Origin of the sequence: Streptomyces sp. NPDC058231, from assembly GCF_042882275.1 — a bacterium.
GTDB lineage: Bacteria > Actinomycetota > Actinomycetes > Streptomycetales > Streptomycetaceae > Streptomyces.
Map to the genome: position 1 here is coordinate 55,727 of NZ_JBHVWN010000012.1, position 56,187 is coordinate 111,913.

General features: G+C 70.6%; 53 protein-coding genes (2 of these 53 only partly in view). 33 read left to right on the forward strand and 20 right to left on the reverse strand.

Going from position 1 to position 56,187, the window contains the following annotated elements; genetic code table 11:
- The 3 genes from ACFVXE_RS11530 to ACFVXE_RS11540 all read right to left on the reverse strand — a co-directional run.
- Positions 1-420, reverse strand: partial view of a MaoC/PaaZ C-terminal domain-containing protein gene (locus ACFVXE_RS11530; RefSeq protein WP_389670835.1) — the 5' portion only. 9 nt of this gene lie to the left of the window's left edge; 420 of the gene's 429 nt are visible here — the first part of the coding sequence; its start codon is at positions 418-420; the stop codon falls past the left edge of the window.
- Entirely contained in the window at positions 413-865 is a 453-nt protein-coding gene (locus ACFVXE_RS11535) for a MaoC family dehydratase N-terminal domain-containing protein (RefSeq protein WP_389670836.1), read from the reverse strand. The genes ACFVXE_RS11530 and ACFVXE_RS11535 overlap by 8 nt, the downstream gene beginning before the upstream one ends.
- Before the next feature lie 106 nt (positions 866-971).
- Positions 972-2,186, reverse strand: coding sequence for a CaiB/BaiF CoA transferase family protein (locus tag ACFVXE_RS11540; protein WP_389670837.1), 1,215 nt, complete (start codon positions 2,184-2,186; stop codon positions 972-974).
- A 467-nt stretch (positions 2,187-2,653) separates the two neighbouring features.
- On the opposite strand from ACFVXE_RS11540, the gene ACFVXE_RS11545 reads away from it, so the two are divergent.
- The 5 genes from ACFVXE_RS11545 to ACFVXE_RS11565 all read left to right on the forward strand — a co-directional run bounded on the left by ACFVXE_RS11545 (position 2,654) and on the right by ACFVXE_RS11565 (position 8,191).
- Positions 2,654-3,067 carry a Zn-ribbon domain-containing OB-fold protein gene (locus ACFVXE_RS11545; protein WP_389670838.1) on the forward strand — a complete coding sequence of 138 codons (414 nt, stop codon included), beginning with the start codon at positions 2,654-2,656 and terminating at the stop codon, positions 3,065-3,067.
- Entirely contained in the window at positions 3,064-4,248 is a 1,185-nt protein-coding gene (locus ACFVXE_RS11550; RefSeq protein ID WP_389670839.1) for a thiolase family protein, read from the forward strand. The genes ACFVXE_RS11545 and ACFVXE_RS11550 overlap by 4 nt, the downstream gene beginning before the upstream one ends.
- A gap of 108 nt (positions 4,249-4,356) precedes the next feature.
- On the forward strand, positions 4,357-5,571 hold the full coding sequence (locus ACFVXE_RS11555) for an amidohydrolase family protein (protein WP_389670840.1): 1,215 nt from the start codon (positions 4,357-4,359) through the stop codon (positions 5,569-5,571).
- A gap of 191 nt (positions 5,572-5,762) precedes the next feature.
- Complete coding sequence (locus tag ACFVXE_RS11560) at positions 5,763-6,821, forward strand: phosphotransferase family protein (protein ID WP_389670841.1); 1,059 nt, start codon at positions 5,763-5,765, stop codon at positions 6,819-6,821.
- Between the two features lie 92 nt (positions 6,822-6,913).
- Complete coding sequence (locus tag ACFVXE_RS11565; RefSeq protein ID WP_389670842.1) at positions 6,914-8,191, forward strand: acyl-CoA dehydrogenase family protein; 1,278 nt, start codon at positions 6,914-6,916, stop codon at positions 8,189-8,191.
- 39 nt (positions 8,192-8,230) lie between these two features.
- Here the strand turns inward: ACFVXE_RS11565 and ACFVXE_RS11570 are convergent, their stop codons facing one another.
- A complete protein-coding gene (locus ACFVXE_RS11570) occupies positions 8,231-9,037 on the reverse strand; it encodes an SDR family NAD(P)-dependent oxidoreductase (protein ID WP_389670843.1) in 807 nt (268 codons plus the stop codon).
- A 37-nt stretch (positions 9,038-9,074) separates the two neighbouring features.
- On the opposite strand from ACFVXE_RS11570, the gene ACFVXE_RS11575 reads away from it, so the two are divergent.
- The 4 genes from ACFVXE_RS11575 to ACFVXE_RS11590 all read left to right on the forward strand — a co-directional run bounded on the left by ACFVXE_RS11575 (position 9,075) and on the right by ACFVXE_RS11590 (position 11,830).
- A complete protein-coding gene (locus ACFVXE_RS11575) occupies positions 9,075-9,728 on the forward strand; it encodes a TetR/AcrR family transcriptional regulator (protein WP_389670844.1) in 654 nt (217 codons plus the stop codon).
- 40 nt (positions 9,729-9,768) lie between these two features.
- On the forward strand, positions 9,769-10,542 hold the full coding sequence (locus tag ACFVXE_RS11580) for an SDR family NAD(P)-dependent oxidoreductase (protein ID WP_389670845.1): 774 nt from the start codon (positions 9,769-9,771) through the stop codon (positions 10,540-10,542).
- Positions 10,543-10,769: 227 nt separating this feature from the next.
- Positions 10,770-10,985: a hypothetical protein gene (locus ACFVXE_RS11585; RefSeq protein WP_389670846.1), complete on the forward strand. Its 216-nt coding sequence runs from the start codon at positions 10,770-10,772 to the stop codon at positions 10,983-10,985.
- 77 nt (positions 10,986-11,062) lie between these two features.
- A complete protein-coding gene (locus ACFVXE_RS11590) occupies positions 11,063-11,830 on the forward strand; it encodes an SDR family NAD(P)-dependent oxidoreductase (protein WP_389670932.1) in 768 nt (255 codons plus the stop codon).
- Between the two features lie 34 nt (positions 11,831-11,864).
- Here the strand turns inward: ACFVXE_RS11590 and ACFVXE_RS11595 are convergent, their stop codons facing one another.
- Positions 11,865-12,476, reverse strand: coding sequence for a cysteine hydrolase (locus ACFVXE_RS11595; protein WP_389670847.1), 612 nt, complete (start codon positions 12,474-12,476; stop codon positions 11,865-11,867).
- A gap of 152 nt (positions 12,477-12,628) precedes the next feature.
- Between ACFVXE_RS11595 and ACFVXE_RS11600 the strand changes: the two genes are divergently transcribed.
- The 3 genes from ACFVXE_RS11600 to ACFVXE_RS11610 all read left to right on the forward strand — a co-directional run bounded on the left by ACFVXE_RS11600 (position 12,629) and on the right by ACFVXE_RS11610 (position 14,941).
- Positions 12,629-13,441 (forward strand): enoyl-CoA hydratase/isomerase family protein, encoded by an 813-nt coding sequence (locus ACFVXE_RS11600; RefSeq protein WP_389670848.1) that lies wholly within the window; start codon positions 12,629-12,631, stop codon positions 13,439-13,441.
- Between the two features lie 5 nt (positions 13,442-13,446).
- On the forward strand, positions 13,447-13,911 hold the full coding sequence (locus tag ACFVXE_RS11605) for a Zn-ribbon domain-containing OB-fold protein (protein WP_389670849.1): 465 nt from the start codon (positions 13,447-13,449) through the stop codon (positions 13,909-13,911).
- A gap of 106 nt (positions 13,912-14,017) precedes the next feature.
- Positions 14,018-14,941: an SDR family NAD(P)-dependent oxidoreductase gene (locus tag ACFVXE_RS11610; protein WP_389670850.1), complete on the forward strand. Its 924-nt coding sequence runs from the start codon at positions 14,018-14,020 to the stop codon at positions 14,939-14,941.
- A gap of 69 nt (positions 14,942-15,010) precedes the next feature.
- On the opposite strand, the gene ACFVXE_RS11615 is transcribed toward ACFVXE_RS11610, so the two are convergent.
- The 5 genes from ACFVXE_RS11615 to ACFVXE_RS11635 are packed head-to-tail and all read right to left on the reverse strand — an operon-like array spanning position 15,011 to position 20,133.
- Complete coding sequence (locus ACFVXE_RS11615; protein ID WP_389670851.1) at positions 15,011-16,165, reverse strand: acetyl-CoA acetyltransferase; 1,155 nt, start codon at positions 16,163-16,165, stop codon at positions 15,011-15,013.
- Positions 16,162-17,190, reverse strand: a complete 1,029-nt coding sequence (locus ACFVXE_RS11620; protein ID WP_389670852.1) for an acyl-CoA dehydrogenase family protein — start codon at positions 17,188-17,190, stop codon at positions 16,162-16,164. Before ACFVXE_RS11620 ends, ACFVXE_RS11615 begins: the two co-directional genes overlap by 4 nt.
- A 16-nt stretch (positions 17,191-17,206) precedes the next feature.
- A complete protein-coding gene (locus tag ACFVXE_RS11625) occupies positions 17,207-18,379 on the reverse strand; it encodes an acyl-CoA dehydrogenase family protein (protein WP_389670853.1) in 1,173 nt (390 codons plus the stop codon).
- 33 nt (positions 18,380-18,412) lie between these two features.
- On the reverse strand, positions 18,413-19,234 hold the full coding sequence (gene hpaH / locus ACFVXE_RS11630; RefSeq protein WP_389670854.1) for a 2-oxo-hept-4-ene-1,7-dioate hydratase: 822 nt from the start codon (positions 19,232-19,234) through the stop codon (positions 18,413-18,415).
- Positions 19,235-19,242: 8 nt separating this feature from the next.
- A complete protein-coding gene (locus tag ACFVXE_RS11635; RefSeq protein ID WP_389670855.1) occupies positions 19,243-20,133 on the reverse strand; it encodes an alpha/beta fold hydrolase in 891 nt (296 codons plus the stop codon).
- 276 nt (positions 20,134-20,409) lie between these two features.
- Between ACFVXE_RS11635 and ACFVXE_RS11640 the strand changes: the two genes are divergently transcribed.
- From ACFVXE_RS11640 to ACFVXE_RS11720, 17 genes are all read left to right on the forward strand, one after another.
- Complete coding sequence (locus ACFVXE_RS11640) at positions 20,410-20,724, forward strand: hypothetical protein (RefSeq protein WP_389670856.1); 315 nt, start codon at positions 20,410-20,412, stop codon at positions 20,722-20,724.
- Positions 20,721-21,878 carry a thiolase family protein gene (locus ACFVXE_RS11645; RefSeq protein ID WP_389670857.1) on the forward strand — a complete coding sequence of 386 codons (1,158 nt, stop codon included), beginning with the start codon at positions 20,721-20,723 and terminating at the stop codon, positions 21,876-21,878. Before ACFVXE_RS11640 ends, ACFVXE_RS11645 begins: the two co-directional genes overlap by 4 nt.
- Positions 21,875-22,348 carry a Zn-ribbon domain-containing OB-fold protein gene (locus ACFVXE_RS11650; protein WP_389670858.1) on the forward strand — a complete coding sequence of 158 codons (474 nt, stop codon included), beginning with the start codon at positions 21,875-21,877 and terminating at the stop codon, positions 22,346-22,348. The genes ACFVXE_RS11645 and ACFVXE_RS11650 overlap by 4 nt, the downstream gene beginning before the upstream one ends.
- On the forward strand, positions 22,345-23,646 hold the full coding sequence (locus ACFVXE_RS11655; protein WP_389670859.1) for a Rieske 2Fe-2S domain-containing protein: 1,302 nt from the start codon (positions 22,345-22,347) through the stop codon (positions 23,644-23,646). The genes ACFVXE_RS11650 and ACFVXE_RS11655 overlap by 4 nt, the downstream gene beginning before the upstream one ends.
- Positions 23,643-24,155, forward strand: a complete 513-nt coding sequence (locus tag ACFVXE_RS11660; RefSeq protein WP_389670860.1) for an aromatic-ring-hydroxylating dioxygenase subunit beta — start codon at positions 23,643-23,645, stop codon at positions 24,153-24,155. The genes ACFVXE_RS11655 and ACFVXE_RS11660 overlap by 4 nt, the downstream gene beginning before the upstream one ends.
- Before the next feature lie 52 nt (positions 24,156-24,207).
- A complete protein-coding gene (locus tag ACFVXE_RS11665) occupies positions 24,208-25,761 on the forward strand; it encodes a class I adenylate-forming enzyme family protein (protein WP_389670861.1) in 1,554 nt (517 codons plus the stop codon).
- Positions 25,758-26,555 (forward strand): enoyl-CoA hydratase/isomerase family protein, encoded by a 798-nt coding sequence (locus ACFVXE_RS11670; protein ID WP_389670862.1) that lies wholly within the window; start codon positions 25,758-25,760, stop codon positions 26,553-26,555. The genes ACFVXE_RS11665 and ACFVXE_RS11670 overlap by 4 nt, the downstream gene beginning before the upstream one ends.
- Before the next feature lie 58 nt (positions 26,556-26,613).
- Complete coding sequence (locus ACFVXE_RS11675) at positions 26,614-28,107, forward strand: aldehyde dehydrogenase (RefSeq protein WP_389670863.1); 1,494 nt, start codon at positions 26,614-26,616, stop codon at positions 28,105-28,107.
- 23 nt (positions 28,108-28,130) lie between these two features.
- On the forward strand, positions 28,131-29,342 hold the full coding sequence (locus ACFVXE_RS11680; protein WP_389670864.1) for a thiolase family protein: 1,212 nt from the start codon (positions 28,131-28,133) through the stop codon (positions 29,340-29,342).
- Positions 29,335-30,285 (forward strand): alpha/beta fold hydrolase, encoded by a 951-nt coding sequence (locus ACFVXE_RS11685; RefSeq protein ID WP_389670865.1) that lies wholly within the window; start codon positions 29,335-29,337, stop codon positions 30,283-30,285. Before ACFVXE_RS11680 ends, ACFVXE_RS11685 begins: the two co-directional genes overlap by 8 nt.
- Positions 30,282-32,240: a 2-oxoacid:acceptor oxidoreductase subunit alpha gene (locus ACFVXE_RS11690; protein WP_389670866.1), complete on the forward strand. Its 1,959-nt coding sequence runs from the start codon at positions 30,282-30,284 to the stop codon at positions 32,238-32,240. Before ACFVXE_RS11685 ends, ACFVXE_RS11690 begins: the two co-directional genes overlap by 4 nt.
- A 23-nt stretch (positions 32,241-32,263) precedes the next feature.
- Positions 32,264-33,325 (forward strand): 2-oxoacid:ferredoxin oxidoreductase subunit beta, encoded by a 1,062-nt coding sequence (locus tag ACFVXE_RS11695; RefSeq protein WP_389670867.1) that lies wholly within the window; start codon positions 32,264-32,266, stop codon positions 33,323-33,325.
- A 14-nt stretch (positions 33,326-33,339) separates the two neighbouring features.
- On the forward strand, positions 33,340-33,930 hold the full coding sequence (locus ACFVXE_RS11700) for a flavin reductase family protein (RefSeq protein WP_389670868.1): 591 nt from the start codon (positions 33,340-33,342) through the stop codon (positions 33,928-33,930).
- 2 nt (positions 33,931-33,932) lie between these two features.
- On the forward strand, positions 33,933-35,111 hold the full coding sequence (locus ACFVXE_RS11705) for an acyl-CoA dehydrogenase family protein (protein WP_389670869.1): 1,179 nt from the start codon (positions 33,933-33,935) through the stop codon (positions 35,109-35,111).
- 14 nt (positions 35,112-35,125) lie between these two features.
- Positions 35,126-36,043 (forward strand): LLM class F420-dependent oxidoreductase, encoded by a 918-nt coding sequence (locus tag ACFVXE_RS11710; protein WP_389670870.1) that lies wholly within the window; start codon positions 35,126-35,128, stop codon positions 36,041-36,043.
- A gap of 82 nt (positions 36,044-36,125) precedes the next feature.
- A complete protein-coding gene (locus tag ACFVXE_RS11715; RefSeq protein ID WP_389670871.1) occupies positions 36,126-37,703 on the forward strand; it encodes an AMP-binding protein in 1,578 nt (525 codons plus the stop codon).
- A gap of 97 nt (positions 37,704-37,800) precedes the next feature.
- A complete protein-coding gene (locus ACFVXE_RS11720) occupies positions 37,801-39,123 on the forward strand; it encodes a TetR/AcrR family transcriptional regulator (RefSeq protein ID WP_389670872.1) in 1,323 nt (440 codons plus the stop codon).
- A 76-nt stretch (positions 39,124-39,199) separates the two neighbouring features.
- Here ACFVXE_RS11720 and ACFVXE_RS11725 read toward each other — a convergent pair whose 3' ends face one another.
- The gene (locus ACFVXE_RS11725; RefSeq protein ID WP_389670873.1) at positions 39,200-41,338 is read right to left on the reverse strand and encodes an acyl-CoA dehydrogenase; all 2,139 of its coding nucleotides are present in this window, start codon (positions 41,336-41,338) and stop codon (positions 39,200-39,202) included.
- Positions 41,339-41,673: 335 nt separating this feature from the next.
- Here ACFVXE_RS11725 and ACFVXE_RS11730 point away from each other — a divergent pair, with 335 nt between their 5' ends.
- Together ACFVXE_RS11730 and ACFVXE_RS11735 are read left to right on the forward strand one after the other, a co-directional pair.
- A complete protein-coding gene (locus ACFVXE_RS11730; RefSeq protein ID WP_389670874.1) occupies positions 41,674-43,065 on the forward strand; it encodes an MFS transporter in 1,392 nt (463 codons plus the stop codon).
- A 57-nt stretch (positions 43,066-43,122) separates the two neighbouring features.
- Positions 43,123-44,262 carry a CaiB/BaiF CoA transferase family protein gene (locus ACFVXE_RS11735; RefSeq protein ID WP_389670875.1) on the forward strand — a complete coding sequence of 380 codons (1,140 nt, stop codon included), beginning with the start codon at positions 43,123-43,125 and terminating at the stop codon, positions 44,260-44,262.
- 61 nt (positions 44,263-44,323) lie between these two features.
- Here ACFVXE_RS11735 and ACFVXE_RS11740 read toward each other — a convergent pair whose 3' ends face one another.
- Positions 44,324-45,097: an aldolase/citrate lyase family protein gene (locus ACFVXE_RS11740; RefSeq protein ID WP_389670876.1), complete on the reverse strand. Its 774-nt coding sequence runs from the start codon at positions 45,095-45,097 to the stop codon at positions 44,324-44,326.
- A gap of 268 nt (positions 45,098-45,365) precedes the next feature.
- Between ACFVXE_RS11740 and ACFVXE_RS11745 the strand changes: the two genes are divergently transcribed.
- On the forward strand, positions 45,366-45,935 hold the full coding sequence (locus tag ACFVXE_RS11745) for a DoxX family protein (protein ID WP_389670877.1): 570 nt from the start codon (positions 45,366-45,368) through the stop codon (positions 45,933-45,935).
- 25 nt (positions 45,936-45,960) lie between these two features.
- On the opposite strand, the gene ACFVXE_RS11750 is transcribed toward ACFVXE_RS11745, so the two are convergent.
- The 8 genes from ACFVXE_RS11750 to ACFVXE_RS11785 all read right to left on the reverse strand — a co-directional run bounded on the left by ACFVXE_RS11750 (position 45,961) and on the right by ACFVXE_RS11785 (position 55,379).
- Positions 45,961-47,343: an amidohydrolase family protein gene (locus ACFVXE_RS11750; protein ID WP_389670878.1), complete on the reverse strand. Its 1,383-nt coding sequence runs from the start codon at positions 47,341-47,343 to the stop codon at positions 45,961-45,963.
- Positions 47,340-48,614, reverse strand: a complete 1,275-nt coding sequence (locus tag ACFVXE_RS11755; RefSeq protein WP_389670879.1) for a CoA transferase — start codon at positions 48,612-48,614, stop codon at positions 47,340-47,342. Before ACFVXE_RS11755 ends, ACFVXE_RS11750 begins: the two co-directional genes overlap by 4 nt.
- Positions 48,598-49,635, reverse strand: a complete 1,038-nt coding sequence (locus ACFVXE_RS11760) for an enoyl-CoA hydratase/isomerase family protein (protein ID WP_389670880.1) — start codon at positions 49,633-49,635, stop codon at positions 48,598-48,600. The genes ACFVXE_RS11755 and ACFVXE_RS11760 overlap by 17 nt, the downstream gene beginning before the upstream one ends.
- 424 nt (positions 49,636-50,059) lie before the next feature.
- Positions 50,060-50,491, reverse strand: coding sequence for a DUF6083 domain-containing protein (locus tag ACFVXE_RS11765; protein WP_389670881.1), 432 nt, complete (start codon positions 50,489-50,491; stop codon positions 50,060-50,062).
- Positions 50,492-51,084: 593 nt separating this feature from the next.
- On the reverse strand, positions 51,085-52,524 hold the full coding sequence (pntB, locus tag ACFVXE_RS11770) for a Re/Si-specific NAD(P)(+) transhydrogenase subunit beta (RefSeq protein WP_389670882.1): 1,440 nt from the start codon (positions 52,522-52,524) through the stop codon (positions 51,085-51,087).
- Position 52,525: 1 nt separating this feature from the next.
- Positions 52,526-54,082, reverse strand: a complete 1,557-nt coding sequence (locus ACFVXE_RS11775; protein WP_389670883.1) for a Re/Si-specific NAD(P)(+) transhydrogenase subunit alpha — start codon at positions 54,080-54,082, stop codon at positions 52,526-52,528.
- Between the two features lie 998 nt (positions 54,083-55,080).
- On the reverse strand, positions 55,081-55,227 hold the full coding sequence (locus tag ACFVXE_RS11780) for a hypothetical protein (protein ID WP_389670884.1): 147 nt from the start codon (positions 55,225-55,227) through the stop codon (positions 55,081-55,083).
- Positions 55,224-55,379, reverse strand: a complete 156-nt coding sequence (locus ACFVXE_RS11785; protein WP_389670885.1) for a hypothetical protein — start codon at positions 55,377-55,379, stop codon at positions 55,224-55,226. The genes ACFVXE_RS11780 and ACFVXE_RS11785 overlap by 4 nt, the downstream gene beginning before the upstream one ends.
- 164 nt (positions 55,380-55,543) lie before the next feature.
- Here ACFVXE_RS11785 and map point away from each other — a divergent pair, with 164 nt between their 5' ends.
- On the forward strand, positions 55,544-56,187 hold the 5' portion of the coding sequence (gene map / locus ACFVXE_RS11790; protein ID WP_389670886.1) for a type I methionyl aminopeptidase. The gene runs 127 nt beyond the window's last position; only the first 644 of its 771 coding nucleotides appear in the window; it begins with the start codon at positions 55,544-55,546; the stop codon falls past the right edge of the window.

Here is a 56,187-nt window from a genome sequence, read left to right on the forward strand (position 1 = left end):
GGATGGCACGACGAAGTCGGCGCTGCCGCTGATGGCGACGCCGCCGGTCTGCCGCGCGCAGGTCAGCGCGACGGTGACCAGCCGCGCACCGTTGTCGGACGGCCGGACCCCGGTGACCTCGCCGGAGCAGCTCAGCACGTCGCCGGGCCACACCTGTTCACGAAAGCGCACCTGGAACCGCCGCACTCCGCGCGCGCCGAGCCAGTCCGTGGCGAAGCCGGCGAGGAGCGCCGCCTGGTGCATGCCCTGGGAGAAGACCGAGGGATACCCGGCCGCGCGGGCCTGCCGGTCGTCGTAGTGCATCGGGTTCAGGTCTCCCGATGCCCCCGAGTACCGGACGAACATCTGCGTGGTCAACGGGCCGAATGTGCGCGGCCCGGCCTTGGCGCCGACGACGATCGTCTCCGTACTCTCACTCATGACCTGCCTCCTTCGGCGCTGTCTCGATATAGGTCGCCCGTGCCTCGGCGAGCAACTCGCCTTCAGGTGAGCGGAATTCGGTGACGACCACCGCGAAGCGCATCTTGCCGCCGCGTCGTCCGGCCTTTGCGTACCGCTCCACGAGCCGTTCCCGGGCCACCAGCACGGCACCAGCCTCGGGCGGGGGGCCGTGGAAGACGTACTCCTGTTCGCCGTGGAGCAGCCGGGCCCGGACGAAGCCGGTGTCGATCCGGCCTCCATCGGGGGCCCAGCGCACGGCCGAGGTCAGGAAGGTCGGCGGAATCACCGCTCCCGCACCCTGGTAGGAGGGGTTGTCGGACTGCATGGCGGCCGCGAACTCGCGGATCTTGCCCTGCTCCACGCGGACTTCGTACGGCGTGGCGCTCGCGCCGACCGCGGTGGGTTCCGCGGATGACGTGGTCATGTGTCTCACCTCTTGATGTTCTGGCGCGCCCGGTGCTGCCGGCCGCGCGGTGTCCGGAGACAGGAATCGGAAAGGTGAGTGCCGGCCCCGGCCGGATCGGCACTCTCTAGAGAACGGCTCCCGCCACCTTCAAATCGATGATTTCCTCCATCGACAGGCCCAGTTCCTGCAGCACCTCGTCCGTGTGCTCCCCGTGCTCGGGGGCCCTGCGCACCGTGCCGGGCCGCTCGTCGAACTGCACGGGCGCGGAAACCAGCTTGAAGTCGTTTCCGCTCGCGTCCGTCACGTCGGCGATGATGTCGTTGGCGAGGACCTGCTGGTCGCTCACCATCTCGCGGGGGCGCTGCACGGGGGCCCAGGCGCCGTTGATGTCCTTGAGGATCTCCCGCCACTCGGCGAGGGTCTTCTTCGCGAAGCCGGCGGAGATCGCTTCGGTGCAGCCGTCCGTGTTCGCCATGCGCTTGGCGTGGCTGTCGAAGCGCGGGTCGTCGATGAGTTCGGGGCTGCCGAGTACGTGCATGAGCTCGGGCCAGAAGCGGTCGCTCTCCAGCATGACGATGGCGATGTAGCGCCCGTCCGCGGTGCGGTAGCTGTTCACCATGGGGTTGGCCGGACGGTCGGGAGTCGACTTGGGCATCTCGTCGATCGCGAAGGCGTGGGCACCCGCGATGGTGGCGCCCATGGCCCAGGCGCCCATGGCCAGCAGCGAGCCGTCGACGGTGAGCGCCTCGCCGGTGCGCTCGCGGTGCAGCAGCGCGGAGGAGACCGCCCCGGCCAGGGTGAGTCCGCCCATGACGTCGCCGAACGCCGGGCCCGGCATGGTCACCGGGTAGCCGAGGGCGGTCGGGCTGACGTTGTGGGCGGCTCCACTGCGGGCCCAGAAGGAGGTCAGGTCGTAGCCGCCCAACTCGCTCTCCGGCCCGCGCTGTCCGGCGGCGGAGCCGCGGACATAGACGATGCGGTCGTTGTGCGCGCGCACGTCCTCGACATCGATGCCGAGCTTCCTGCGCGCCGCGGGACGGAAGTTGGTGAGAAAGACATCGGCCTCGGCGACCAGCTTCATCAGCGTGGCGTGGCCCTGTGGGGACTTGAGATCGAGGCCGACGCTGCGCTTGCCCCGGTTGGGCAGCTCGAACATGTGGTTGACGCCACCGGCGGGGACCAGGCCCGACGTCACGAGACCGCGCTGGGGGTCACCGGACTCCGGGTGCTCGATCTTGATGACGTCGGCGCCCCACTCGGTGAGGATGGCGCCGGCCACCGGTACATAGGTCCAGGCGGCCACTTCCACGACCCGGATACCACTCATGACTTCGGCCATGGCACGACTTCCTTTCGGTGCGCGCGAACCGGCCGTCCTGCGGGGCGGCCCGATCGGTGGCAACCTGTCTACTGTCAGAAAATCTGACGCTGTGTACATTATGGTGCTCGGCCCTGACTGTCGATAGGTGGGCTGATGAGCCTTGGGTCGATGTTCTTCTGACGCTTCCGTCCTCTGTAGGTCGTAGGCCGGCGTATGGACGGCCGCGACTCGTGATGTTCATACACGACTGTCAGAGAGTGGTCCAGAGGGGCGGCGGGCCTTGGGTGCGAAACCCGCGAAGAGCCCGACGTATGGCGACGAAATCACGTGATTCCAGGGTGGGAGGCCCCCGGCTATTTCGTGACGCCACTATCAGATGTTACGGTCCGAGCGGCTGGTGACGCGGAGGTCACGACGAGTTGGCCCACCGGGTTCACCAGGCCGACGACGGCACCTGGTGCCGCAGTTGATCCCGGAGGAAACCCATGTCAGAACAGCCGGGCCGCATACTTCCGGAGATAACGGAGGAATCGAGAGCGTTCTGGACCGGTGGCTTCGAGGGAAAGCTCCTCATCCACCACTGCGAGTCCTGTGGACGCTCGTTCCACCCCCCGGTCGGCGCCTGTTTTCGCTGTCGCAGCCGCGAGGTCGGACCGAAGGCCGTCTCGGGACGCGCCAAGGTCGCGGCGTACACGATCAATCACCATCCCTGGCTGCCGGCGTTCCCGCCGCCCTACGTCATCGCCGCGGTAGAACTGGACGACGAGCCGGATGTCCGGCTCACCACCTGCCTGGTCGACTGCGAGGTCGACCGCGTCGAGGTGGGGATGCCCGTCGAGGTGGTCTTCGACGAGCAGGAGGACGTGGCCCTTCCGTTCTTCAGGCCGGTGAGCGCATGACCTTCGTCGACGACCGCGCTGTCATCACCGGTGTCGGGCAGTCGCAGATCGGCCGCAGGATCGGCCGCAGCGGCATCGACCTCGCGCTGGAGGCCGCCGAGCGGGCCGTGCGCCACGCCGGAATCGACTGGGACGCCATCGACGGGGTGGCGAGCTACCCGGGCCCGGTCGCCGCGGAGGCCGGCTTCGTCGGAGCCACCACGCACGACGTGCGGGACGCCCTCGGACTGCGTACCCGCTGGCACACCAGTTCCGTGGAGACATCGGGCCAGATCGGCACGTTGATGGATGCCGCCGCGGCCATCGCCACCGGCCGTGCTACGCACGTGCTGTGCTTCCGGGCGGTGTGCGAGGCCACGGCTCAGGCCGGGGGCAGGGCCGCGGCCCTCGCGGACAAGGCCCGACGGGCCTCCGGTCACGGCGAGTTCCGGATGCCCTTCGGTGCCGCTTCGCCCGCCAACTGGATCGCCATGTACGCCCAGCGATACATGCACGACTTCGGCCTCACCCGGGAGCAGATCGGCAAGCTCGTGATCAACGCCCGCACCAACGCGGGCCGCAATCCGAACGCGATCTACCGGCAGCCGATGACGATGGACGACTACCTGGGCGCTCGGCTCATCTCCTGGCCGCTCGGTCTGTACGACTGCGACGTGCCCTGCGACGGCGCGACCGCGGTGATCCTCTCCCGTCGTGAGGAGAGCGGCGGTCTCGCGCAGACGCCGATCGCCATCGAGGCGGCCGGATCCGCGCTGTACTCCCGTCACTCCTGGGACCAGCGGCCGGATCTGACCACCATGGGCGCCCATGACGCCGCGTCCGCCATGTGGGAGACCACCGACCTCACCCCGGCCGACGTGGATCTCGCGACGCTCTACGACGGCTTCAGCTATCTGTGCACGCAGTGGATCGAGGCCCTGGGCTTCGCCGAGCACGGCAAGGTCGGGCCGTTCCTCGACGACACCGACCGCTACCGGCTGGAGGGCAGCCTGCCCATCAACCCGCACGGCGGACAGCTGTCGGCCGGACGTCTGCACGGCTACGGCTTCCTGCACGAGGCGTGCGTACAGCTCTGGGGCCAGGCGGGCGACCGGCAGGTTCCCAAGGATGTGGCCGTCGCCGCCGTCGGTATCGGCGGCGGCCCCGAGGCCGGCTGTCTCCTGCTGCGCAGGGACGCCTGACCGCGCCGGAGCCGCACCGCGGCCCCGCACCACGCATCATCGCGCGCGGCCCCGAGCCGCGCCGTCCCGACGGGGCAGACCCCGCCGAGGCTCCAGTTTGGAGGAAACTTGCCGCTTCAGGACCACATGCAACTCATCTCGGTGGACGACCACCTGATCGAGCCCCCGTCCCTGTGGGCGGACCGGCTGCCGAAGAAATTCCTCGACGCCGGCCCCCGCATCGTCGAGAGGGACATGAGTAACGAGACCGGGGACGAGGGCCTGTCCGCGGCCCTCCTCACCGCTGCCCGGCACGGGGAGCAGGGCAGCAAGCGACTGGCCCAGGTCTGGCAGTACGAGGGCCGCATCTACCCGAACATCGGACTCAACGCCGTGGCCGGCAAGCGGCCCCAGGAGTACGGGATGGACCCCACCCGGTACTCCGACATGCTGCCGGGCTGCTACGACGTGCACGCCCGCGTCGCCGACATGGACATCGACGGTGTCCAGGCCGCCCTGTGCTTCCCGTCCTTCCCCCGGTTCTCCGGCACGGTGTTCCTGGAGGGCAAGGACAAGGAGCTGGCACTGCTGTCGGTCCAGGCATGGAACGACTTCCAGCTCGACGAGTGGGCCGCCGCGTACCCGGACCGCATCATCCCTATGATCATTCTGCCGCTGTGGGACCCGGAGGCCGCGGCACGGGAGATCTACCGGTGTGCGGCCAAGGGCGCCAGGGCGATCACCTTCCCGGAGAACACGGTCGGACTTGGTCTGCCCTCCTTCTACACCGACCACTGGGACCCGGTCTTCCGGGCCGCGCAGGAGACCGGGATGCCGCTGTGCATGCACTTCGGCTCCTCGGGCAAGCCGCCGATCACCTCCCCGGAGGCCCCGATGGCGGTCATGATCTCGCTGTTCGGCACCAACTCGATGGACGCGACGGCCGACCTGCTGTTCTCCCCGGTGTTCCACAAGTTCCCCGAGTTGAAGATCGCCCTGTCCGAGGGCGGCATCGGCTGGGTGCCGTACCTGTTGGAGCGCATCGACCTCACCTGGGAGAAGCACCGCTGGTACCAGAACGTCAACAGGGAGGTCCGTCCCTCGGACCTGTGGCGCAAGCACTTCTACGGCTGCTTCATCGACGACCTGGAGGGCGTCGTCCGGCGCGAGAAGGTCGGCGTCGACAACATCATGTGGGAGTGCGACTACCCGCACTCGGACTCCAACTGGCCCAAGAGCCGCCATTATGTCTCCGAATTGATGAACGATGTGCCGGACGAGGAGGTCCACAAGATGGTGGAGTGGAATGCCAGGCGTGTATTCAACTTCCCCCGTGTCGAATGACTGTGAAGGTGAACGGTGATTCCGTCGGCTGACGGAATCAGCTGCCCGATCCGGCCGGTCCGGCGGCGAAAGAATGCATCCGCGTGCACGGTGAAGAATTCCGCATGGAATGAAACCCCCGCCGCGGGTGCATTTTTTATTTCCCTTGCGAGTAATTGCGTTCTGCGGGGCGGGTCATTAGATTTCCGCGTATGGCCGATCAGAAGACAACCACCGAAGAAGCCGTCGGCGAAGCTGGGTTGGACGCCGCTGCCCTGTCCCGCTGGATGGATGAGAAATCTCTGCCGGGGGCGGGAGAACTGGCCAAGATCAGGCCTCTGTCCGGGGGATCGCAGAACGAGCTGTACGAGATAAGCCGCGGCGGCAGCTCCTTCGCGCTGCGGCGGCCGAGCCGGGCGACACCCGGCCAGGCGAAGGTCCTGATGCGCGAGGCGCGGCTGCTGAGGGCCATCGCCGGCACCGACGTCCCCCACGCCCGGCTGCTGGCAGCCACCGACGACGCGGACGTCCTCGACAGGCCCTTCTACCTCATGGAACTCGTCGACGGCTGGAGCCCCATGCAGGGCGGCTGGGCGGCGCCCTTCGACGCAGACCTCCGGGCGCGCGCCGGACTGGCCCGCCAACTCGTCGACGGCGCCGCCAGGATGGCCCGCGTCGACTGGAAGGCCGTCGGTCTCGAAGGCTTCGGCAAGCCGGACGGCTTCCTCGACCGCCAGGTCGACCGCTGGCTCTCCCATCTGTCGGGCTTCGGCTTCCGCGAACTGCCCGGGCTCGACGAGGCCGCCGCCTGGCTGCGCGCCCACCGCCCGACCTCGTTCCGGCCCGGCATCATGCACGGTGACTACCAGTTCGCCAACGTCATGTTCCGGCACGGCGCCCCTGCCGAACTCGCCGCGATCATCGACTGGGAGATGGCCACCATCGGCGACCCGTTGCTCGACCTCGGCTGGGTCCTGGTGGCCTGGCCGCCCGAGGGGGACGACATGACGGAGTCGCGCTACCTCGACTACGCGGGTATGCCTGCCAGGGACGACCTGCTGGAGCACTACGCCTCGGTCAGCGGACTGGACGTCACCGAGGTCGACTACTACGTGGTGCTTGCCCGCTTCAAGCTCGCCATCGTGCTGGAGGCCAGCGTCGCCCGCTACGCCAAGGGCCAGGCCGACGAGCGGGTCTCGCGGTTCGGGCCTATGGTCCTCGAACTCATGCGCAAGGCCGCGGAACTGGCCCGCACGACCACCCTTCGCTGAGGCGAGCCGTAACGACCTCACCCGCGACAGCGAGCGGGCGCCCCACGCCCTGCGCCGCACCGCCACCGCAGCCACACCGAAAAGGAGCCGACATGGCCTGGGACTTCGAGACGGACCGCGCGTTTCAGCAGAAGCTGGACTGGGCCGAGGGGTTCGTCCGGGAGGAGATCGAACCGCTGGACCTCGTCTGGCCGCACGACAACTACAAGCCGCTCGACGATGAGCACCGCAAGGTCGTCGACCCGCTCAAGCAACGGGTGCGCGAGCAGGGGCTGTGGGCCTGCCATCTTGAGCCCGCCCTCGGCGGTCAGGGGTACGGGCAGGTGAAACTGGCGCTGCTCAACGAGATTCTGGGCCGTTCCACCTGGGCCCCCGTCATCTTCGGCACCCAGGCGCCCGACACCGGGAACGCGGAGATCCTCGCCCACTTCGGCACCGAGGAACAGAAACGCACCTACCTCCAGCCGCTGCTCGACGGCGAGATCTTCTCCTGTTACTCGATGACCGAGCCGCAGGGCGGCTCCGACGTGTCCGGCTTCGGGACGACCGCCGTGCGCGACGGTGACGAATGGGTCATCAGCGGCCGGAAGTTCTTCTCCTCCAACGCCCGCTACGCCGCCTTCTGCATCGTCATGGCGTACACGGACAAGGAGGCCGGCCCGCACGGCGGCATGTCCATGTTCCTGGTGCCCACCGACACGCCGGGTCTGACCATCGAGCGCAATCTCGCCTTGATACACGAACCGGCCGAGGAGGGCTCCGAGGGCTACCTCCACTACGACGATGTCCGGGTCCCTGCGACGGCGCTGCTGGGGGAGGAGGGCAAGGCGTTCGAGGTGGCCCAGGTCCGCCTCGGCGGCGGCCGGGTCCACCATGCGATGCGTACGGTGGGGCTGGCCCAGCGGGCTCTGGACATGATGTGCGAGCGGGCGTTGTCGCGCACCACCCGGGGCCGGCTGCTCGCGGAGCGGGAGACGGTGCAGACGTACGTCGCCGAGTCCTACGCGCAACTCGCCCAGTTCCGGCTGTTCGTCCTGCAGACGGCCTGGAAGATCGAGAAGACGCAGGACTACGCGCAGTGCCGCAAGGACATCAGCGCGATCAAGTTCCTCACGCCGAAGGTCCTCCACGACATCGTGCAGCGGGCGATCCAGGTGCACGGCGCGCTCGGCGTCACCCAGGACACCCCGCTCGCCAAGATGTGGGTGACCGCCCCGGTGATGGGCCTGGTGGACGGCCCGACCGAGGTGCACCTGCGGCAGGTGGCCCGACAGGTCCTCAAGGAGTACCGGCCGGCGGAGGGGATGTGGCCCACCGACCACATCCCCTCGAAGATCGAGGCGGCCCACAAGAAGCTCGGCATCGCCTGACGGCGCGCGGGCGGCAAGGCGGTGCCTCGGACCGGTGATTTACGGAATGCCGCCGTCCGAGCGCACCACCGTGCCGGAGGTGTACGAGGCGGCGTCACTGGCCAGGAACAGCGCGGCGCCGACGATCTCGTCGGGCCGGCCGATCCGCTTCAGGTGCAGACGATCGGACATGCGCATGGTGTGGTCCATGTCCCAGGCGGCGCTGACGTCCGTCAGGTACTGGCCGGGCATCAGGGTGTTGACGCGCACCTCGGGGCCCAGCAGTTCGGCGAAACCCTCGGTCATGGCGTTGAGGCCGCGCTTCGCCGCGGCGTACGGGATGATCGAGCCCGTGGGGCGCAGGGACCCGGTGCTGCTGACGTTGATCACGCTGCCGGAACCCTGTTCCTTCATCCGCATGCCGATGAGCTGGGTGAGCCGGAACGGGCCCTTCAGGTTGAGGTTGAGGACGGAGTCGTACATCTTCTCCGTCACGTCTGCGATGTCGTCGTACACGGGGGACATACCCGCGTTGTTGACGAGGACGTCCACGGTGCCGAAGCGCTCGTAGGCGGCGTCGACGAGGCCCGGTATCTCGTCCCAGCGGCCCATGTGGCACGCGTGGGCGAGTGCGTCGCGGCCGGTCTTCTCCTTGATCTCGGCGACGACCTCCTGGCATGCGGCGAGCTTCCGGCTGGCCACGACGACGTCCGCTCCCGCGTGCGCGAACGCCAGGCTCATCCGGCGGCCGAGCCCTCGACTGCCGCCCGTGATCAGGGCCACCTTTCCAGCGAGGCCGAACAGGCTGAAGGGATAGGGGACACCGTCCTCGGTGTCCGGGGCGGGCTGATCGCTGCTGGAATTCATGAAGTTCCCTTGAATCGGAATCGGGTTTCTCGCGGTGATGAACGATAGGACAGAGAAGGCCGCCGTCACAGGGGCCGGCCGTGCCGCCCTGGCGGTGGACCGGGGAATGATGGACCGGCGGGAGGCGGTGGAGGCGGAAATCGAAAGGATTCTGACAGTGACGCTGGAATTGCTCTCGCGGGAGACGGCAGCGGTCCCGTCGGTCTCGGAGATAGTCCGGGCCGCGGGAATTTCGAACCATACGCTGTACCGGTTCTTTCCGAGCAAGAACGACCTGATCATGGCCGTCTTCGAGAAGGGTGTCCAGAGGGCGGCGGAGTGGATAGGGGCCGGTTTGGCCCGAGAGTCATCGCCCCGGCAGCAGGTGCGGGTCTGGGTCCGGGGACTGCTCCACCAGGTCTCCGGCCGGGCGGTCGCCCGCACCAGCCGCACGGTGATCCGCCACCTGGGCACCGTGGGACTTCCGGCCGGGGCGGGCGTCGAGGACGCGCTGCTGCGGCCGGTGATCTCGCTCCTCGACGAGCCGTTGTGCCGGCTGGGCCGCGACCCGGGGCGGGACGGGCCATATGTCGCGGACCTGACGCTGGGTGCCATGCGCCGATACCTGTGGACCGACACGGCTCCGGCATCCGAAGACGTCGAGAGACTCGCCGACTTCGTGCTGCGCGGGCTGGAAGCCGGCGTCCGGTGAACGGGCCGTCGGACACGCATACACGGAGAGGTGAACGCCCGTGAGGGGCAACGAGAAGGACCTGGGCGGCAAGGTCGCGGTGGTGACCGGTGCGGCGTCCGGAATAGGCCATGCGCTCGCCGGTGTGCTGCGCGCGTCCGGCGCCGAGGTGGTGCTCGCCGACCGCGACGAGCAGGCGCTGGCAAGGGCGGCCGGTGAACTGGACGCGCAGGGCGTGGTCGTGGACGTGAGCCGGTACGCCGATGTGCGGCGGCTCGGCGATGAGGTCATGGAGCGGCACGGCCGGGTCGACCTTGTAGTGAACAACGCCGGCATCGCGCGCGTCGCGCTCTTCGAGGAGCTCTCGCCGGCCGACTGGGAGCAGACGCTGGGCGTCAACCTCTGGGGCGCCGTCCACGGGATGCGGGTGTTCCTGCCGCTTCTGGAGCGGTCCGGGGGAGACGGGTTCCTGGTGAACACGGCCTCGATCGCCGGGGTGCGCAACGGCCCGGGACTGAGCGCGTACTCCGTCTCCAAGTTCGGGGTGGTCACGCTCACCGAGACCGTGGCCCAGGAACTGGCCCGGTCCGGCTCGCGGGTGGGCGTCGGGGTGGTACTGCCGGCTCGGGTCCGTACGGGTATGACCGGACTCACCGGGGCGGGGTCCCCTGGGGTACTGGAAGCCGGGGACGTGGCCAGGACCGTGCTGGAGGGGATCCGCGGCCGCGAGCTGTACATCGTGACCCACCCCGAGGCGCTGGACTCCGTGCGCGAGCGGCATCGCCGCATCGAGGCAGCGTTCGAGGCGGCCGCGGACCGCACGGGCGGGACGTGACGGCGCTTTCGAAGACAGAAGGGTCAGAAATATGTTCCGAAGGGGCAGCGAAGTGTGAACAGACGATGCATAAGTGTGCAGTCTGAACGGTCTGGGACGTTGACGTCTCCCGGTGCCCTGTTTAGTGTACGTCGTGTCAGAAAGCGGGAGCGTAAAGCGGCGTCCCGGACCATGGGTGCGGCCTTCCGTCCCATGGTCCGGACCCGTCCTCATGCTGGGAGCCGGAGATGAGCCACGGACACGACATCGACGCGGCCGACTGGACCGACGACGATCTGCTCACGCGCCAGGAGGCGGGTGGCCGGCTGAAGGAGGAGATCGACGACGTGCGTGACCGCCTCGCCGGGCTGGCGAACGCGCCGGGCGGGGACCACGTCGAGGCCTCCGTGCAGCTGCTCACCCGCCGTCTGGCGGCACTGGAGAAGGCGTACGCCGCGCTGTGAACGATGGTGCGGGCCACTTCCACCACTCAACGCACATCGGGGAAGGACGTCCTGTGGGAGACAGGCTGAAGGGTAAGGTGGCGCTGATCTCGGGCTCCACGCGAGGGATCGGTCGCTCCATGGCGGAGCACTTCGCCGCCGAGGGAGCCCGGGTGATGGTCGCCGGGCGCACGGTGGAGAAGGCGGAGAAGGTCGTCTCTCGGATCCGCGAGGCGGGTGGCGAGGCCGACTTCCTGCGACTCGACGTCGGCGACGAGGACAGTGTGCGTGCTGCCGTGGAGGCCACGGTGGAGCGCTTCGGCGCGTTGCACACCCTGGTGAACAACGCGGCGCCCACCGCGCTCGTTGCTGCGACGGTCAAGCCCCTGCACGAGTGCACCACCGAGGAGTGGGAGGCGATCCTGCGCGGAGCGCTGACCGGCTCCGTGTTCTGGATGTCCAAATACGCCTGGCCGCACCTGGCCGCGGCGCGGGGCGCCTCGGTCATCAACGTCTCTTCGGGGCAGTCGCTCGCCGGGTTCCGGGGGTTCGGCGCCTACAGCGCGGCCAAGGGGGCGGTGAACAGCGTCACCCGGACCCTGGCCGCGGAGGGCGGCCCGGCCGGTATCCGTGCCAACTGCCTGGTCGTCGGCCGGGTGGTGGCGGTGCGCGGTGATGCCGGACTGCACACCGGGGGCGGCAGACTGACCCGGCTGGGCAACCCGATGGACATCGCCTACGCCGCGACCTGGCTGGCCTCGGACGAGGCGGAGTTCGTCACGGGATCCACGATCACCGCGGACGGCGGCTTCTCGGTCAACGGCGACGCCGCCGGCGACGCGGAGGCGGCGGCCGGAACCTTGTGACCGCCACGCCTCCCCGGAGCATGGCGTTCTCGGTTCAGGGGGCGGCGGGCAGCCGCGCGATGACCTCCTGCGCGGTGCGGACCCGGGCCAGTACGGCGAGTTGGTTCTCCACGAAGAACTGATGGGCCTCGGGTGAGGACCCTGCCGCGCAGTCCTCCGCGAGGACCACGTCGTAGCCCCGGTTGACAGCCTCCAGGGCGAGCCCGGGCAGGGCCACGTTGGTGGACACGCCGGCCAGGACCAGGGTGCGGACGCCCTGCAGGCGCAGCATCGCGTCCAGGTCGGTGCCGTAGAAGGCGGTGAGTCCTACGGCCCTCCGGCTCACGAAGTCGCTCCGGTGCGGCGACAGTTCGGCCGGGGTGAGAACGTCGTCGGTACCCGCCGTCATGCTCCGGCCGCGCAGTGCGAGCTTCCCCAGGTACGAGTTGGGCAGCATGCCGGCCTGGTCGGGCCGGTGCTCGATCAGGCAGTGGAAGACCGGCAGTCGACAGTCACGGAAGGCCTGGGCGAGTTCCGCGGTGCGCCGTACCAGACCGCGTGTGGCCGCGTGTTCGGCGAGGCCGGGGGAGACGGAACGGCCGGGATCCAGGATACCGAGCTGGCACTCGCTGATGACGAGTGCCGGGGAGGTCAGAGGGACTGTCATGGGGATCCATCTTCCGTGAAGTGACATAAAAGTCTGATACAAGACCCGTTGTCGCAAGTAGAAGGCCAAGAGCCTGCTGCTGCGATGACATGAGGGTGACAATACTGCCAGAATTGCACGGACGTTGAGATCCGGGCAGGCGAGGAGGTTCCGTGACGGAGACGGATCGTGATCACGGTGGCGATGACGCGGTGCACGCATGCACCGAGGCGGGCGCACTGACGATCACGCTGAACAGACCGGCCGCGGGCAACGCTCTGCGCCCCGCCGACCGCGACGAGGTGATCCGCCTGCTGGCGGTCGCCGACGGCGACCCCCACATCCGGGTGGTGGTGATCCGGGCCGAAGGCCGGCACTTCTGCACCGGTGCCGACATCACCACGATGGGCGGTGACATCAAGCGGGTCACCGGCCCGATGCGGCGCATCATGAACGGCGCGCAGACACTGATGAGTTCGGTGCTCGACTGCGGCAAACCGGTGATCGCTGTGGTCCATGGGGCCGCGGCGGGGATCGGGGCCCATCTCGCCTACGCGTCCGACCTGGTGATCGCCACCGACAACGCCTACTTCGTCGAGTCCTTCGTCAAGCGTGGACTCGTGGTCGACGGCGGCGGCGCCTATCTGCTGCCACGCCGGATCGGCATGCAGCGGGCCAAGGAACTGGTGATGTTCGGCGAGAAGCTGGGCGCCTCCGAGGCGGCGGCACTGGGCCTGGTCAACCGGGTCGTGCCGGCAGCCCTGCTCGACAAGACCGTCGCGGACTTCGTCCAGCGGCTGACGTCCGCGCCCACAAGCTCGATCACCCTGACCAAACGCCTGATGAACGAGTCCCCTGACACCGACCGGGCGGGCTCCTTCCTGGCGGAGGCCATGGCGCAGGAACTGCAGTCCTACGCGCAGGACTCGACCGAAGGGGTGCGTTCCTTCGTGGAGAAGCGCCCCGCCGACTACGTGGGCTGGTGAGCGGGATGACGGAGAAGACAACCCCCGGGGCGAAGGCTGTCACGAGGCCTCGCCAGCCCGCACGGTCCCGCGCCGACCTGCCGACCGTCGAAGCCGAGACGCGGCCGTACTGGGAGGCCGCCGCGCAGGGGAGGCTGCTCATCGCGAGCTGCGCCGGCTGCGGCGCCGTGCACCACTACCCACGCGTGATGTGCCCCTCCTGCTGGAGCGAGGAGGTGACGCCCGTCGAGGCCGAGGGGACCGGCACGGTCTACACCTACTCCACGGTCCACCGGAACGACCTCCCGCCGTTCAACGAACGCCTCCCGTACGTCGCCGCACTCGTCGAACTCACCGAGGGCCCGCGGCTGATGACCAACATCGTGGGCTGCGCCCCGGAGGAGGTCGTCATCGGGATGCGCGTCAGGGCGCGGTTCGAGGAGATCGACGACGGCGTCCACGCGCTGTACTTCAGCCCGGCAGCGGACTGAACGACCGCCCCGAACGAAGCACGAAGCACGAAGCACGAAGCACGAAGCACGAAGCACGAAGCACGAAGCACCAAGCACCAAGATCAGCGACGAGAAGAGGATCGACATGAGTAGTCTGCTGGAGGGCAAGGTCGCCCTGGTGACGGGCTCGGGTCACGGCATCGGCCGCGGGCATGCACTGGAGCTCGCCAGGCACGGTGCCACGGTGATCGTGAACGACCTGGGCACCTCGGTCAGCGGCGAGGGCGAGGGCAAGGTCGCCGACGAGGTGGTGGATGTCATCACCGGGCGCGGGGGCAGGGCTGTGTCCGACTTCAGCGATGTCGGCGACGAAGCGCAGGTCGACGCGCTCGTCGAGCGCGCCTACGACGAACTGGGCCGCCTGGACATCGTGGTGAACAACGCCGGCATCGTCCGGGACCGTGCCATCTGGAACATGAGCGCCGACGACTTCGACCTCGTGATGCGCGTCCACGTCCGCGGCACCTGGCTCACCAGCAGGGCGCTGGCCCGCAGGTGGCGCGCAGAGTCCAAGGCGGCCGGGGGCCCTGTCTACGGCCGCGTCATCAATACGACGTCCGGGGCGGGACTGCTCGGGCACTTCGGCCAGTCCAACTACGCCGCGGCGAAGGCCGCGATCGTCGGTCTCACCCAGACCCTCAGCCTGGAGCTGGCCTCGATCGGCGTCACCGTCAACGCGATCAGTCCCGGCGGACGTACCCGGATCTCGGCCACCATGCCCGGCGCCGCACCGGCCCTCGAACCCGACGAGCGCGACGAGGAGGAGTTCGACCCGAAGGATCCCTCGCTCGGCTCGCCCGTGGTCGCGTGGCTGGCGAGTCCGGAGGCCGGGCACGTCAGCGGACAGGTCATCAAGGCGTTCGCAGGCAACATCGAGTGGCTGCGCGGCTGGACCCCGCAGGCGAGCGTCAGCAGCGGCGGCAAGCGCTGGGACGCGACGAAGCTGGGTGTCGTGATGGGGACCGATGTCTTCGGCACCCGTACCCCGGGACTGCGCCTGGGCGGCTGAGCCCGCGCGTACGCACGACGCAAGGGAGGAGGCGGCCCCGACCGGGGCCGCCTCCTCCCTCGCGTCGGTTCAGGCGGGCTGCTGGGACCCGAGCAGCACGGTGCCGCTGGAGCAGAACCAGCCGCCCGTACCGCTGACACAGGCCACCTCGGCGTCCGGTACCTGTCGTGGGCCGCACTCGCCGCGCAATTGGCGTACGGCCTCCACGACGAGGAACAGACCCCGCTGCCCCGGATGGCAGGCGGACAGCCCGCCGCCGTCGGTGTTGGTGGGCAGTTCACCGCCCAGGCGCAGCCGCCCGTCCCGGATGAACGCCCCGCCCTCGCCCTTCTTGCAGAAGCCGAGGTCCTCCACCGTCGCGAGCAGCATGTAGGTGAAGGCGTCGTACAGTTCGCAGACGTCGACGTCCGAGGGCCGCAGCCCCGCCCGTTCGAACGCGAGGCGGCCGCTCACCTCCGCCGGCCCCGTGGTCAGGTCGTCCCACTGGCTGGTCAGCATGTGCGAGGTGGCCTCGCCGGTGCCCAGTACCCACACCGGATCGCTGCGCAGGTCCGGTATCCGGTCCTCGGCCACCAGCACGGCCGCAGCGCCGCCGTCGGAGCGGATGCAGCAGTGCAGTTTGGTGAACGGGTCGGCGATCATGGGGCCGCCCATCACGTCGTCGATCGTGATGGGGTCGCGGTAGTACGCCTCCGGGTTGTCCCGCGCGTTGAACCGCGCCGACACGGCGACCTCCGCCAGGTCCTCGACGGTGGTTCCGTACTCGTGCATGTGCCGGCGCGCGGCCATGGCGTACTTCGAGATCAGGGAGTGCCCGTAGGGGGACTCCCACTGGAGGGGGCCGCGCGAGCCCCAGTCCAGGCTCGCCCCGCGCAGCCCCTTGCGCAGGTCGCTGCGGGCCGTCGAGCCGTACGTGAGCAGGACGACGTCGGCGTGGCCCGCGGCGATGGCGTCGGCGGCGTGCGCGAGCATCACTTCCCAGGAGGCGCCACCGACGGCGGTCGAGTCGATCCACCGGGGCCGCAGCCCCAGGTACTCGCCGATGTCCACGGGCGGCAGGGTGCCCTGCGAGGTGGAGGCGAGCCCGTCCACGTCCTGCGGGCGCAGCCCCGCCTCCGCCAGGGCCTGCCTGCTGGCCTGCGCCATGAGCGCGTACGGCGTCTTGTCGTCGACCCGGCCGACGTCGGACAGGGCGACTCCGGCGATCACGGCGCGCCTGCTCACTGGGCGGCTCCTTCGGCCAGGAGCCGGGCGAGGACGTCGGCCGGCTCGATGAACAGATGGTTCAGGGAGTGCGCCCGCTTCAGGTAGAGGTGGGCGTCGTGCTCGTCGGTGAAGCCCATACCGCCGTGCAGTTGGATGCAGGACGCCGCGTTGTCGACCGCGGCCCGCCCTGCCACGGACTTGGCCGACAGGAGTTGGAACAGGGCGTCCGGGCGTCCCGACCGGAGGGCGACGGCGGCGAACAGGGACTGGTCCGCCGCGGCCTCGGCGCGTACCGCCATGTCGACGCAGGCGTGCTTGACGGCCTGGTTGACGCCGATCGGCTTTCCGAACTGGACCCGCTCTCCCGCGTGCCGGGCGGCCAGTTCCGTGGTGGCCTCGGCGACGCCGGCCAGCGTCGCGGCGTTCAGCGCGAGGGCGCGGAGCCAGAGCGGGTCGGTCCCGGCGGGCACCCAGTGCAGCACCCGGGTGATCTCCAGGGTGGCCGTGGCCAGCCGCATGCCGGGGTCGAGGGCCTCTACGGCCTCCACCTGTCCGGCGGCAGGCGCCTCGACGAGGGCGGCCCCGGCCTCGGTGACGACGAGCAGATGCCCGGCGCCGGCCGCGTCGATCAGGTCGAAGGCGCCCTTGACGCCGTCGGGGCCGACGGCGGGCTCGCCGCGGGGCTCGGCCAGACCGATCAGGGCCCGGCCCTCGCCGACGGCTTCCGCGAGGGCGGTGTCCCCGTGGTGGGCGGCCACGCGGGCCCCGAGAACGCAGGCCAGGTGGGGGCCGGAGGCGAGACGCCGGCCCAGTGCGCGAAAGAGCAGCGCCTCGTCCTCGAGGGGGCGGCCGAGGCCGCCTTGCTCCTCGTCGAGGCCGAGGGTCAGGAGTCCGATCTCCGCGGCCCCGGCCCACTGGGCGGGGTCGACGACGCCGGACTCACCGCGCCGGGTGCGCAGGATGTCGACCGGGGGGTGCGAGTCCAGGAAGTCCGTGGCCGCGGCCACGAGTTCGAGCTGTTCTCGGGAAGGAAGCAGGTCCATCAGGGGTGACTCACTTTCACCTGGGCAGACCGAGGACGCGGTCCCCGATGATGTTGCGCTGGATTTCCGAGGTGCCGCCTCCGATGGAGGCGGAGAACGAGTGGAGGTAGTTGCCCACCCAGCCCTTGTGGTGGCGGTCGTCGCCGCGGCGCAGGGCTTCGGGGCCGACGATGTCCATGGCGAGAGCGGCGACCTCCTTGGAGAGGTCGGCGAAGCGCAATTTCAGCATCGACCCCTTGGGCCCCGGGGTGTCCGACTGCATGCTGCGGCACACCCCCGCGTACGTCATGGCCCGCAGTGCGGCGACGTCGGCCCGGGCGCGCGCGAGGCGGCGGGCGATCTCGTCGTCGGCGATCGCGGGGCGCCGCCGGTCGGGGCCGACGTGCTCGCGGGCGTGGTCGATGAGTTCCTCGACGATGCCGGCCAGGCGCACCTGGGAGGCGGTGAACGCCGTGCCGCGCTCGAAGGAGAGGGTGGACATGGCCACGCTCCAGCCCTGGCCGAGCTCGCCGACGACGTTGGCCAGCGGGACACGGACCTCGTCGTAGAAGACCTCGCAGAACTCGGCGTTGCCCTCCATGGTGCGGATCGGGCGGACCTCGATGCCGGGGCTGTGCATGTCGCAGATCGCCCAGGTGATGCCTTGGTGCTTGGTGCCGGTGTTGTCGGTGCGGACCAGCAGTTCCTGGTAGTCGGCGCCGGCGGCGAAGCTCGTCCAGATCTTCTGGCCGGTGACGACCAGATGATCGCCGTCGATCACCGCCCTGGTACGCAGCGACGCGAGGTCGGACCCGGCGTCGGGCTCGGAGAAGCCCTGACACCACACGACCTCCCCGCGCAGGATCTTCGGCAGGTGGAAGTTCTTGTGCTCCTGCGACGCACGGGTCATCAGGGTGGGGCCGGCGTGGCTGAGGCCGACGAAGCAGGCGTCGATCGGGGGCAGCCCGTGAGCGGCGTACTCCTCGTACCAGATGAGCTGTTCGGTCAGGGTGGCGCCGCGGCCGCCGTACTCGGTCGGCCAGGCGATGCCCGCCCAGCCGCCCTCCCACTGGGTCTGCTGCCAGGCGAGGTCGAATTCGCGCTGCTCCGCGGCTTCCTGGGGGCGCGGGTCCCGGGGCTTGTGCTCGTGCAGCCAGGTGCCCACCTCCTCACGGAACGCGCGTTGCTCCGGGGTGAAGTCCAGATCCATCGGATGCCTTTCTGCGATGCGGGGCCGAGGTGCTCAGGAGGTCGTTTCCTGGCGGGCGAAGTGGCAGGACAGGGTGCCCAGCGGCCCGTAGTCGGCCACGAAGGTGTCGCCGGGCCGGGCGTGGACGGGCGCGGTGAACGAGCCGGATAGGACGACCTCGCCCGCTCGCAGCCCGTCGCCGTGGGGGGCGAGCCGGGCCGCGAGCCAGGCGACGCCGTTGGCGGGGTGACCGAGGACGGCGGCGGCCACGCCGGACTCCTCGACGACGGCGTTGCGCGACAGCAGGGCGGAGACCCATCGCAGGTCCACGTCGAAGGGGCGCACGATCCGCCCGCCGAGGACGATCCCGGCATCGGCGGCGTTGTCGGCGATGGTGTCGACGATGGTGCGGGTACGGCCCGTCTCCGGGTCCTTCATCTGCACGCGCGCGTCGAGGATCTCCAGGGCGGGCGTGACGAACTCGGTGGCCCGCAGCACGTCGTAGCGGGTGATGTCGGGGCCCATGAGGTCCTCGCCGAGGACGAAGGCGAGCTCCACCTCGACCCGGGGCATGGTGTACCGGCCGGCCGGGACGGTGTCGCCGTCGCCGAAGAACATGTCGTCGTAGAGGACGCCGTAGTCCGGCTCGGTGATGTTCACCGCACGCTGCATGGTCCGTGAGGTCAGGCCGATCTTGCGCCCGCGGACACGGCGGCCGGCTGCGGTGTGCAGCTCGACGGTGCGGCGCTGGACGGCATACGCGTCGTCGACCGTCATCTCCGGGTGCCGCAGGGACAGCTGGCGGATCGGCACCCCGGTGCGTTCCGCCTCGTAGAGGCTCGCCGCGGCGTCGGCCACGGCCTGGTCGGGCAGCATCCGCGCCCTCACTTGCCGAGGAAGCCGAGGGCGGCGGGGTTGAAGGCGGCCGGGTCCTCGAAGTGCGGCCAGTGCCGGACCTCGGGCATCTCGAACACCTCCGCGTCCGGGATGAGCCGGGCGACGGTGTGCGCCGTGCTCCGGTACTCGCCGTGGTCCTTGCCGGAGGCCACGACCAAGGTGGGGGCCTGGATGGCGGCCCAGTCCGACTCCGGGATCAGATTGCGGTCGCGGGCACCGGCGTCCTGCAGGATCAGCAGGTGGTCGATGGTCTCCCGGGTGTCGGCCCGCCGGTAGACGGCCTGACGCAACGCGATCAGGTCGGGCAGCCGGTTGCTCTCGTCCGCGATCAGGTGCTCGAACACCTTGTGGATCGAGCTCCAGCTGGGGTCGTTGACGGCCGCGGTGCGCTCGGCGCGGATGCGGGCCATGTTGGAGGCGGTCGCCACCAGCCCGGCCGGCGACATCAGGATCATCCGGCCGACCCGCTCCGGGTGGCGGACGGCGGTCGCCGCTGCCACCCACGCCCCCAGTGACATGCCGATCAGATGGGTTCGGTCCATGCCGAAGTGGTCCATGACGGCATGGATCTGACGGACATAGACGGGGATCTCGTAGTCGTGGTCGGGCTTCTCGGAGAAACCGTTGCCGACCATGTCGACGGCCACGCAGTGGAAGTGCTCGCTCAGCGGCCCCAGGGTGGGCGCGAAGGTCTCCCAGTGCCCGCCCGTGCCGTGCAGCATCAGCACGTGCGGGGCGTCGGGCGAGCCGGCCTCGACGTACCGGGTGCGCACCCCGTCGGCGTCCAAATAACCCTGCCGGAACTCCAGTTCGCGCAGGTGGCCCCAGATGCTCCGGTACTCCTCACAGGCTCCGGTGTGCTCGTTCTGCTCGCTCATGCAGCTCTCTCCCTCGCTCCGCGGCCGGTGCCGAGGCCCGGCCACAGGAAGACTAGTACGTCTGAATTGACTTCAGCGTCTACCTTTGTGGGCGAACCCTATGCCTAGTGTGACCTGGCAAGGAAGACTAAGAAGTTGAGTGACGCAGTTGTCATAAAGGATTGTTTCTGACAGTGGCATCCGCTATGACTATGAGGGGCTGCCACCTGGTTGGCAAGGAGCGCAGCCGAGCCGCGCACAGCACCGTCCGAGTGAGGAACGGGTCAGCAGATGCCGATGTCCGAAGAGAATGCAGCCACGGGAGCGGACCGCCGTGTACCGGATGAACTGGCCGAACTGGCCAACGAGTTCGCCGTGGTCCGGATCGCCCTCGACACCGCCGGGAACGGGCCCCGGCTCCTGATCGAGGACCTGGAGACCGGTGCTCGGACCTTGCTCTCGCCCCTGGAGCTGGCCAGCCTCTGTCTGGCCACCGACCAGGACCGTGCCGACTGGCTGCGGGTGGGTGCCTATAGCGAGGAGCGCCGCGACCGTTGGGTGCGCGAGAGCGACCCCCGCACCGAGAACGCTCACGCGGAGGGCGCCGCATGAGCGGGACAGGCGCCGCGATCGTCGGCCTGGGTATGACGGAGATGTCACTCAGGCCCGGGGCGACCGCCCTCACGCTGGCGGCCCGCGCCACTCGCGCGGCCCTCGCCGACGCCGGTCTCGACCCCGACGACATCGACGGCCTGCTGGTCGGTACCAGCCAGGGTGTACGTCCCGACCGCCTGGGCGTCGCCTTCGCCGCCCAGGGCGGATTCGGTGATCTGAGACTGCTGGAGCACATCGAGATCAAGGGGGCCACGACCCTCGCCATGGTGGAGCGAGCTGCCCGCGCCGTGAGCGGCGGCGCCGCCCGCGCCGTGCTCTGTGTCTTCGCCGACGCCCCGCTCCGCGCCGGCCACGGCGCCGGCTCCAGCTACGCGCACAGTGGCGGCAACGAGGGACTGCGCGGCCTCGAACGGGCCTCCGGTGTCCTCGGATCGGTCCCCACCTACGCCCTCCTCGCTCAGCGCTGGCTGCACACCACGGGCGAGGACCCCAAGGCCTTGTGCGCCGTCGCCACCGTCCAGCGCGCCTGGGCGGCCGGCAACCCGCAGGCCGTCATGCGCGAACCCCTCAGCGAGGACGACTACTTCGCCAGTCCCCTGATCGCCGAGCCGCTGCGCCGCCTGGACTGCGCACGGCCGGTCAACGGCGCGGCCGCCGTGGTCGTCGCCGCCGACCCCGGCATCGGCGACCCCCGCCGCGTCACCGTGCGCGGCAGCGGCCGGGATCATCCGGTACGCCGCCGCCGGGCCGGTGCGGAATCCTGGTTCGGCGGCGGAGCGCGCGCCGTCGATGACGCCCTGGCGGAGGCCGGGAGGACCAGGGCCGACCTCGACCTGGCGCAGCTCTACGACCCCTTCTCGGTGGTCACCCTGATGCTTCTCGCCGAGTACGGACTGTGCGGCCCCGTCCCGGCCGGCGAGTTCGTTCGCTCCGGCGGGACCGGACCCGGCGGCACGCTGCCCGTCAACACGGGCGGCGGGCAGCTCTCCGGTTTCTATCTCCAGGGCATGACCCCGCTCGTCGAAGCCGTGACGCAGTTGCGCGGCGACGGCGGCGAGCGGCAGGTGCCCGGGGCCGCCATCGCCCTCGTGGGCGGGATCGGCGGCCGGCTCGACCACCACGCGGCGATGATTCTGGAGCGTACGCGATGACCGGAACGGCACGCACGGCCCCGCGCGACTGGCTGGTGGACGGCAGCCTCGCCCCGCACGTGGACGAGACCCCGCCCGGCGCGCTCTACCGGGCCGCCGAACGCGGCGAACTGGCCCTGCCCTTCTGCCTGTCGTGCCGACTTCCGCTCGAACCTGAACAGCGGATCTGCGACGGCTGCGGCGGCAACGCCGTCAGCTGGGAGCCGGTGCCCCTGCGCGGCACCGTGCACACTGCGACGCTCGTGCACCGGCTCGAACCCGGGCTGGTGCGCGCCTCGGCCCCGTACCCGGTGCTCGACGTCGAACTGGACAGCGGGCACCGGCTCATCATGACGACGCTCAACCCCGCCACGGCCGCACCGGCCGTCGGGGAGACCGTGACGATCGGCTTCCGCACGGTCGGCGGGGTGCGCATCCCCGCCGCCGTGCCGGCCGCAGCCCACAGCGAGACAACGGAGGACCGTCCATGACAACGGCCGAAACCACGCACACGACGGCGTCGGGCGCCTTCGACGTCGCCGCGGTCGTCCAGGAGAACCGGGTCCACGGATCCGTGTACACCTCCCCGGAGATCTTCCGGCGCGAGATGGACACGATCTTCCGCACCGGCTGGGTCTACGTCGCCCACGAGAGCGAGGTCAGCGAGAGGGGCGACTACCTGACCCGGCGTATCGGCAGCAACCCGGTCGTCGTCGCCCGCGGCAAGGACGGCCGCGTCCGGGTCCTGCTCAACCGCTGCACCCACCGGGCCAACCGGCTGTGCAACGCCGAGAAGGGCAACGCCAGTTCGTTCCGCTGCCCGTACCACGGCTGGACGTTCTCAAACGACGGATCGCTCACCGCCGTCCCGATGCGCACCGGCTACGGCGAGGACTTCCAGCGGGTCCGTTCCGAACTCGGACTCGCCCGGGCGCCCCGCGTCGACAGCTACGGCGGCTTCGTCTTCGCCTCTCTCGCCGAGGACGGCATCACGCTCGCGGAACACCTCGGCCGCGCCACCATCGCCATCGACCGGCTCCTGGCTCTCTCCCCGACCGGCGCGATCGACCTGCGCTCCGGCTGGATGAAGCACCACCACCGGGCGAACTGGAAGATGGTCGTCGAGAACAACGTCGACGGCTACCACGCCCTGTTCACCCATGCCTCCGTCTACGACGCGGTCCGCCCCGCCAAGGTCTCCCACGTCCCCAGCAAGGTCGACGTCGTCGTCCGCGACCTGGGCGGCGGCCACTCGGAGATCGACTACTCCGCCGAGTACCGCAAGCTCGACGAGGAGTTCGTCTGGTACGGACGAAGCCCCCGGGAAAAACTGCCGGAGTACATCGCCGCCATGGAAGAGGCGCACGGTGCCGAGCGCACCCACGACGCCCTCGTGGTCGGCCCGCCGCACACACTGATCTGGCCGAACCTGTTCCTGGCCGAGATGAGCGTCATGTTCGTCGAGCCGGTCGCCCCCGACGAGACGATCGCGTACACCGGGATCGCCGCCATGCCCGGCCAGGACCGGCTCAACGAGCGGACCCTGCGCCGCGCCGAGGGTGCCATGGGCCCGGCGGGCTTCCTCATCGCGGACGACGGCGAGATCGGCATGCGCAACCAGGCCGGCCTCGCCGCCGAGGGCCCGGAGTGGCTGGTGCTCGCCCGCGGCGAGGAGTCCGACACCGAGGACGAGACCGGAACCGTCAACACCGACAAGAGCGCGGAGACCCCCCAACGCGGTTTCTACCGCCAGTGGGCCGCGGTCATGGGACAGGAGGACCAGGCGTGAGCACCACCGACCGGACCAGCCCGGCCCCGGCGGCACTGCCCGCCGTCGAACCCGGCATCGCGGCCTTCCTCCACCTGGAGGCACGGCTTGCCGACGAGGCCCGCTACTCGGAATGGGAGCAGCTCTGGGACGACGACGCCCTCTACTGGATGCCCATGCACCCCGACGACGACCCGCGCCGCACTCTGTCGTACATCTACGACAACCGGCGCCGGATCCACAGCCGGGTCGCCCAGCTCAACACCGGCAACCGGCACGCGCAGACCCCGCCGTCGGTGATGCGCCGGCTGCTGACCAACATGGAGGTCCTCGACCAGGACGAAGACGCCGGCACCGTCACCGTCGGCTCCAACTTCGCTCTGTTCGAATACCGGCACCAGCAGCGCGTCTGGGCGGGCCGAGTGATCCACACGGTGCGCCGCCACCCCGACGGACACCGGCTGGTCTCCAAGACCGTGCACCTGGTCAGCGCCGGAGGGCCCGTAGAGACGCTCGCCTTCCTGATCTGAGCGGCCACCACCCCGCCACCCCTCCCGTGAATTCACGAACCTGTGAGGAACCGTGCTCGTCGGAGACATCTCCCGCAACAACGCCCGCCGTCACCCGGACAAAGCCGCCCTCGTCGAGGCCAGCCGGACCCACACCTGGGCCCAGGTCGACGAGCGGGCGTGCAGACTCGCCAACTACCTGGTCTCCCGCGAACTGACCAAGGGCGACCGGGTCCTCGTCATATCCCGCAACGCCCTGGAATGGCCCGAGGCCGTCTACGCCCTCTCCAAGGCCGGGCTGGTCGCCGTCCCCGTCAACATCCGGCTCGCCGCCGACGAACTCGTCCACATCCGGGACGACTCCGGGGCCCGTGCCGCGATCGTCCACACCGACCAGGCCGAGCAGTTCGCCGCGGAACTGGCGGGTCTCGACGTCGTGGTGGAGATCGGCGGAGCCGCCGTGGGCACGGAGTACGAGTCGGCGCTCGCCGCCGCATCGGCCACCGACCCCACTCCGAAGGACCTCGCCCCCGAGGACATCCTCTTCATCCTCTACACCAGCGGCACCACCGGCCGCTCCAAGGGAGTGATCCACACCCACCGCGGGCTGATCGCCCAGGCAGTGGACACCAACCTCGTCACCGAGGGCGACCGCGCCGACGTCTTCCTCGCCACGACACCCTTCTTCACCGCCGGCGGCATGGTCCGCACCCTCGCGTGGACCTACCTCGGGCAGACGATGGTGATCCACCGCCGCTTCGACCCGCAGGCGGTCATCGACGAGATCGAGCGCAGCCGCATCACCTTCACCACGTTCATCCCGACGATGCTTCAGCGCACGCTGCGTCTCCTCGAAGCGGAGCCCGACCGGGACATGTCCAGCCTGCGACGCATCAGTTACGGCTCCGCTCCCGTGCCGCCCGGCCTCGCCAAGGAGGCGATGGACCGGCTCGGCTGCGACCTTCAGCAGCGCTACGGACTCACCGAGTGCGGCGGCCAGGCCACCATCCTCACCCCTCAGGACCACCGGGACGTCGTCGCCGGACGCACCTCGATCGCGACCTCCTGCGGCCAGGAGACCCCGATGTGCGAGATACGGATCGTCGACGAACAGGGCGGGGAACTGCCGCCCGGCGAGATCGGGGAGATCGTGATCCGCAGCGAGGCCAACGCCGCGGGCTACTGGAACCGCCCCGAGCAGACCGAGCAGGTCTTCCGGCCCACGGGCCTGTGGTCGGGCGACCTCGGCTACCTCGACGAGGACCACTACCTGCACATCACGGGCCGCAAGACCGACATGATCATTTCCGGGGGCTTCAACGTCTACCCCGCGGAGATCGAGCGCGTCATCGCACACCACCCTCAGGTGGAACTGGTCGCAGTCGTCGGCGTACCGCACCCCGAATGGGGCGAGACTCCCGTCGCCGCGGTCGTACCGCGGGGCAAGGACGCCGACACAGGCCGGCTCGCCGACGAGCTCACCGAGCTCTGCCGCGAGCAGCTTGCCGGATACAAGCAGCCGCGCCGCTTCGAGTTCCGCACCGAACTCCCGCTCGGCCCGGCCGGCAAGATCCTCAAGCGGGTCGTCGCCGAGGAACTGCGCATCCCGGCGGAGGGCGGGCGATGAGCGACGAGAGCGTCATCAAGATCCCGTACACCACGATCGAGTTCACCGTCGCCGACCATGTCGCGACCATCACCCTGAACCGCCCTGAGCGCCTCAACAGTTTCAACGAGAAGATGGCCGTCGAGATGGCCGAGGCCTGGGCCCGGGTCCGTGACGACGACGCCGTTCACGCCGTGGTGCTGCGCGCCGCCGGCGAGCGGGCCTTCTGCTCCGGTGTCGACCTCGGCGAGGGCCCCTGGTGGACCCATCTGAGCGCCTGGAACCAGCAGGACCCGGGCGCCGCGCTCGGCCCGAAACAGCACCGGGTGTGGAAGCCCGTGGTGTGCGCCGTGAACGGCATGGCGGCCGGCGGCGCCATGTACTTCGTCAACGAGTCAGACATCGTGATCTGTTCGCAGGACGCCACCTTCTTCGACCCGCACGTCAACGGCGGCATCGTCTCCGCCCTCGAACCCATGGGCATGCTCGCCCGCGGCGTCCCGCTCGGCGACGTACTGCGCTGGGCGCTGGTGGGCAGCGAGGAGCGGATGACTGCGCAAACGGCGCTGCGTACGGGCCTCGTCACCGAGGTCACCGAGCTCGGCGAGCTGTGGGACCGGGCCGCCCAACTGGCCGGCGAGATCGCGTCGCGTCGCCCCGAGGCGGTCCAGGGCACCGTGCGGGCCATCTGGGAGTCGCTGGAGATGTTTCCCTCCATGGCCCAGCGCAACGGGTTGTCCTACACCCAGATCGGCAACGCGGGCGCCGGCCGAACCGATGCCCGCGCCAACAAGAAGACACCCCGGTTTCGCTGACGGGGCGGTGGACCGGCCGCCCGCGCGGCGGCCGGTCCTGCGACCGAGGAGTGGCAACATGAGTAATGAGGAGTCCCCGGGCGGTCCGAGCACCTACCGCCTTGTCATCGATGGACAGCACACCGACGCGGAGTCGGGCAGGACGTACCGCAGCATCGACCCGTACACCGGGCAGGAGTGGGCCGAGGTGCCCGACGCCTCGGCCGCGGACGTCGACCGGGCGGTCGCGGCCGCCCGCCGGGCCCTCAACGGGCCATGGGGCCGGCTGACCGCCACCGCACGCGGACAACTGCTGTGGCGCTTCGCGGAGATCCTCGTCGACGAGGCGGACGCGCTCGCCGAACTCGAGGTGCGCGACGGCGGAAAGCTGCTGCGGGAGATGTCCGGCCAGATGGCCGGACTCCCCGCCTACTACCGGTACTACGCGGGCCTCGCCGACAAGATCGAAGGCTCGGTGGTCCCGACCGACAAACCCGACTACTTCGTCTACACCCGGCACGAACCCGTCGGCGTCGTCGGCGCGATCACCCCCTGGAACTCGCCGCTGCTGCTGCTCACCTGGAAGCTCGCAGCGGGACTGGCCGCCGGCTGCACCTTCGTGGTCAAACCGAGCGACCACACACCCGTCTCCACCCTCGCCTTCGCCCGGCTCTTCGAGAAGGCCGGCTTTCCGCCCGGTGTCGTGAACGTCGTCACCGGCTGGGGCCCCGAGACCGGCGCGGCCCTCGCCGCCCACCCCGGCGTCGACCGGATAGCCTTCACCGGCTCCAACGCGACAGGTATCAAGGTCGGCCAGGCCGCCACCGCCAACCTCACCCGGTTCAGCCTGGAACTCGGAGGCAAGAGCGCGCAAGTGGTCTTCCCCGACGCGGATCTGGACGCGGCCGCCAACGGTGTCGTCGCCGGCGTGTTCGCCGCCACCGGTCAGACCTGCCTGGCGGGCTCCCGGCTGATCGTCCACGAGAGCGTCGCCGCCGATCTGGTCAAACGCGTCACCGACCGTGCGGCGAGCATCAAGCTGGGCGATCCCCGGGACCCGGCGACCGAGATGGGGCCGGTCTCCAACGAGGAGCAGTACCGCAAGGTGCTCTCCTACTTCGACGTCGCCCGCGAGGAGGGCGCGGTCGTGGCCCACGGCGCGGAAGCGGCCGAGGAGCTCGGCGGCTACTTCGTCAGGCCCACCGTCCTCACCGGCGTCCGCCCCGGCATGCGCGTCGTCGAGGAAGAGGTGTTCGGGCCCGTCCTCACGGTCTCCACCTTCACCGACGAGGACGAGGCGATCGCCGCCGCCAACGGCACCCCCTACGGGCTCGCCGGCTCCGTGTGGACCAAGGACGTGCACCGCGCCCACCGCGTCGCCGACCGCCTGCGCGCCGGCACCGTCTGGGTCAACGCCTACCGCGCGGTGGCCCCGCACGTCCCGTTCGGCGGAATGGGGGCCAGCGGCATCGGCCGCGAGAACGGCATCGACGCCGTCCGCGACTTCACCGAGACCAAGGCCGTCTGGGTGGAACTCACCGGAAACACCAGGGACCCGTTCACCCTCGGCTGAGGCCGACCAGCGAAGGAATCGCAATGACGCGAAACAACGCGCACACGCCGGTGATCGTGGCCGGCGCCCGGACCGCCATCGGGCGGTCGTTCAAGGGGACCCTGCGGGAGACCACGGCGACGGAGCTCGCGGAGCCCGTCATCACGGCAGTCCTCGAACGCTCAGGACTCGCCCCGGAACTCGTCGACGACATCATCCTCGCCGAGTCCAACTACGGCGGCGGCGACATCGCGCGCCACGCCGCCGTCGCCCTCGGCCTGCCGCACATCCCCGGTCAGGCCGTCAACCGGCACTGCGCGGGCAGCCTCACCGCCCTGGGCAACGCCGCCGCGGCCATCGCTTCGGGCATGGAGCGGGCGGTTATCGCGGGCGGCACCCAGTCGATCTCCACCGCGCCCCGGCAGTCCTTCCGCACCCCCGGCACCGCCGACGAGTACACCGACCACTGGATGCCGCCCACCCACCCCGACACCCCCACCGCGCCCAATCGGGACATGTCGATCACCGTGGGCTGGAACACCGCGCGAGAGGTGGGCATCTCCCGCGCCGAGATGGACGCCTGGGCGGTCCGCTCCCACGAGCGGGCGATCGCCGCCATCCGTTCCGGCGCCTTCGACGAGGAGATCGTCCCCGTCAGCGCCCTGCAGGGAGACGGCAGCCGTGTCGCCTTCCGCGTGGATGAGTTCCCCCGGGCCGACACCACCCTGGAGAAGCTCGCCGGACTCAAGCCCCTGCACCCCGAGATCGACGGCTTCTCCATCACCGCGGGCAACTCCAGCGGCATCAACGACGCTGCCGCCGCCCTCCTTGTGACCAGCTCCTCCCTCGCCGCCGAGCAGGGCCTCACCCCACTCGCCGAGGTCCGCGCCTGGGCCACGATCGCCATCGACCCCGCGCGTACCGGCATCGCCGTCCTCGACGTCATCCCCAAGGTGCTCCAGCGCGCCGGGCTGCGCCTGGAGGACATCGGCCTGTGGGAGATCAACGAGGCGTTCGCCGCCGTCCCCATCGCCGCCTGCCGCAAGCTCGGCATCGACGAGGCCCTCGTCAACACCGCCGGCAGCGGATGCAGTCTGGGCCACCCCGTCGCCGCCTCCGGCGCCCGCATGATCGTCACGCTCGTCCATGAGCTGCGCAGGCGCGGCGGTGGCCACGGTGTCGCGGCGATGTGCGCCGGCGGCGGCCAGGCAGGCGCCGTGCTCGTCACCGTCCCGGCGGAGGCGTCCCGTGGCTGAGCGGGAACCGGCGGGCTCCACCGCCACCGCCCCGTCCCGCCAGAGGGCCGACTGGCCCGGGGGCGGGCTGCGGATCGCCGTCGACATCTGGCACGCCGACGAGGCCGCCGCCCCGCGCGGCGTCGTACTGCTGCTGCACGGCGGCGGACAGACCCGTCACTCCTGGCACCGCACCGGCGAGCGGCTTGCCGCCGCCGGCTGGCACGCCGTCGCCGCCGACCTGCGCGGTCACGGCGACAGCGACTGGGACCCCGTCGGCGACTACAGCACCGACGCCTACCTGGCCGACCTCATGTCCCTCGCCGCGCATGCCGGACAGCACTGGCCCGGCCTGCCGCTGGTACTCGCCGGGGCGTCCCTCGGCGGGAAGACCGCGCTCCTCGCGGCGGGTGAGAATCCGAAGCTGGCCCAGGCACTGGTGCTTGTCGACATCGCCGTCCGGGTGGAGTACGAAGGCGGCCGCCGGGTGCAGGAGTTCATGGCGGGAGCTCCGGACGGATTCGGCTCCCTGGAAGACGCCGCAGCCGCCGTCTCCGCGTACAACCCGCACCGCAGGCACACCGGTTCGCCGGACGGGCTGCGCAAGAACCTCCGCGAGCGCGACGGCCGCTGGTACTGGCACTGGGACCCGGCGATGCTCGGCGGCGGCCGCGACGAACAACAGCTGGACCGGTTCCGCACCGAGCTCCACGAACGGGCCCGGCGCGCCGCACTTCACCTCACCTGCCCGCTCCTTCTCGTACGGGGCAGACAGTCCGACGTCCTGTCCGAAGAGGGCGTCGCCGAGATGCGCGAACTCGTCGACGCGATCCGCGTCGTCGACGTCGAGGACGTCGGCCACATGGTCGCCGGAGACGACAACGACGTGTTCACCTCGGCCCTCGTCGGCTTCCTCGACACGGCGGTTCCCCCGTCCGGCCCACAGAGAGCGCAGCGCCCATGAGCATCGATCAGCAGGAGCCCGTGGCCCGGCCCGTGCGCGGACTCGACCAGGTCGTCATCCGCATCGCGGGCGACTCCGGCGACGGCATGCAGCTCGCCGGCGACCGGTTCACCGCCGAGGCGGCCGTCTTCGGCAACGACCTGGCCACCCAGCCCGACTTCCCGGCCGAGATCCGGGCGCCTCAGGGCACCCTGCCGGGCGTTTCCAGCTTCCAGATCCGCATCGCCGACCACGACATCCTGACCGCGGGAGACCGCCCCGACGTCCTGGTCGCGATGAACCCCGCGGCGCTGAAGGCCAACGTCGACGCGCTGCGCGAGGGCGGCACGCTGCTCGTCAACTCCGACGAGTTCACCCGCCGCAACCTCGCCAAGGTCGGCTACGGAACCAACCCGCTGGCCACCCCGCAGTTCGAGCGCTTCCGCGTCCACGAGGTCCCGATGACCTCACTGGCCGTGAAGGCGGTCGAACCGGCCGGACTCGGCAAGAAGGACGCGGGCCGTGCGAAGAACATGTTCGCTCTCGGCCTGCTGTCCTGGCTGTACGGGCGGGAGCTGGCGGCCATCGAGAAGTTCCTCGACGAGAAGTTCGCGAAACTGCCCGCCGTCGCCCAGGGCAACGTGCTCGCGCTGCGGGCCGGCTGGAACTTCGGTGAGACCACCGAGTCGTTCCCGGTGACCTTCGAAGTGGCGCCCGCGCCCCTGCCGCCCGGCGAGTACCGGCAGATCACCGGCAACACCGCCCTCGCCTACGGCCTGCTCGCCGCGGGCCGGCTGGCTGGCCTCGACGTCTTCTTCGGCAGCTATCCGATCACCCCGGCCTCCGACATCCTGCACGAACTGAGCAGACACAAGGCCCAGGGTGTCCTCACCTTCCAGGCCGAGGACGAGATCGCGGCCGTCGGAGCGGCCATCGGCGCCTCGTACGGCGGCGCCCTCGGCGTCACCTGCACCTCCGGTCCGGGTCTGGCGCTCAAGTCGGAGGCCATCGGGCTGGCCGTCACCACCGAACTGCCCCTCGTCGTCGTCTGCGTCCAGCGCGGCGGCCCCTCCACCGGGCTGCCCACCAAGACCGAGCAGGCCGACCTCCTCCAGGCCCTCTACGGGCGCAACGGCGAGTCGCCGGTCCCGGTCGTCGCCCCGCGCTCCCCGGCCGACTGCTTCGACGCCGCCGTCGAGGCCGCCCGCATCGCCGTCACGTACCGCACCCCGGTGCTCCTGCTCTCCGACGGCGCCCTCGCCAGCGGTTCGGAACCCTGGCGGATCCCGGAACTCGACACGCTGGAGCCGATCGCCCCCGACTTCGCACGGCGCCGGGAAGGCCCCCACCTGCCGTACGCCCGCGACCCGCGCACCCTTGCCCGGGACTGGGCCCTGCCCGGCACCCCCGGGCTCGCGCATCGCATCGGCGGCCTGGAGAAGTCCAACGGCGCGGGCAACATCTCCTACGACCCCGCCAACCACGAGCTGATGACGCGGCTGCGCCGCGCCAAGGTCGACGGGATCGCCGTCGACGACCTGGTGGTGGACGACCCGGACGGCACGGCCGACCTGCTGGTCCTCGGCTGGGGCAGCTCCTACGGGCCCATCGCCGAGGCCGTGCGCCGTAGCCGCGCACAGGGCCACGCCGTGGCCCACGCGCAGCTCCGCGCCCTCCACCCGTTCCCTGCCGACCTCGGCGACGTGCTGGGCCGCTACCGCCGGGTCGTCGTGCCGGAGATGAACCTCGGACAGCTGTCCCTGCTGCTCAAGGCCACCTACCCGGCCGACTTCCAGCCGCTCACCAAGGTCTCCGGGATGGCCTTCCTCGCGGACGAGGTGCACCACGCCCTCCTCCAGGAGTTCGACGGCACGCTCGCCGCCGCCGAGCGGGCCAGGACCGCCACCGCGCGGGCCGGCGCCGCCCTCCGGCAGACCGGCACCGACGACGCCACCCCGCCCTCCGACGCGGCCTGAGACCATCCATGAAAGGAACCACCATGGCGTCCACCGTGGCCGAGTACATCCCACCGCTCGGCGCGCTCGACCTGGTGCCGAAGACGGACCGTCCCCTCAAGCCCGCCGACTTCACCTCCGACCAGGAGGTCCGCTGGTGCCCCGGCTGCGGCGACTACGCGATCCTCGCGACCGTCCGCGCACTGCTGCCGAAGCTGGAACTGGCGCCGGAGAACGTCGTCTTCCTCTCCGGCATCGGCTGCTCCTCCCGATTCCCGTACTACCTGGACACCTACGGGTTCCACTCCATCCACGGGCGCGCCCCGACGCTCGCCACCGGGCTCAGTATCGCCCGCCCCGACCTGTCGGTGTGGACGGTGACCGGCGACGGCGACGCCCTGTCCATCGGCGGCAACCACCTCATCCACACCCTGCGCCGCAACGTCAACACCCGCATCCTGCTGTTCAACAACCGGATCTACGGGCTGACCAAGGGCCAGTACTCGCCCACCTCCGAGACCGGCAAGATCACCAAGTCGACCCCGATGGGCTCCGTCGACACGCCGTTCAACACCCTGTCGCTGGCGCTGGGTGCCGAGGCCACGTTCGTCGCCCGCGCCCTGGACTCCGACCGGGCCGGCCTCACCGAAGTCCTCGACGCCGCCGCCCGCCACCGGGGCACCGCGTTCGTGGAGATTCTCCAGGACTGCCCGATCTTCAACGACGGCTCCTTCGACATCCTGCGCAAGGACGGCGCGGAGAGCCATCTCGTCCGCTTGCGACACGGCGAGCCGATCGTGTTCGGCGCGGACGGCGAACGGTGCGTCGTTCGGGACGGTTTCGGACTGCGTTCCGCCCGCACCGCCGACGTCGCACCCGGCGACATCGTGGTGCACGACACCCACACCGAGGACCCCGGTTACGCCCACGCCCTGTCCCGCCTCTCCGGGCACGACCTGCGGAACACGGTGACCGGCGTCATCCGCGCAGTCAGCCGTCCCGTCTACGACGACCAGGTGCGTGCCCAGCGCGACCGGGCCGCCGAGGGCGACGTCCCCTCGCTGCAGCAGACCCTGCGCGGCGCCCACACCTGGACCGTCTCATGAAGGAGTCACCTGCCATGAAGCTCGATCTCGACGCCGCTAACAATGTGCTGTCGGGTCTGCGGCCCTTCCCCGTGGCCGTCACCACCGTGGACGGCGGCTTCGCCAACGGCCTGATGTCACTGAGCGCGGGCGCCGCGAGCATCATCCCGGAGGCCCCGCGCGCCACCATCAGCCTCACCAAGTACAACAAGACCCATGACATGGTGGCCAGTTCCGGCATCTTCGTCATGCATCTGCTGACCGCGCAGGAGGAATACCTCGACGCCTCCCTGCACATCCTTCGGACGCTCGGAGGCAGTTCGGGCCGCGACGGCGACAAGATGGGCACGCTGCGCACCCGGACCGGCATCACCGGCGCCCCCGTGCTGCTGGACGCGCACAGCTATGTCGAGGCACGGGTCTGCGCGAGCCTCGACATCCAGGAGTCCACGGTGTTCGTCGGCGATGTGGTCGCGGCCGGCACCCTGTGCGGCGGCGAGCGGCTGCGTGTCGGTCCCGCGTGGGGCAAGCTGCCCGCGGAGTGGATCGAGCAGTACGAGACCAACCACGTACCGCAGCTGGAGAGCGCGCGCAGCCACCGCTTCGGTCACCCGCAGGCGGGCTGACCATGGGCGCCACATCGGGAACGGCCGAGCAGACCGGGGCCTGGGAGCTGCCGGCCGAGCTGCGACTGCTGCGCGACACCGTCCGCGCCTTCATGGACGGCGAGGTCCGGCCGCTGGAGGAGACCCTGCCGCACGACGCGGTGGGGCTCGCCCGGCCGGAACTCACCGCCCTGCAGAAGAAGGCCCGCGACCTGGGCCTGTGGGCGCTGCAGACCCCCGCCGAGTTCGGCGGCGCCGGGCTCGGCGTACTCGGACAGGTGGTCGTGGCCGAGGAGGCCGCCAAGTGCCGGATGGGGGCCTTCTTCCCGGCGCTGGGCGCCTTCGGGGGCAATCCGCCCGGCGTCATGTTCCACGCCACACCGGAGCAGTTCGCCCGGTTCGCCCGGCCCGTCGTCGACGGCACGGCCTCCAAGGCGTACACCGCCATCAGCGAGGCGTCGGGCGGCTCCGACCCGGCCCGCGCCATTCGTCTGAGGGCCGTCCGTGAGGGTGACCACTATGTCCTGGACGGCACCAAGACATGGATCAGCCACGCGGCGGACGCCGACTGGGGTGTGGTCTACGCGCGCACCGGACCCGGCCGCGACGGCATCTCCTGTTTCGTCGTGGAACGGGGGACCCCCGGCCTGTCGTTCCGGCCGATCCCGGTGATGGCGTCGTTCGCCCCCTACGAGGTGCACTTCGACGGGGTGCGCGTCCCGGCGGATCACCGCATCGGCAGCGAGGGCCAGGGCTTCGCCCTCGTCGGGGAGTTCCTGGTGCACGGCAGGATCCTCTACGCTGCCGGCCCCATCGGCATCGCCCAGACCGCTCTGGACATGGCCGTCCGGTGGGCGAAGGACCGCGAGGTGTTCGGCGGACGCCTCGCGGACAAGCAGGGGATCCAGTGGATGCTCGTGGACTGTGAGATCGAGCTGAGAGCGGCACGGCTGCTGATGTACCAGGCCGCCTGGAACGCCGACCTGGGCAAGAACGTCAAGGTCGACGCCTCGATCAGCAAGATGACCGGCACCGAGACCGCATGCCGGGTTCTCGACCGCTGCATCCAGGTGCACGGCGCACTCGGCATGGCGACCGAACTCCCCCTGGAACGCTGGTTCCGGGACCTCCGCGTGAAGCGGCTGGGCGAGGGGGCCACTGAGGTACAGCGGGTGGTCGTCGCCCGCTCGCTCTTCGGCTGACAGGAGGACGACACATGGCACTCAAGTTCAACCTGATGTTTCCCATGCGGGCGGTCAAGCACTACGCGCGGTGGATCGAGGGCAACGACCTCAGCACGGTCGCGCGGGTGGTGGAGGACGCCGGCTTCGACGCGCTCTCGATGAGCGAGCACCCCTACCCCGACAAGGAGTGGCTCGCGGACGGCGGCCACCACGCCTTCGACCCGTTCGTGTCGCTGAGCATGATTGCCGCAGCCACCGAACGGCTCCGGGTCATCACGTACGTGATGGTCGCCGGCTACCGCAGCCCCTACCTCGCGGCGAAGGCGGCGGCGAGTCTGGATCTGCTCTCCGGCGGCAGGCTGACCCTCGGCATGGCCGCGGGCTACCTGCACAAGGAGTTCGAGGCCCTCGGCGCCGACTTCGCCCACCGCGGCCGGCTCTTCGACGAGGCGATCACCGCGATGCGGGCCAGCTGGGCGGGCGGGGACCACGTGGGTGAGCGCTTCGGGGCCACCGGCCACGAAGCGTTGCCGGCGCCCCTGACCCCCGGCGGGCCGCCGATCTGGATCGGAGGCAACAGCGGGGCCGCCCGGCGCCGTGTCGCGGAGGTCGCCGACGGCTGGATGCCGATGGCGCAGTCCGGGGCGATGGCCGAGATCACCCGCACCCCGCCACTGACCGATCCGGGCACCCTGCGGGAGCTGATCTCCGGCGTCAACCGCCGCCGCGCCGAAATGGGCCGGCCCCCGGCGGACGTCTCCTTCGTCCCGTTCGAGAAGGACCTGCTGCGCGACGGCGACACCGGTGCCTTCCGCTCCGCGCTGGCACCGCGCCTCGACGCGTACGCGGAGGCGGGCGTCACCTGGATCACCGTCGAACCCGCCAGCCGCAGCTTCTCGGCGTTCGTCAAGGACGTGACCGACCTCGCCGGGCTCCTGCCGACCCGCTGATTGCGTCCCCGCCGGATCCACCGGCCGCTCCGCCGAACCACGACCCCGCTCCTCCCGCGAGCCGCCACGGAGGCGATCCACGATGACCCAGCACCTCACGACACCGCTCCCACCACATCCGCGCGGCGACGCCTTTCCCGACGCCACGGAGTTCTGGGACCTGGTGTGCCGCCGCGCCGACGCCACCCCCGGCGCCCCGCTCGTCGTCGACCAGGACCGGGCGCGGATGACCTTCGGCCAGTACCGCACGGCCGCCGAACGGGTCGCCGCGGGCCTCGCGGCACGCGGTGTCCGGGCCGGGGACGTGGTGTCCTGGCAGCTGCCCAGCCGTATCGACACGATGCTGCTGACTGCCGCTCTCTGCCGCCTGGGCGCCGTGCAGAACCCGCTCGTCCCCATGCTGCGGGAACCGGACGTGGAGTTCATCTGCCGCCAGGCCGGAACCCGGCTGCTCATCGTGCCCGAACAGTTCCGCGGCTACGGCCACGGGGCGATGGCCGACGCGATAGCCGGCCGTATCGACGGCCTCGACGTCCTGCGCGCCGACGGGGGGCTTCCGGAAGGAGACCCCGCCCACCTGCCCCCGGCGACGGGGCCGGAGGTCCGCTGGCTCTTCTACACCTCGGGCACCACCGCGGAGCCCAAGGGCGCGCGGCACTTCGACAGCGGACTCCTGGCCGCCGCACGTACCTTCTGCGCGGCGCTGGAGCCGTGCCCGGACGATGTCGTGGCCTCCCTCACCCCCATGGCCCACGTCGGGGGAGTGCTGCACGTCCTCGCCGCGCTCCTGTCGGGGGCGGGCCTTGTCATCAGCGACCTCTTCGACCCCGAGGAGACCGCCCGGCTGCTGACCGAGGAGAAGGTCACCATCGGCGGCTCGGGCGTCCCGTTCATCCGCGCCTTCCTCCAGGTCCAGCGGGCGGCGGGACCGGATGCCCGGCTCTTCCCGTACGCGAAGGGCTGGCTGGTCGGAGGTGCCTCACGCACCCCCTCCTTCCACGCACAGGTGCGGGACGAGCTGGGCGGCGTCGGGCTGGTGTCCGGCTACGGGCTCACCGAGTGTCCCTTCCTCAGCTGGGGCCGCCTCGACGACAGTGACCACGAGCACGCCACGGCCGATGGCCGTCCGGGACCCGGAACCGATGTCCGGGTGATCCGTCCCGACGGCGGCGCAGCCGGCCCCGGGGAGCCCGGAGAGCTCCGGGTCAGGGCGCGGCAGCTGATGGCCGGCTATGTGGATCCCGCGCTGGACGCCGATGCCTTCGACGAGTCGGGGTACTTCCGGACCGGGGATCTCGCGGTGCTCGACGAGCGCGGTTACGTCACCATCACCGGACGCATCAAGGATGTGATCATCCGCAACATGGAGAACATCTCCGCGCGGGAGGTGGAGGACGCCCTCGACGGCTGTCCGGGACTGGCCGACGCCGCCGTCGTCGCGGTGCCCGACGAGGTGACGGGGGAGCGGGTCTGCGCCGTCGTCGTAGCGGAAACCGCCGGAAGGGTGCCGGTCCTGGCCGATGTGTGCGAACATCTGCTCTCCCACGGACTGAACAGGCGCAAGCTTCCCGAGCGGCTGGAGTTCGTCGAGGAACTGCCGCGCAACGCGATGGGGAAAGTGATGAAGAACGTCCTGCGCGCCCGCTTCGACACTCACTGATCTGATCCCTGAGTCACCTTTTTGAAGATCGTGTTACGTGTTGCGCCAAGGCGTATGTGGCTGATCGAAAGCGCGCAGGGGCCGTACACTGACGTCTGTGTCATCAGAGGAAACGCTTCGCAGAGCCAGCTACGGCCCCAACAGCCCGCAGATTGGGCGCAAGGGCGCGCGTACCCGCCAGCGCATCATCGACGAGACACTCAGGCTGTTCGAGGCCAAGGGTTTCCACGAGACGCTGGTCGACGAGATCGCCGAACGTTCGGGGGTGTCCCGGGCGACGCTCTACCAGTACTTCGCGAGCAAGGACGAGATCTTCCAGGAGCTGATGGAGGAGTGCGGCGCGGCGCTGCAGCGCGTCGTGCGCCGGCTGGGCCCGCTGGGTCCGACCGAGGAGGGCTTCGACAACCTGCACTGGTGGCTGGGGGAGTGGGCCTGGGTCTTCAGCAGGTACGCCACGATGTTCGCCCAGTGGGAGCGCGTGGCGACCGTGAGCGCCGGTGTCCGCCCACAGGTTGCGACCTTCGCCGAGATCTACTCCCACCGGGTCGCCAAGCGGCTGACCGACTCCGGGGTGACAGGCGTCGACGTGGTCGACGTCGGCACCATCCTGCTGGTGGCCGTGCATCGCTTCAACTACTACCGCTACCGAGGCGCGGTCCCAGGCCTGACCGACCAGCAGTTGCTGGACGGACTCGCCGTCCACGTGCAGCTCGCGCTCTTCCCCGAGACACCGGCCGCGGTTTTCGACGCCATCGCCCTGGACCTCGGTGAGAGCACGGGCGTCGTCAGCTGGCCCGGCCCGTACACGCCGGAGTTCCAGGCCCGGTTCGCCGCGCTCAGTGACCGGGCGCGCGGCACGGTGGACCGGCTCCTCGACGCGGCCTGCCGTGTCTTCAGCGCGTACGGCTACCACATGGCGACAGTCGACGACGTGGTGCGGGAAGCCGGTGTGGCCCGGGGCACCTTCTACAAGTACTTCACCGACAAGCCCGACGCGCTGGCCGCCATCGCGGAGGAGGCGTGGGGCGTTCTGCCGCCCCTGGTCGAGCAGTTCGCCACGCTGAGCCCCGGTGACCACGACGCCCTGCTGGAGTGGATGGGCAGGTACGACCGCACCCGCGTCCGCTACGTCGGCCTGCTGCGGGTCTGGATGGAGGACCAGCCGCTCGACGACCAGGTTCGGGCCATCGGTGCCGAGGTCGGGCGCAGAGCGTCGCTGGCCTTCGCGTCGGTCCTCAACGCGGTCGAGCGGGACCATCCCTTCAACACGACCACGGGCGTCCTGTTCCTGCATGCCCTGCTCGAACGCAGCCTGGACGGGCTGACCGACGAGTCGACGCCGGAGCGCCGGCAGGAGGTCGTCGAACTGCTGACCTGGCTCATCGGGCGCGGGCTGCTGAACGGCCGCGGGCGGGGCTGAGGTTGTGCCCCGCCCGCGGCCCGGGCTCGTTCCCTTCCGGGGCTGTCGGCCCGCCGCGTGCTGAGCAGCGGCGCTCTCAGTACCGCTCGCGCGGCAGCCGCAGCACCCGCTCGGCGATCTGGTTGCGGCTGATCTCCGACGTACCGCCGCCGATGGACAAGCCCCTGCTGTAGAGCAGGTTGTGTACCACTTCGGGCTCGCTGCCGCCCACGGCACCGGGACCCGCGAGGGCGAGGGCCAGTTCGGTGATCCGCTGGGCGTGCTCGGCCGACAGGAGTTTGCCGACATTCCCGTCGGTGCCGTTCTTGAGCCCGGACACCAGGGTCTGCGCGTGCTTCAGATTGAGCAGGGTCATGGCCTCCTCCTCGGCGATCAGCTCGCCCACCCGCTGCCACCACAGCCCACCCGTGGCCCCGTGACGCTGTGCCAGGGAGGCCAGCGCGGCGGCGTCCAGCGAGGTGCCCCCGAGGCCGGTGCCGATGCTCACTCGCTCGTTGCCGATGGTCGCCCGGGCCACGGCCCAGCCCGCGCCCACGTCGCCCACCACATCCTCGTCAGGCACGAACACATCGTCGAGGAACACCTCGTTGAACACACACCCGCCGGTCAGGTCGCGTACCGGCCGGACCAGGACACCGGGCGCGCCGAGGTCGACGACCATCATCGACACCCCCGCGTGCTTGGGCGCGTCGGGGTCCGTGCGCACCGTGAGCAGCCCGCGGTGGCAGCGGTGCGCGTCGCTCGTCCAGGTCTTCTGCCCGTCGACCACCCAGCCCCCGTCCGTCCGCCGGGCCCGGGTCCGCAGAGAGGCCGCGTCGGAACCCGCGCCCGGTTCGCTGAACAGCTGGCAGAACCGCAGTTCCTCACGCAGGGCGGGCCGCACCCAGCGTTCCAGCTGGCCGGGCGTGCCGTGCTGGATCAGCGTCGGCAGGATCCAGCTGCCGATACCGAGGTCCGGGCGGCGCACCCCGCGCAGTTCCTCCTCGATGACCAGCTGCTCCACGGGCCCGGCGTCCCGGCCGAAGGGTTGCGGCCAGTGCGGCACGGCGTACCCGGACTCGACGAGGGCGGCCGGCCGCTCGGGCGCCGGGAGTTCCTCCAGTCGGGTGCGGAAGGCTCGTGCCGCCTCGCGGAAGCCTGCCGCCTCCGCGGGCAGGTTCAGGGCGGGCAGTTCGCCGACGCCGTCCGGGCTCGCCCCGGCCACCTCGGCCGCGGCGTCGCCGCCGAACAGGGTGGCGAGGGCGAGGGCCCGCTTGAGGAAGAGATGGGACTCGTGCTCCCAGGTGTACCCGAGGGCGCCGTGGATCTGGATGCAGAGCTGGGCGCAGCGCACGGCAGCGGGAAATGCCTGGGCGGCGGCCACCGCGGCGGACCGCACTGCCTGGGTCTCGTCGCGGCCGACGGCGCCCCAGGCGGCCGCGGTTGCAAGCTCGGCGTCCACGAGCATGTTCGCGCAGTGGTGCTTGATGGCCTGGAAGGAGCCGATGGGCCGGCCGAACTGCTCCCGGGCGAGCGCGTGGTCGCGGGCGCGCAGCGTACAGGCGTCGGCGATCCCGGCGGCCTCCGCAGCGGCCAGCGCGCGGGCCGTGGCCAGTGCGACGGTCCGAGCGCCGGGCAGCAGTCCGGCGTCGGTGACGGCGACGTCGGCGCACCGCACGGTGGCGACCCGGTGTGCCGGGTCGAGGTCGGAGGCGGTGGAGAGCGCGAGGCCCGGGGCATCGCGTTCCAGTACGAGGAGGTCGTCGCCGGAGGCGAGCAGCAGGAGATCGGCCACGGGGGCGCCGAGCACGGCAGGCACCTCTCCGTCGGCCCGCCCGTCTTCGTGGTTGAGGCTGCCCGCGAGCCCGATGGCGGCGACCAGGGAGCCGGAGGCGAGTGCGGGCAGCCAGCGCCGGCGCTGTTCGGCGGTGCCCGCCCGGGCGATGACGGCCGAGGCGACGACGGTGGGCAGGAAGGGCCCGGGGGCGACAACCCGCCCGAACTCCTCCAGCACGACCGCCGTTTCGGTGAGGCCGAACCCCTGCCCGCCGTATTCCTCGGGCAGGTGCAGCCCCAGCCAGCCCAGCTCATGGAGTTCCGCCCAGTAGGAGGGCAGCGTATCCCGCTCGGCATCCGCCGCGGTCCGTGCGAGGTCCGTACCGCCCCTGGCCTCCAGGAACAAGCGGGCGACGGCCGCCAGGCTTTGGTGGTCCGCGTTGGCTGCAAGCGTTGCCATGGAGTCTCCCGCTATGTCGATGCGCTGGCGACCGAGAATATCTGACGTAGCCGTCATTAGAAACAGATTGCGCCGCACTTGGTGGATCGGTCGCTGACCGGGCAATTCTTCCTGCTGCACAGAGGGTTGTCAGCGTCCCTCCGCTCGGTTACGTTTCTCGCGCTTCGCCAATCTGTCGCTCTGTATCCCAATCGCCCCGGAGTGGCCGACCGGAGGAATCCGGTGGCCGACGCCGCGGTCGGAACCCTCGCCGTGTTCCCCCGGCAGCGCATCAGGACCTCTCTCCCACCGCGTTCGGCCTCTCTCCCGCCGCGTACCGCAGGAATGGAACGAGAATGACGTCGATACCCGAAGTCACCCCCAGCGTCTCCCCGCCCCCGTCCCCGTCCCCGTACCGGGAGTTGATCGGTGTCCGGCTCGACCGGCTCCCGCACGGCCGGTTCCGCACCCTGGTCATGATCTGCTCGTGCGTCGCCTTCATCTTCGAGATCGGCGACCAGGGCGCGATGGGAATCACCGCGAGCACGATCAGGGAGCACTTCGGCACGAATCTCACCGGAGTGGCGTTCGCCGTCTCCGCGATGTACCTCGGCCTGCTGGTCGGTTCCCTCGTGGCGGGCCAGAGCGACCGGTTCGGCCGACGCGCCCTGCTGAGCTGGGGGATGGGGGGCATGGCGGTCTTCTCCGGCCTCAGCGCCGCGTCCACGAGCCTGGTCATGTTCGTGGGCATGCGACTTCTCGCCGGCATCGGGCTCGGCGTCACCTACATCACCTTGATCGTTTACATCTCCGAGGTGATCCCGGCCCGGCGGCGCGCCATGGTGATCGGGATGGGTGTCGGCTGCGGCACCTTGGGCAACATCGGCCTCACCCACCTGGGAGAGGCCGTGGTGCCCGGGAGTGAGAACGGCTGGCGTCTCATCTTCCTCATGGGGCTGATCGGTCTGGCTGCTGTCCCCCTCTTCCACAGGCTTCCCGAGTCCCCGCGCTGGCTGTCCGCGCAGGGCAGGGACGGCGAGGCTGAGGCGATCGTGCGGAAGCTGGAGAACGAGGCGGAGTCCCGGCGCGGCGCACCGCTCCCGCCGCCCGTGCCTCCCCTGGAGGTTACGAAGAACTCCATTGCCCCGGCCGACGACACCGGATCGCTCTTCCGGGGCAAACTGCTGGTCGCCATAGTGATGTCCGTGATCATCTGGATCGGCTTCTCCGTCGGCCAGCAGCTGATGAACACCTGGAGCCCGATCATCCTCAACCTGCGCGGATTCACCGTCCAGGAGTCGCTCTCCATGCAGTCCACGGTCCTCATCGGCGCACTGCTCGGCTCGGTGCTCGCGATGCTGATCGGCGACCGCCTGCCACGCCGGGTCGGGATCATGGTCTTCGCCTCCGTCGCGGCCGTATCCATCGCCGTGTTCGGCCTGGCGGGCAACCACACCGTCATCGTTCTCGCCGGCGCGACCGTGCAGTTCACCGTGGGTATCAACACCGCATTGGTCAACACCTTCGTCGCCGAGCGTTTCCCGACCCCGCTGCGCGCCCGAGGCACCGGTTTCGGCTACTCCGTGGGCCGGATGACCAATGTTCTGGCCCCTTTCACCATCGCGGCGGTCCTGGAGGCACTCGGCTACAAGGCGGCGGCCTGGGGCGGCTTCCTCGCCTGGGGTCTGATCGCCGTGGTGGTGCTCATCCTCGGCGGACGCCGTCGGCAGGCGCCGCAGGACACGTGACGGCAGTTCACCCTGTCGGCCCGAACACGTACCGGCAAGCACTGGCAAGGAGTCATCATGCCCGGTCCCCTGCGGGGAACACGCGTCGTCGAATTCGCCGGCCTGGGGCCGGGCCCCTTCGCCGGCCTGCTCCTGGCCGACCTGGGAGCCGAGATCGTCAGGATCGACCGGATACCCCGCCCGGGCGCCTCCGGCGACACTCCCCTCAACCCCGTTCAGCGCGGCCGCCGTTCCCTGGCCGTCGACCTCAAGAACCCGAGGGCCGTCGGGGCGGTCCTGCGCCTGATCGCCTCGGCCGACGCCGTGATCGAGGGCTTCCGGCCCGGTGTGATGGAGCGCCTCGGGATCGGACCCGAGGTGTGCCTCGCCCGGCAGCCGGCACTCGTCTACGGCAGGGCAACCGGGTGGGGACAGAGCGGTCCGCAGGCACATCTCGCCGGTCACGACATCAACTACCTTGCTCTGTCCGGAGCGCTCGACCCCATCGGCCGGCGCGACACGGGCCCTGTCCCCCCGGTCAATCTTCTCGGTGACTACGGTGCCGGCGGCCTCTATCTCGCCCTCGGGGTCGTCGCCGCCCTGCTGGAGGCTCGCGGCTCCGGGCAGGGGCAGGTCGTCGACGCGGCGATCGTCGACGGTGCGGCCCATATGACCACCACGCTTCAGTGGAAGCGCTCCATCGGCACCTGGAACGCTGAGCGGGGCACCAACACCCTCGACACCGGAGCGCACTTCTACGACGTATACGAGACCTCCGACGGCCGCCACGTCTCGATCGGGGCGCTCGAACCGCAGTTCTACGCACGGCTGCGGGACGTCATGGAACTCACCGCACCCGAGTGGGACGACCCGCGCGACGAGACGCGCTGGCCGGAACTGACCGTGCGACTGGCGGAGTTGTTCCGAACCCGGACCCGGGGCGAGTGGTGCGCCCGGTTCGCCGGTCACGACGCCTGTTTCGCACCGGTCCTGACCCTCGACGAGGCCCCGGCGCACGAGCACAACGCGGTCCGCAACACCTTTGTCGAGCGGGACGGAGTGGTGCAGCCGAACCCTGCGCCGCGGCTGTCCCGAACCCCCGGTGAGATCGGCTGCCCACCGCCCGAGCCCGGAGCGGACACGGAGACCGTGCTGCGCGGTGCCGGGTTCGGTGCCGAGGAGATCGCCGTGTTGCGCAAGGAGGGCGCGGTCCACTGAGCGGTGGGCGGCACCTGCCCGGTGAGGCGGGTGCTGCCCACCGCTAAGGAGCCGGGGCACGTCAGGACTCGGGTACGCATCCGTAGCGGCGGGCCAGCTCCTCGCTGCCCCGGGCCAGCAGGGTCACGTCGGCGCCCACCAGGACGAAGCGCGCTCCCGCGGTGATGTAGCGACGGGCGAAGACCTCGTCGAAGGCGTTGACCCCCGCGGCCGTCCCGCACGAGGCGATCACTCCGAGCGCCTTCTCGATGGTCTCCACCACCTCCGGATGCTGGGGCGCGCCCAGATGCCCCATCGACGCCGCCAGGTCGGCCGGCCCGATGAACACGGCGTCGACACCCGGGACCGTGGCGATCTCCTTCAACTGCCGGATACCTTCGGGAGATTCGACCTGCACGGTGACGGTCACCCGCTCGTCGGCCGTTGCAAGGTAGTCGGCGTCCCGGTTCCACTGGGAGGCCCGTGCCAGCGCGCTGCCCACGCCTCGGATCCCGTCCGGGGGGTAACGGGTGGCGGACACGATGGCGGCGGCCTCGTCGGCCGACTCCACCAAGGGCACCATCAGGTTGCGCACGCCGATGTCCAGCAGGCGCTTGATGCCGGCGGGATCCGCGTCGACGGGCCGAACGACAACCTCGGGCGAAGAAGCGGCCAGCGCCTGCAACTGTGCCAGCGTGGAACGCAGATCGTTGGGGGCGTGCTCCATGTCGAGCATCAGCCAGTCGAGTCCGGCGCCCGCGCAGATTTCCGCGACATACGGGTCGCCGGTGGCGAGCCACATGCCGATCTGCGGCCGGTCGGCGGAGAGCAGGTCGGCCCAACGGCTGGCGGTCATCATGATTCCTTTCGAGATCGCCTCCGACTACACTCATGACTGACATGTATGTCACTGTATTCGGAGGGAATGAGCGAGTAGAGCGCTGAAAGTCTGCCCACCTCATGCGGCGGAGCGCAAGGTTCTGACAGACATGTTCATCGTGCAGGGGGTGGTCCGGAGTCTCGGAGCGCGCCGTCGCGGGCCGGTGTGCGGCGCGAACCCGAAAGGCCCGTCGGATGCCCCGGCACGGGTCTTCCCCCGAACGGTGAGAGGAACTGAACCGATCATGGCCGTATCCGGCACTCCGGACAGCGCAGCCGACGGGACGCGAGATGTTGCCGCGCTGGTGCTGCGGACCGTACTCGGGCCGATGCTCATCGCCCACGGCTGGAACAAGGCCGCCGGTGCCGGCGGGCTCGACGGCACCACGGGGTGGTTCCGCAGCCTGGGGCTCGAACCCGCCCGCGTGCACGCTCGGATGGCTGCGGGCACCGAACTCGCGGCCGGCGCGGCCCTGACCGCCGGGGCGGGCGGCCCGCTCCCGGCCGCCGCGGTGGTCGGCCTGATGGCCGTGGCAGCGCGAACGGACCACCGGGGCAAGGGCTTCTTCGTCTTCAAGGGCGGCTGGGAGTACACCGGTGTGGTCGCCGGCGCCTCCGTGGCCTTGGCCGCGCTGGGCAGCGGTCGCTGGTCCGTCGACCGGCTGCTCGGGCGCGGAGAAGGTGGCGGAACGCGCTCGGCGCTGACCGCCCTCGGCCTTGGCGGCGCCGCCGCTGCGGCGCTGCTCGCCGCCTGCTACCGACCGGTCGCCGAGGACGCGAAGGCCGATGCCCCCACTGGGGCAGGGGCGGCCTGAGCGGCTGCCGCGGCCGGCGGCGCGCTCAGCACGGGTGGACGACCCGTCCGTTCCGCAGGACCAGTGCCACCTGTCCCGCCGACGGTGCGGCCAGGGCTTCGCGGAGGGGGACGGACAGCAGGCACAGATCGGCGCGGAGGCCCGGTGCGACATGGCGCGCCGGGCCTCCGGGGTCGTGCGGAGGCGACAGGAAGCCGTCCAGCGCGATGCGCGGGGCGACCCGCTCGGCGGCTGAGAGGACCCGGCCCGACGGTGTGCGGCGGGTGCTCGCGGCGGCCATCGTGGCCCAGGGGTCCGGGTCGCCGTACGGAGCATCGCTGGACGCGGCCACCGGAATGCCGTGCGCGAGCAGCGAGGCATACGGGTACAGGTGGCGGGCGTCCACGGGGTCGACGTCGCGGAGGTAGTCGTCGCCCCGACCGGTGAGGAGCGTGGGCTGCGTGACGACACGTACGCCGCAGTCGGCCAGCATCGGGTACACCTCGGGCGGCACCACGGCGCCGTGCTCGATCCGGTCGCCCGGGTGCGAGCCTGCCGACCGCAGCGCCACAAGCGTCAGGAGCAGGGACTCCCGGGTCACGCAGTGCACCGCCACCGCCCTCCCTGCCCGGTGGGTGGACGCGATGCGCCCGATGAGCGTGTCCAGGGCGGGCAGGTCGTGATCCCGCAGATGAATCTTGAAGGGCGCGCTGCCGTCGGCCCTCCCCATGAGGTGGAGCGCCTGGGGGAGTGCGCCGGAGGCGGTCGCGTCGTGCAGTAGCCGCAGCGCTCCGGCGTCGATGTCGGGGGTCGCGTCGGTCACCCCGGTGATGCCGTAGGAGGCGAGCCGGGCGCCCACCGGCCGGAGGTCGGGCGAAGCGGTCGGCAGAGCGGGGCGCAGCCGGGCGTCGTACCGCCACAGCCGTCCGGTGGGGACTCCGGCGGCGTCGCGCTCGACGTCGGAGGTGTCGTCCAGGACGTGCGCGACCGCCTGCAGCGCGGGGGAGTTGAGGATCCACAGGGCCCCGCTGCGGTGCTGAATCCGCACCGGGTGGTCCGGGACCAGCCGGTCCAGCAGGTGCCGGTCGGGTAGGCCGGCGACCGACTCGGCGTAACCGGTACCGCGCAGCCAGCCGCCGGCCGGCAGCTTCCGGACCGCTGTGCGCAGCGCGGTGGCCAGGGAGTCGAGGCAGGCGACGGACGGCGGGCCGCAGTCGACCGATCCGGCGCGCGCGGCCAGCGCGAGCAAGTGGATGTGGTGGTCATGCAGCCCGGGCAGCAGCGCCCCGCCCCGGGCGTCATGGACCTCCTCCCCGTCCCGGGGCCGCAGCCGGGGGCCCACGTCGGTGACGTGCGTTCCCCCGACGCGGACGTCGCGGAGCGCCCCGTCGAGCTCCACGCGCGTGAGGAGCATCCCGGTGACGGTCATGCCATGTCTCCTGCATACGCGGCGTTGTCGGCGCCGAGACCACGCGCCCGGCCGTGCGGGGTCCGAGCGCGAGGGTTGCGCACCGGAAAGCGGGCGTGCTCGGTCTCCACCCGCCAGGTGCCGTCGGGGCACCGGCTGACGGTGTGCGGCTCGGGGCCGGGTGCGGTGCCGGCCGCGAGAGCGACCTCGCGCATCGCGAGGTCGATGAGCCGGCCGTGTCCCTCGCGCAGAGCCGCGGCTGTGGCGGCCGCCGCGGCCACTCCGGTGAGGGGGTCTGCCAGGGCGTCCCCGCAGGGCAACGGCGAACCGGTTTCCGGGTCATGGACGACCAGCCCCGCGGCGGCTGCCACGTCGTCGCCGAAGCCGACCCGATCGGACCAGGGGCCGGTGCGGCCGTACGCGGTGATGCTGGTCCAGACGGTCCCGCGGGCGACGGCCTCCTCCGCGAGCACGCCCATCCTGCGCAGGGCTCGTGGGCGGGACGACTCCAGAACCACGTCGGCCCGTTCGACCAGGCGCAGCAACGCATCCCGGCCCCGGGACGAGGTCAGGTCCAGGCAGACCGAGGCATGCCCGGCGTGCAGCAGGTCGTAGAAGGCGCTGGAGCCCGAGCGCGCACCGTCGGGACGGTCCGGGCTCTCCACCTTGACGACCCGGGCGCCCGCGAGCCCCAGGAGATGCGCGCACAACGGGCCCGCCCACAGTGCGCTGAGGTCGACGACGAGAGGCGGCAGACCTGGAGCCCGGCGTGGGCCGCCTGTCACCGCACGGCAGAGTGAGCGGTGGGCGGTTTGTTCGTCCTTGGCCTCGCCCGGCGACCTCGGTATCACGCTGGCCGGGATTCCAAGGAGCTGGGCGCGCCCTACGGCGTCCGCGGCTCGTTCTCCGGCGGCCCAGGCGGCCACCGCCGCCCAGGGTTCGCCGGGATCGCCGTCCTCGACCAGCGCGGGAACCAGTTCGAGGTCCGTCGGGCGGGACAGCGACATGCCGATCGGGCCATCCACGCAGGGCAGGATCCGGAATGAACCGCCGACCGACCAGGGCGCACGTCGCCCGAAGCCGGCCAGTACGGACCGTTCGCCGAGCAGTTCCGGCCCGGGCAGCCCGTCGACATCCAGTCCGGTGTGCGCCGCGAACGCGGCCAGTGCCCTGCGCACGGCGCCGGCCGGATTGCCTGGCGAGGCCAGCGGTGGTCCCCCGGCCTGCCCGGTCAGTGCCATGCCGCCGCAGGCGGCCCAGGCCGCCAGCGGGCTCTCAGCTGTGGTCCGCAAGGTCGTCCACCAGCCCCCAGCCCCGTGCCGTCATCGCGTCCAGACGGTGGCCGGTCAGTGCCAGCCACGCTGTGCGCGGGCGGCCGATCCGTCGGGTGATACCGACCGTGCCGCCCGCACCGGGTATCAATCCCATCGCAAGTTCGGGAAGTTGGAAGAAGGTATCCGGGTGGGCGGTGATCCGGGTGGCGAACGCGGGCACCTCGATCCCGGCTCCCACGCACGCCCCGTGCAGTCGGACGTGCACCCGTTCGCGACAGCGGTCGACGGCCGCGCCCGCGCTCTGCCGCAGCCGCAGGACGTGTGCCGTCGCCGGGTCGGCCGCGGTGCCGAACTCGTCCAGGTCGCCGCCGCTGCAGAAGGAAGGGCCGCGCCCGGACAGGTGTACAGCGGTGACCGATTCGTCCAGCCGGGCGATCTCCAGCGCCTCCACCAGGCCGTCGCGCAGGGCGGCGCTGAACGCGTTGTGCCGCTGAGGCCGGTTGAGTTCGATCCGCAGCAGTCCGCCGTCGCGGTGGACGAGCACGGGATCATCCGTCGGAGGGATGGGGCGCCGGGGCCGACCGGTCCTCCAGGCGGCGAATTCGGGGCCGGCCAGCAGCGTCGAGTAGGCGGCCGACTCCGCGGCCAGACCCTCGGAGACCGGCAGCCGTTCGGTCACCCGCAGGAGGCCGGCCAGGGTCAACGCGGCGAGTGGAGCGCGCCGTACGGACTGCGACAGTCGATCGGCAGCCTCGTCCGCGTCGGCGACGGGGACGTAGGTCCGGGGATCGGCGCCGTGCGGTGCAAGCCCCTCCAGCAGTGCGCAGTCGAGCGACGCGAACAGCGGGGCGGCTGACGCGGGGAGTGGCCCCCGGCCGACGCCCACCAGGATCCGGCCGCTGTCGCGGATGGCGTGAAGCACCTGCCCGAAGGCTCCCGGGTCGCTCAAGTCGACCAGGGCCAGGGCGTTCTCCGGACGGCCGTGTGCGTCCAGGACCAACGGGGCCAGAGCGTCGTCGAGCCGGGCTGCTCGCACCACGTCAGACGCCCGCAGTACAGGAACGACGCGTGGCGGCAAGGAACGGGATGAGCCGCTCGCAGGGGTACCTCACGTCGCCGGCCGGGCCCGGCGCCCGCTTCCTGTCGCGCGGTCCGCAGTTCACATGTCCTCCTGGGCGGGGCTTCCATCGCCGTCGTCGTTGCCGCTCAGCCCGTTCAGTCGCAGGCCAAAGCCATTACCTCATCAAGTACACGCAGGAATCCAGCCCCGGCGCTCCCGGGTGCGAGGACGGGCACCCGGCGGCGGACCGCTCACGGGGCGGCGAGGGGGCGTCTCCGTCGAAGCCCTCCGCCACGATCGAGAGTGCTTTCTGAAGCACTTCGGCACCGCTGCGCGGCGAGGAGCGGTTCCCCCGCGAATCGGTCGCGGAAGTCCCACCGCCGCTGCGGCCCGATGTCCCTGCTCAGGCGGTGTCCGGGAGGTCCCAGGTGTCGGGGAGATCGAACAGGCGCTGCGCCCGGCGTTCGTTCTCCTGCCGGAGAGCGGTGACCCACAGGGGGTCGTCCTCGCGCGGCAGGTAGGGGCAGACGGCGCGGTGCGCGATGCGGCATCGGGTGCCGGGAAGCGGTTCGGCGTCCCACAGGTTCATCGCCTTGCCGTCAGGGGTGAGGATCCAGCGCCGGCGCGGGGGCACAGTGTGGGCGGCGACGACGATGCGGGGTTCGAGGAGTACCCAGTGCCCGGTGTAGTGGGCGGGGTAGCGGTCTTGTGAGAGGCCGCAGTGCGGACAGTCGGGTGGCGCGGGCGGTGGTTGGGCGGTGGCGCCTTCCAGGGCGGCTTGCAGTGCGTCGTCGGGGTGGTCCGGGCAGGGTGTGGTGTTCTCGGTGTCCCCCATGCTTCACAGGGTCGGGACCTGCCGAAAGGGCGGGTAGGGCGCGATCTGGCCGTATCTGGTGGGGGAGAGCTGCCCGGGTGGGACGCGGGGCGGCACATGGGGTGCACGGGCCATCGGCCGTAACGCGAGGCCGTGGCCGGGTCACACGGACGGCAGCGCCCCGTACCAGCAGTGTTCGTGGTCTCACAGTCCAGGAATCCCACTCTGCGGGCAGCCGTGCAGCTACCGCTCGACCCAGAACCCAGCCGGCCGTAGACGCCACGGTCAGCACCGCATACCAGCAGGTGGGGACTCCACCGAGTCGAACAGGTACACCCCGCTAGGCAGGGAGCAGTCCCGGCCCCCCCGGGAGGGTCTCCACGGTCTGGTCGCGGGTCAGCGAGGTCGAACAGGCTGTGAGTGTCGGCCACTTCCAGCACGGCTCCGCTATCGCCTGTGAGGCTCAGTCGACCCCGAAAGACAATCCGACCGCCGAAAGCGTCAGTGGCTGCCGCAATGCCCCTGTCCGTCGGGGGCGTTGCCGGAACCGGTCCTCTGCCGCCGACCCGCCCGTCTTCCACGAAGGACTCGGGCGGGCCGCGCGGGTGGAATCCCTAGGCGAAAGCAGGTACGGCGCGCACCGCACCGAGTACGGCCACTATCTCGTCGCCCCTGGTCTTCGCGTCGCCGAAGAGCATGGCGGCGTTCTCACGGAAGAAGAGCGGGTTCTGCACCCCCGCGTACCCGCTCGCCATCGAGCGCTTGAAGACGACGACGTTCGTGGCCTCCCAGACCCGCAGCACCGGCATGCCGGCGATCGGGCTGTCCGGGTCCTCGGTGGCGGCCGGGTTGACGGTGTCGTTGGCGCCGATGACAAGGACGACGTCGGTGTCGGCGAAGTCGTCGTTGATCTCGTCCATCTCCAGCACGATGTCGTAGGGCACCTTCGCCTCGGCGAGCAGCACGTTCATGTGGCCCGGCAGACGGCCGGCAACGGGATGGATTCCGAACCGCACGTCGACGCCCCGGTCCCGCAGGATCCGGGTCAACTCGGCGACCGGGTACTGCGCCTGGGCCACCGCCATGCCGTAGCCTGGCGTGATCACCACCCGGGAGGCGCCGGCCAGCAGCGCGGCGGTCTCGTCCACGGAGACCTCCCGGTGCTCTCCCTGCTCGCCGTCGTTCCCACCCCCGGGTGCCTCGATTCCGAAGCCGCCGGCGATGACGGAGACGAAGGAGCGGTTCATCGCCTTGCACATGATGTAGGACAGGTAGGCGCCCGACGAGCCGACCAGCGCGCCGGTGACGATGAGCAAGTCGTTGTCGAGCAGGAACCCGCTCGCCACCGCTGCCCAGCCGGAGTAGCTGTTGAGCATCGAGACCACGACGGGCATGTCGCCGCCACCGATCGAGGCGACCAGGTGCCAGCCGAAGAGGAGCGCGATCACGGTCACCGCAATGATCGACCAGAGGGCCGGGTGGATCACGAAGAGGACGGTGAGGATCACGAAGGCGAACAGCGAGACCAGGTTGAGGATGTTCTTCCCGGGCAGCACCAGCGGGGCGGACTTGATCTTCGCGCTCAGCTTGAGGTTGGCCACGATCGAGCCGGTGAAGGTGACGGCGCCGATGAAGATGCCGATGAAGACTTCGGCGTGGTGGATGCGCAGAAGGGAGCCGGCGAAGCCGCCGAGGCCCTGGTGTTCGACCTCGATGTAGGAGGCCCAGCCGACCAGGACGGCGGCGAGGCCCACGAACGAATGCAACATCGCGATCAGTTCGGGCATGGCGGTCATCCGCACGATGCGGGCGCGCCACAGGCCGATGGCGCCGCCGACGACGATCGAGGTGGCGAGGACGAGCACGGTCGTACCCCGCACCGAGCTGTCGTGGACGGTCGGACCGATGGTGGCGGCGAGGGCGACGGCCATGCCGACCACGCCGTACGTCCAGCCCTGCCGGGCCGTCTCGTGCTTGCTCAGGCCCGCCAGGGAGAGAATGAAGAGCAGTGTGGCGACGAGGTACGCCGCAGTGGCGATCGAGGCTGCGGTCACGTCAGTTCCCCTTGCTGAACATGGCGAGCATGCGGCGGGTCACCGCGAAGCCGCCGAAGATGTTGACGGAAGCGAGCAGGATCGCGATCCCGGCCAGCACCTGGATCAGGTGTACGCCGAGCCCGACCTGAACCAGCGCGCCGACGACGATGACGCCGGAGATGGCGTTGGTGACGCTCATCAAGGGCGTGTGCAGCGCATGGTGGACCTTGCCGATGACGTAGTAGCCGATGACGACGGCCAGGGTGAGGACGGTGAAGTCCTGCGGGATCGGCGCGGGGGCGAACGCGATCACGAGCCACAGCAGCGCGATCCCGGTGAGGACCAGCGCGAGCTTCGCGGCCGCCCGCAGTGGCTTCTTCTCCGCCCCCGCCCCCGCCGCAGCCGCCTTCGCCGGTACGACCGCGGTGGCTGCACTGACCTGGACCGGGGGCGGCGGCCAGAGCTTCTCGCCCCGCCCGGCCCCGGTGGAGCGGACGACCGTGATGCCGCGCTGAACGGCGTCGTCGAGGTCGAGGACGACATTGCCGTCCTTCCGCGGCGTGAGCAGCTTGAGCAGGTTGACCAGATTCGTGCCGTACAGCTGGCTGGCCTGGGTGGGCAGGCGGCCGGCCAGGTCGCTGTAGCCGAGGATGGTCACGCCGTTGTCGGTGACGATCTTCCGGCCCGCGACGCTGTTCTCGACGTTGCCGCCCTGGGCGGCGGCCATGTCGACGATCACCGTGCCGGCCTTCATCGAGGCGACGTCGGCGGCCGTGATCAGCCTGGGCGCCGGGCGCCCGGGGATGAGCGCGGTGGTGATGACGATGTCGACGTCGGCGGCCTGAGCGGAGTAGAGCTTGGCGGCGGCCTCGTTGTAGCGGTCCGAGGTGGCCTTGGCGTAGCCGTCGCCGGACCGCTGGGCCTCCTCCTCGACGACGACCGGGAGGTACTCGCCGCCCAGCGACTTCACCTGGTCTGCCACCTCGGGGCGTGGGTCGGTGGCGCGTACGACGGCGCCGAGGCTCGAAGCGGCGCCTATCGCCGCCAGGCCTGCGACGCCGGCCCCGGCCACCAGCACCTTCGCCGGTGGCACCTTTCCCGCAGCGGTCACCTGGCCGGTGAAGAAGCGGCCGAACTCGTGGGCTGCCTCGACCACCGCGCGGTAGCCGGCGATGTTGGCCATGCTCGACAGGACGTCCAGGGACTGGGCACGGCTGATGCGCGGCACGGCGTCCATGGCCAGCACGGTGATGTCCCGTTCAACCAGGGCGTCCACGAGCTCGGGGTTGAGTGACGGGGCCAGCGTCGAGACCAGGTAGGCGCCGTCCTTCGGCCTGTCGACGTCGCCGGGGGAGGGTCCGTTGACGCGCAGGACGATGTCCGCGCCCCACGCGTCCTCGGCGGTGCCGACGGTGGCCCCGGCCTCGGTGTACTTGGCGTCGGTGAAGGCGGAGAGCTCGCCGGCCCCGGCCTCGATCACCAACTCGTAGCCAAGGGCGATGAGTTGTCTGACGGTCGCGGGTGTCGCGGCCACACGGGTCTCCCCGGCCGGCTCGCGGGTCACTCCGATGAGCATGGGAGGTCTCCTTCAGAACGTGGACCACTGTGCACGGATGGTGACATGGCAGAGGTCCGGTGCCGACCGGTCTCCCGGGGCGGCACCAGACCTCGTTCAGGCGCGGACAAGTACAGCAGGAGCGGGTTGATGATCACGCCCGTCGAGCGGTGGATCGCCGTCGGCTCGGCGACTGTCAGGCCCGTCGACGCACCTGCCGCCTTCAGCTCGGCGACCGCCGGACCGAGGAGACAGTTATCGACGAGGCAGAGCCCGATCGAGTAGATGAGATTGTGCACCTCGAGCGAGCCGGTCGGGGTGTTTCGCGTCGTGAAAGTCCCAGGGAACGAGGCCGGGGTCCTTCGGGGCGATCCGCCTCGCGCCGTCCGCGTGGCCGAGTTCGAAGTGTGCAGCCATGTGACGGGTGCGGGCAAGGGGCTCGGCTGCGCTTGCCGTCGCCCCGTCCCGATCCGGGGGCACCCTGGCACCGCGCGCACCGCCGACGACCTGGAGCGCCTCGCGTCCGAACTATCCGGCGACAGAGTCAGGTTGCTGATTCCACCCGCGTCCGGGGCGGCCGACTCGGACGCCGTACGACGGCGGTCGACCGGATCACGGAGTGGACGGGCCGGCTCGACGCTGTGATCAACTGCGTCGGCGTCGGTCCCCACTTCACCCAGAGCGAGACGGTCACCGACGAGGCGTCGCGGCAGGTCCTCGACGCAACCGCCGGCGCAGCGTGCCGGCACGCAGGACGACGGTGATGAACTGGGGCGCACCATCAGTGCATCGACCAGCCACATGGCCGCAGAAATACGCCCACTTCAGAAGTGCGCCTCGCGCCCGTCCGATGGCCTTTCCACGTGGGGAGATCCATCGAGCAGGTTTGGGGGCACCCCCGAGCAGGAGGTGGCCGTTTTCAAGGAGCGTCATCATCCGATGCGAGCGGAGGCGGGGCGCCATGCGGTCGATCGAACTCCGTTTGAGTGGAGCTGACTTGGGCTGATATCTACGCCGGTCTACCGGGCCCGGAAGATCAGCCCCAGGATCCGCTCCGCTCGCGCCCTGACCTGCGGATCGGGATGCGCCGGCGCTGTCGCGAACAGCGCCGCGAGCAAGGCGCGGAGTGGGCTGGAAACGGTCGTGAACTGCGCTTCGAGTGTCATGTGTAAGTCCGGCCGGTCGCGTCAGAGGCCATGGCGACGCGGTAGTCCAGGCCCGCCTCGTTCGCGGTGGCGTCTTGTGCGGACAGGTGCGAGCCGTGGGTGGCGGCCAGGGCGATGTCGTCATCGATCGTGCCATGGGGCCACGCTCTCACCTGCGCCTACGCCACCTTCAACTTTTCCCCACCAGCCATGCCGCCGAACCGCTCTATAGGTGCTGGCCGCATGTGTGGGCGTGAGGGCAACCTGCCCTGTGCGCCTGTCCCGTACCGGTATAGTAATGACGGTATAGTTATTGGTTACGTGAGAAGGTCGTCGCATGATCGAGATCCTGAACCCCACCCTGCTGACCCGAGCGAAGGACTCAGGCGCCCTGGTCGCCGAGATCCTGCAGTCACTGAAGGGCCGTGCCGCGGCCGGCACGAACCTTCTGGACATCGACCGGTGGGCGAAGGACATGATCGTCGAGGCCGGAGCGGAGTCCTGCTACGTCAACTACGCACCCTCCTTCGGACGCGGCCCGTTCGGCCACTACATCTGCACCGCCGTCAACGACGCCGTACTCCACGGACTCCCTCACGACTACGCGCTTGCCGACGGCGATCTACTCACGCTCGACCTCGCCGTCTCCCTGAAGGGTGTCGCCGCGGACTCCGCCATCAGCTTCATCGTGGGTGACACACAGCCCCCGGAGAGCGTCGCCCTGATCCGTACGACCGAAATCGCGCTGGCCGCGGGCATCGCCGCCGCCGGACCCGGGGCCCGCATCGGCGATATCTCGCACGCCATCGGCACGGTCCTCAGCAAGGCGGGCTACCCGATCAACACCGAGTTCGGCGGTCACGGCATCGGAACGACGATGCACCAGGACCCACACGTAGCGAATACCGGCCGGCCCGGCCGCGGCTACAAACTACGACCCGGACTCCTGCTCGCACTGGAGCCGTGGGTCATGGCGGACAC

What these genes read in the sequence shown, in the direction of transcription:
- ACFVXE_RS11535 (WP_389670836.1), bottom strand. Translation starts at nt 865, where the DNA reads ATGACCACGTCATCCGCGGAACCCACCGCGGTCGGCGCGAGCGCCACG.
- ACFVXE_RS11540 (WP_389670837.1), bottom strand. Translation starts at nt 2,186, where the DNA reads ATGGCCGAAGTCATGAGTGGTATCCGGGTCGTGGAAGTGGCCGCCTGG.
- ACFVXE_RS11545 (WP_389670838.1), top strand. Translation starts at nt 2,654, where the DNA reads ATGTCAGAACAGCCGGGCCGCATACTTCCGGAGATAACGGAGGAATCG.
- ACFVXE_RS11550 (WP_389670839.1), top strand. Translation starts at nt 3,064, where the DNA reads ATGACCTTCGTCGACGACCGCGCTGTCATCACCGGTGTCGGGCAGTCG.
- ACFVXE_RS11560 (WP_389670841.1), top strand. Translation starts at nt 5,763, where the DNA reads ATGGCCGATCAGAAGACAACCACCGAAGAAGCCGTCGGCGAAGCTGGG.
- ACFVXE_RS11565 (WP_389670842.1), top strand. Translation starts at nt 6,914, where the DNA reads ATGGCCTGGGACTTCGAGACGGACCGCGCGTTTCAGCAGAAGCTGGAC.
- ACFVXE_RS11570 (WP_389670843.1), bottom strand. Translation starts at nt 9,037, where the DNA reads ATGAATTCCAGCAGCGATCAGCCCGCCCCGGACACCGAGGACGGTGTC.
- ACFVXE_RS11575 (WP_389670844.1), top strand. Translation starts at nt 9,075, where the DNA reads ATGAACGATAGGACAGAGAAGGCCGCCGTCACAGGGGCCGGCCGTGCC.
- ACFVXE_RS11585 (WP_389670846.1), top strand. Translation starts at nt 10,770, where the DNA reads ATGAGCCACGGACACGACATCGACGCGGCCGACTGGACCGACGACGAT.
- ACFVXE_RS11595 (WP_389670847.1), bottom strand. Translation starts at nt 12,476, where the DNA reads ATGACAGTCCCTCTGACCTCCCCGGCACTCGTCATCAGCGAGTGCCAG.
- ACFVXE_RS11605 (WP_389670849.1), top strand. Translation starts at nt 13,447, where the DNA reads ATGACGGAGAAGACAACCCCCGGGGCGAAGGCTGTCACGAGGCCTCGC.
- ACFVXE_RS11610 (WP_389670850.1), top strand. Translation starts at nt 14,018, where the DNA reads ATGAGTAGTCTGCTGGAGGGCAAGGTCGCCCTGGTGACGGGCTCGGGT.
- ACFVXE_RS11620 (WP_389670852.1), bottom strand. Translation starts at nt 17,190, where the DNA reads ATGGACCTGCTTCCTTCCCGAGAACAGCTCGAACTCGTGGCCGCGGCC.
- ACFVXE_RS11625 (WP_389670853.1), bottom strand. Translation starts at nt 18,379, where the DNA reads ATGGATCTGGACTTCACCCCGGAGCAACGCGCGTTCCGTGAGGAGGTG.
- hpaH (WP_389670854.1), bottom strand. Translation starts at nt 19,234, where the DNA reads ATGCTGCCCGACCAGGCCGTGGCCGACGCCGCGGCGAGCCTCTACGAG.
- ACFVXE_RS11635 (WP_389670855.1), bottom strand. Translation starts at nt 20,133, where the DNA reads ATGAGCGAGCAGAACGAGCACACCGGAGCCTGTGAGGAGTACCGGAGC.
- ACFVXE_RS11640 (WP_389670856.1), top strand. Translation starts at nt 20,410, where the DNA reads ATGTCCGAAGAGAATGCAGCCACGGGAGCGGACCGCCGTGTACCGGAT.
- ACFVXE_RS11645 (WP_389670857.1), top strand. Translation starts at nt 20,721, where the DNA reads ATGAGCGGGACAGGCGCCGCGATCGTCGGCCTGGGTATGACGGAGATG.
- ACFVXE_RS11650 (WP_389670858.1), top strand. Translation starts at nt 21,875, where the DNA reads ATGACCGGAACGGCACGCACGGCCCCGCGCGACTGGCTGGTGGACGGC.
- ACFVXE_RS11655 (WP_389670859.1), top strand. Translation starts at nt 22,345, where the DNA reads ATGACAACGGCCGAAACCACGCACACGACGGCGTCGGGCGCCTTCGAC.
- ACFVXE_RS11670 (WP_389670862.1), top strand. Translation starts at nt 25,758, where the DNA reads ATGAGCGACGAGAGCGTCATCAAGATCCCGTACACCACGATCGAGTTC.
- ACFVXE_RS11675 (WP_389670863.1), top strand. Translation starts at nt 26,614, where the DNA reads ATGAGTAATGAGGAGTCCCCGGGCGGTCCGAGCACCTACCGCCTTGTC.
- ACFVXE_RS11680 (WP_389670864.1), top strand. Translation starts at nt 28,131, where the DNA reads ATGACGCGAAACAACGCGCACACGCCGGTGATCGTGGCCGGCGCCCGG.
- ACFVXE_RS11690 (WP_389670866.1), top strand. Translation starts at nt 30,282, where the DNA reads ATGAGCATCGATCAGCAGGAGCCCGTGGCCCGGCCCGTGCGCGGACTC.
- ACFVXE_RS11695 (WP_389670867.1), top strand. Translation starts at nt 32,264, where the DNA reads ATGGCGTCCACCGTGGCCGAGTACATCCCACCGCTCGGCGCGCTCGAC.
- ACFVXE_RS11700 (WP_389670868.1), top strand. Translation starts at nt 33,340, where the DNA reads ATGAAGCTCGATCTCGACGCCGCTAACAATGTGCTGTCGGGTCTGCGG.
- ACFVXE_RS11705 (WP_389670869.1), top strand. Translation starts at nt 33,933, where the DNA reads ATGGGCGCCACATCGGGAACGGCCGAGCAGACCGGGGCCTGGGAGCTG.
- ACFVXE_RS11710 (WP_389670870.1), top strand. Translation starts at nt 35,126, where the DNA reads ATGGCACTCAAGTTCAACCTGATGTTTCCCATGCGGGCGGTCAAGCAC.
- ACFVXE_RS11715 (WP_389670871.1), top strand. Translation starts at nt 36,126, where the DNA reads ATGACCCAGCACCTCACGACACCGCTCCCACCACATCCGCGCGGCGAC.
- ACFVXE_RS11725 (WP_389670873.1), bottom strand. Translation starts at nt 41,338, where the DNA reads ATGGCAACGCTTGCAGCCAACGCGGACCACCAAAGCCTGGCGGCCGTC.
- ACFVXE_RS11730 (WP_389670874.1), top strand. Translation starts at nt 41,674, where the DNA reads ATGACGTCGATACCCGAAGTCACCCCCAGCGTCTCCCCGCCCCCGTCC.
- ACFVXE_RS11735 (WP_389670875.1), top strand. Translation starts at nt 43,123, where the DNA reads ATGCCCGGTCCCCTGCGGGGAACACGCGTCGTCGAATTCGCCGGCCTG.
- ACFVXE_RS11740 (WP_389670876.1), bottom strand. Translation starts at nt 45,097, where the DNA reads ATGACCGCCAGCCGTTGGGCCGACCTGCTCTCCGCCGACCGGCCGCAG.
- ACFVXE_RS11745 (WP_389670877.1), top strand. Translation starts at nt 45,366, where the DNA reads ATGGCCGTATCCGGCACTCCGGACAGCGCAGCCGACGGGACGCGAGAT.
- ACFVXE_RS11750 (WP_389670878.1), bottom strand. Translation starts at nt 47,343, where the DNA reads ATGACCGTCACCGGGATGCTCCTCACGCGCGTGGAGCTCGACGGGGCG.
- ACFVXE_RS11765 (WP_389670881.1), bottom strand. Translation starts at nt 50,491, where the DNA reads ATGGGGGACACCGAGAACACCACACCCTGCCCGGACCACCCCGACGAC.
- ACFVXE_RS11775 (WP_389670883.1), bottom strand. Translation starts at nt 54,082, where the DNA reads ATGCTCATCGGAGTGACCCGCGAGCCGGCCGGGGAGACCCGTGTGGCC.
- ACFVXE_RS11780 (WP_389670884.1), bottom strand. Translation starts at nt 55,227, where the DNA reads ATGACACTCGAAGCGCAGTTCACGACCGTTTCCAGCCCACTCCGCGCC.